The sequence below is a fragment of the Paenirhodobacter sp. CAU 1674 genome (assembly GCF_029222945.1).
Classification (GTDB): domain Bacteria; phylum Pseudomonadota; class Alphaproteobacteria; order Rhodobacterales; family Rhodobacteraceae; genus Rhodobacter.
In genome coordinates this window covers 273551-326438 of sequence record NZ_JARHUH010000003.1, presented here as the reverse complement: position 1 = coordinate 326438, position 52888 = coordinate 273551, and the positions used below count along the sequence as shown (strand labels likewise).

The 52888-nt window shown below is 66.4% G+C and carries 64 protein-coding genes (2 of these 64 cut by a window edge); 21 read left to right on the top strand and 43 right to left on the bottom strand.

The genetic code is table 11. The annotated features are described in order from the left end of the window. From P2G62_RS06145 to P2G62_RS06100, 10 genes are all read left to right on the top strand, one after another. Nucleotides 1-554, top strand: the 3' portion of a protein-coding gene (locus P2G62_RS06145) for an extracellular solute-binding protein (RefSeq protein ID WP_275734001.1). Its footprint begins 505 nt before the window's first position; only the last 554 of its 1059 coding nucleotides appear in the window; its start codon lies beyond the left edge, outside the window; the stop codon is at nt 552-554. 116 nt (nt 555-670) lie between these two features. Then, nucleotides 671-2104 (top strand): F0F1 ATP synthase subunit beta, encoded by a 1434-nt coding sequence (gene atpD, locus P2G62_RS06140; RefSeq protein ID WP_275734000.1) that lies wholly within the window; start codon nt 671-673, stop codon nt 2102-2104. Further along, a complete protein-coding gene (locus tag P2G62_RS06135) occupies nt 2101-2577 on the top strand; it encodes a F0F1 ATP synthase subunit epsilon (RefSeq protein ID WP_275733999.1) in 477 nt (158 codons plus the stop codon). The genes atpD and P2G62_RS06135 overlap by 4 nt, the downstream gene beginning before the upstream one ends. Further along, on the top strand, nt 2574-2858 hold the full coding sequence (locus tag P2G62_RS06130; protein ID WP_275733998.1) for an AtpZ/AtpI family protein: 285 nt from the start codon (nt 2574-2576) through the stop codon (nt 2856-2858). The genes P2G62_RS06135 and P2G62_RS06130 overlap by 4 nt, the downstream gene beginning before the upstream one ends. After that, entirely contained in the window at nt 2855-3148 is a 294-nt protein-coding gene (locus tag P2G62_RS06125; protein ID WP_275733997.1) for an ATP synthase subunit I, read from the top strand. Before P2G62_RS06130 ends, P2G62_RS06125 begins: the two co-directional genes overlap by 4 nt. Continuing rightward, entirely contained in the window at nt 3145-3855 is a 711-nt protein-coding gene (locus tag P2G62_RS06120) for a F0F1 ATP synthase subunit A (RefSeq protein WP_275733996.1), read from the top strand. Before P2G62_RS06125 ends, P2G62_RS06120 begins: the two co-directional genes overlap by 4 nt. Then, complete coding sequence (locus tag P2G62_RS06115; RefSeq protein ID WP_275733995.1) at nt 3839-4087, top strand: F0F1 ATP synthase subunit C; 249 nt, start codon at nt 3839-3841, stop codon at nt 4085-4087. The genes P2G62_RS06120 and P2G62_RS06115 overlap by 17 nt, the downstream gene beginning before the upstream one ends. Nucleotides 4088-4100: 13 nt before the next feature. After that, nucleotides 4101-4835: a F0F1 ATP synthase subunit delta gene (locus P2G62_RS06110; protein WP_275733994.1), complete on the top strand. Its 735-nt coding sequence runs from the start codon at nt 4101-4103 to the stop codon at nt 4833-4835. After that, nucleotides 4828-6381 (top strand): F0F1 ATP synthase subunit alpha, encoded by a 1554-nt coding sequence (locus tag P2G62_RS06105; RefSeq protein WP_275733993.1) that lies wholly within the window; start codon nt 4828-4830, stop codon nt 6379-6381. Before P2G62_RS06110 ends, P2G62_RS06105 begins: the two co-directional genes overlap by 8 nt. Continuing rightward, the gene (locus P2G62_RS06100) at nt 6378-7238 is read left to right on the top strand and encodes a FoF1 ATP synthase subunit gamma (protein WP_275733992.1); all 861 of its coding nucleotides are present in this window, start codon (nt 6378-6380) and stop codon (nt 7236-7238) included. Before P2G62_RS06105 ends, P2G62_RS06100 begins: the two co-directional genes overlap by 4 nt. On the opposite strand, the gene P2G62_RS06095 is transcribed toward P2G62_RS06100, so the two are convergent. Further along, nucleotides 7235-8161 (bottom strand): CehA/McbA family metallohydrolase, encoded by a 927-nt coding sequence (locus tag P2G62_RS06095; protein ID WP_275733991.1) that lies wholly within the window; start codon nt 8159-8161, stop codon nt 7235-7237. The two genes, P2G62_RS06100 and P2G62_RS06095, sit on opposite strands and share 4 nt — an antisense overlap. A gap of 96 nt (nt 8162-8257) precedes the next feature. Here P2G62_RS06095 and P2G62_RS06090 point away from each other — a divergent pair, with 96 nt between their 5' ends. Beyond that, nucleotides 8258-8812 carry a tetratricopeptide repeat protein gene (locus P2G62_RS06090; protein ID WP_275733990.1) on the top strand — a complete coding sequence of 185 codons (555 nt, stop codon included), beginning with the start codon at nt 8258-8260 and terminating at the stop codon, nt 8810-8812. Between the two features lie 3 nt (nt 8813-8815). Here the strand turns inward: P2G62_RS06090 and P2G62_RS06085 are convergent, their stop codons facing one another. The 6 genes from P2G62_RS06085 to P2G62_RS06060 form a co-directional block, all read right to left on the bottom strand. Then, nucleotides 8816-9514 carry a hypothetical protein gene (locus P2G62_RS06085; RefSeq protein WP_275733989.1) on the bottom strand — a complete coding sequence of 233 codons (699 nt, stop codon included), beginning with the start codon at nt 9512-9514 and terminating at the stop codon, nt 8816-8818. Continuing rightward, on the bottom strand, nt 9514-10350 hold the full coding sequence (locus tag P2G62_RS06080; RefSeq protein ID WP_275733988.1) for an ABC transporter permease: 837 nt from the start codon (nt 10348-10350) through the stop codon (nt 9514-9516). The genes P2G62_RS06085 and P2G62_RS06080 overlap by 1 nt, the downstream gene beginning before the upstream one ends. After that, nucleotides 10347-11729, bottom strand: coding sequence for an ABC transporter permease (locus P2G62_RS06075; RefSeq protein WP_275733987.1), 1383 nt, complete (start codon nt 11727-11729; stop codon nt 10347-10349). Before P2G62_RS06075 ends, P2G62_RS06080 begins: the two co-directional genes overlap by 4 nt. Further along, entirely contained in the window at nt 11726-12838 is a 1113-nt protein-coding gene (locus tag P2G62_RS06070; protein WP_275733986.1) for an ABC transporter ATP-binding protein, read from the bottom strand. The genes P2G62_RS06075 and P2G62_RS06070 overlap by 4 nt, the downstream gene beginning before the upstream one ends. A gap of 88 nt (nt 12839-12926) precedes the next feature. Beyond that, nucleotides 12927-14048 (bottom strand): extracellular solute-binding protein, encoded by a 1122-nt coding sequence (locus P2G62_RS06065; protein WP_275733985.1) that lies wholly within the window; start codon nt 14046-14048, stop codon nt 12927-12929. Between the two features lie 123 nt (nt 14049-14171). Then, entirely contained in the window at nt 14172-15314 is a 1143-nt protein-coding gene (locus tag P2G62_RS06060) for an alpha-D-ribose 1-methylphosphonate 5-triphosphate diphosphatase (protein WP_275733984.1), read from the bottom strand. A 95-nt stretch (nt 15315-15409) separates the two neighbouring features. Between P2G62_RS06060 and P2G62_RS06055 the strand changes: the two genes are divergently transcribed. Further along, nucleotides 15410-16090, top strand: coding sequence for a DUF1045 domain-containing protein (locus P2G62_RS06055; protein WP_275733983.1), 681 nt, complete (start codon nt 15410-15412; stop codon nt 16088-16090). Here the strand turns inward: P2G62_RS06055 and phnN are convergent. The 7 genes from phnN to phnG are packed head-to-tail and all read right to left on the bottom strand — an operon-like array spanning nt 16072 to nt 21104. Further along, nucleotides 16072-16614 carry a phosphonate metabolism protein/1,5-bisphosphokinase (PRPP-forming) PhnN gene (phnN, locus tag P2G62_RS06050; protein WP_275733982.1) on the bottom strand — a complete coding sequence of 181 codons (543 nt, stop codon included), beginning with the start codon at nt 16612-16614 and terminating at the stop codon, nt 16072-16074. The genes P2G62_RS06055 and phnN overlap by 19 nt on opposite strands. After that, nucleotides 16614-17297 carry a phosphonate C-P lyase system protein PhnL gene (gene phnL, locus P2G62_RS06045; protein WP_275733981.1) on the bottom strand — a complete coding sequence of 228 codons (684 nt, stop codon included), beginning with the start codon at nt 17295-17297 and terminating at the stop codon, nt 16614-16616. Before phnL ends, phnN begins: the two co-directional genes overlap by 1 nt. Before the next feature lie 4 nt (nt 17298-17301). Continuing rightward, the gene (phnK, locus tag P2G62_RS06040; protein WP_275733980.1) at nt 17302-18126 is read right to left on the bottom strand and encodes a phosphonate C-P lyase system protein PhnK; all 825 of its coding nucleotides are present in this window, start codon (nt 18124-18126) and stop codon (nt 17302-17304) included. Continuing rightward, nucleotides 18126-19007, bottom strand: a complete 882-nt coding sequence (locus P2G62_RS06035; protein WP_275733979.1) for an alpha-D-ribose 1-methylphosphonate 5-phosphate C-P-lyase PhnJ — start codon at nt 19005-19007, stop codon at nt 18126-18128. Before P2G62_RS06035 ends, phnK begins: the two co-directional genes overlap by 1 nt. Next, nucleotides 19004-20095: a carbon-phosphorus lyase complex subunit PhnI gene (locus tag P2G62_RS06030; RefSeq protein ID WP_275733978.1), complete on the bottom strand. Its 1092-nt coding sequence runs from the start codon at nt 20093-20095 to the stop codon at nt 19004-19006. The genes P2G62_RS06035 and P2G62_RS06030 overlap by 4 nt, the downstream gene beginning before the upstream one ends. After that, nucleotides 20095-20658: a phosphonate C-P lyase system protein PhnH gene (gene phnH / locus P2G62_RS06025; protein ID WP_275733977.1), complete on the bottom strand. Its 564-nt coding sequence runs from the start codon at nt 20656-20658 to the stop codon at nt 20095-20097. The genes P2G62_RS06030 and phnH overlap by 1 nt, the downstream gene beginning before the upstream one ends. After that, a complete protein-coding gene (phnG, locus tag P2G62_RS06020) occupies nt 20658-21104 on the bottom strand; it encodes a phosphonate C-P lyase system protein PhnG (RefSeq protein WP_275733976.1) in 447 nt (148 codons plus the stop codon). Before phnG ends, phnH begins: the two co-directional genes overlap by 1 nt. 78 nt (nt 21105-21182) lie before the next feature. Between phnG and phnF the strand changes: the two genes are divergently transcribed. Next, a complete protein-coding gene (gene phnF, locus P2G62_RS06015; RefSeq protein WP_275733975.1) occupies nt 21183-21890 on the top strand; it encodes a phosphonate metabolism transcriptional regulator PhnF in 708 nt (235 codons plus the stop codon). Here the strand turns inward: phnF and P2G62_RS06010 are convergent. The 5 genes from P2G62_RS06010 to phnC all read right to left on the bottom strand — a co-directional run bounded on the left by P2G62_RS06010 (nt 21887) and on the right by phnC (nt 26634). Then, the gene (locus P2G62_RS06010) at nt 21887-22504 is read right to left on the bottom strand and encodes a chloramphenicol acetyltransferase (protein ID WP_275733974.1); all 618 of its coding nucleotides are present in this window, start codon (nt 22502-22504) and stop codon (nt 21887-21889) included. The genes phnF and P2G62_RS06010 overlap by 4 nt on opposite strands. Before the next feature lie 119 nt (nt 22505-22623). Next, entirely contained in the window at nt 22624-23955 is a 1332-nt protein-coding gene (gene phnE, locus P2G62_RS06005; protein ID WP_275733973.1) for a phosphonate ABC transporter, permease protein PhnE, read from the bottom strand. Next, complete coding sequence (phnE, locus tag P2G62_RS06000) at nt 23952-24803, bottom strand: phosphonate ABC transporter, permease protein PhnE (RefSeq protein WP_275733972.1); 852 nt, start codon at nt 24801-24803, stop codon at nt 23952-23954. The genes phnE (P2G62_RS06005) and phnE (P2G62_RS06000) overlap by 4 nt, the downstream gene beginning before the upstream one ends. 62 nt (nt 24804-24865) lie before the next feature. Continuing rightward, nucleotides 24866-25762, bottom strand: a complete 897-nt coding sequence (gene phnD / locus P2G62_RS05995) for a phosphonate ABC transporter substrate-binding protein (protein ID WP_275733971.1) — start codon at nt 25760-25762, stop codon at nt 24866-24868. A 50-nt stretch (nt 25763-25812) separates the two neighbouring features. Next, nucleotides 25813-26634, bottom strand: coding sequence for a phosphonate ABC transporter ATP-binding protein (gene phnC / locus P2G62_RS05990; RefSeq protein WP_275733970.1), 822 nt, complete (start codon nt 26632-26634; stop codon nt 25813-25815). A gap of 216 nt (nt 26635-26850) precedes the next feature. On the opposite strand from phnC, the gene P2G62_RS05985 reads away from it, so the two are divergent. The 4 genes from P2G62_RS05985 to ugpC all read left to right on the top strand — a co-directional run bounded on the left by P2G62_RS05985 (nt 26851) and on the right by ugpC (nt 31088). Further along, on the top strand, nt 26851-28146 hold the full coding sequence (locus P2G62_RS05985; protein ID WP_275733969.1) for an extracellular solute-binding protein: 1296 nt from the start codon (nt 26851-26853) through the stop codon (nt 28144-28146). A 123-nt stretch (nt 28147-28269) separates the two neighbouring features. Next, complete coding sequence (locus P2G62_RS05980) at nt 28270-29166, top strand: ABC transporter permease subunit (protein WP_275734095.1); 897 nt, start codon at nt 28270-28272, stop codon at nt 29164-29166. Between the two features lie 3 nt (nt 29167-29169). After that, nucleotides 29170-30012 carry a sn-glycerol-3-phosphate ABC transporter permease UgpE gene (gene ugpE / locus P2G62_RS05975; protein ID WP_275733968.1) on the top strand — a complete coding sequence of 281 codons (843 nt, stop codon included), beginning with the start codon at nt 29170-29172 and terminating at the stop codon, nt 30010-30012. After that, nucleotides 30012-31088 (top strand): sn-glycerol-3-phosphate ABC transporter ATP-binding protein UgpC, encoded by a 1077-nt coding sequence (ugpC, locus tag P2G62_RS05970; RefSeq protein WP_275734094.1) that lies wholly within the window; start codon nt 30012-30014, stop codon nt 31086-31088. Before ugpE ends, ugpC begins: the two co-directional genes overlap by 1 nt. A 16-nt stretch (nt 31089-31104) precedes the next feature. Here the strand turns inward: ugpC and P2G62_RS05965 are convergent, their stop codons facing one another. Beyond that, on the bottom strand, nt 31105-32760 hold the full coding sequence (locus tag P2G62_RS05965; protein ID WP_275733967.1) for a hypothetical protein: 1656 nt from the start codon (nt 32758-32760) through the stop codon (nt 31105-31107). A gap of 71 nt (nt 32761-32831) precedes the next feature. After that, a complete protein-coding gene (locus P2G62_RS05960) occupies nt 32832-34625 on the bottom strand; it encodes an alkaline phosphatase PhoX (protein ID WP_275733966.1) in 1794 nt (597 codons plus the stop codon). A 178-nt stretch (nt 34626-34803) separates the two neighbouring features. On the opposite strand from P2G62_RS05960, the gene P2G62_RS05955 reads away from it, so the two are divergent. Then, nucleotides 34804-34965, top strand: coding sequence for a hypothetical protein (locus tag P2G62_RS05955; RefSeq protein WP_275733965.1), 162 nt, complete (start codon nt 34804-34806; stop codon nt 34963-34965). Nucleotides 34966-34974: 9 nt separating this feature from the next. Here P2G62_RS05955 and P2G62_RS05950 read toward each other — a convergent pair whose 3' ends face one another. From P2G62_RS05950 to P2G62_RS05870, 17 genes are all read right to left on the bottom strand, one after another. After that, nucleotides 34975-35784, bottom strand: coding sequence for a division plane positioning ATPase MipZ (locus tag P2G62_RS05950; RefSeq protein WP_275733964.1), 810 nt, complete (start codon nt 35782-35784; stop codon nt 34975-34977). A 186-nt stretch (nt 35785-35970) separates the two neighbouring features. Further along, nucleotides 35971-36192 (bottom strand): 50S ribosomal protein L31, encoded by a 222-nt coding sequence (rpmE, locus tag P2G62_RS05945; RefSeq protein ID WP_275733963.1) that lies wholly within the window; start codon nt 36190-36192, stop codon nt 35971-35973. An 11-nt stretch (nt 36193-36203) separates the two neighbouring features. Continuing rightward, a complete protein-coding gene (gene rplS, locus P2G62_RS05940; protein WP_275733962.1) occupies nt 36204-36581 on the bottom strand; it encodes a 50S ribosomal protein L19 in 378 nt (125 codons plus the stop codon). Nucleotides 36582-36630: 49 nt separating this feature from the next. Beyond that, entirely contained in the window at nt 36631-37479 is an 849-nt protein-coding gene (trmD, locus tag P2G62_RS05935; RefSeq protein WP_275733961.1) for a tRNA (guanosine(37)-N1)-methyltransferase TrmD, read from the bottom strand. After that, nucleotides 37476-38285 (bottom strand): hypothetical protein, encoded by an 810-nt coding sequence (locus P2G62_RS05930; protein ID WP_275733960.1) that lies wholly within the window; start codon nt 38283-38285, stop codon nt 37476-37478. Before P2G62_RS05930 ends, trmD begins: the two co-directional genes overlap by 4 nt. Continuing rightward, nucleotides 38282-38791, bottom strand: coding sequence for a ribosome maturation factor RimM (gene rimM, locus P2G62_RS05925; protein WP_275733959.1), 510 nt, complete (start codon nt 38789-38791; stop codon nt 38282-38284). The genes P2G62_RS05930 and rimM overlap by 4 nt, the downstream gene beginning before the upstream one ends. Beyond that, nucleotides 38791-39423: a 5,6-dimethylbenzimidazole synthase gene (gene bluB, locus P2G62_RS05920; protein WP_275733958.1), complete on the bottom strand. Its 633-nt coding sequence runs from the start codon at nt 39421-39423 to the stop codon at nt 38791-38793. The genes rimM and bluB overlap by 1 nt, the downstream gene beginning before the upstream one ends. Nucleotides 39424-39426: 3 nt before the next feature. Beyond that, nucleotides 39427-39780 carry a 30S ribosomal protein S16 gene (rpsP, locus tag P2G62_RS05915; protein WP_275733957.1) on the bottom strand — a complete coding sequence of 118 codons (354 nt, stop codon included), beginning with the start codon at nt 39778-39780 and terminating at the stop codon, nt 39427-39429. 42 nt (nt 39781-39822) lie between these two features. Then, the gene (locus P2G62_RS05910; protein ID WP_275733956.1) at nt 39823-40119 is read right to left on the bottom strand and encodes a chorismate mutase; all 297 of its coding nucleotides are present in this window, start codon (nt 40117-40119) and stop codon (nt 39823-39825) included. Beyond that, nucleotides 40116-40661: a GNAT family N-acetyltransferase gene (locus P2G62_RS05905; RefSeq protein ID WP_275733955.1), complete on the bottom strand. Its 546-nt coding sequence runs from the start codon at nt 40659-40661 to the stop codon at nt 40116-40118. Before P2G62_RS05905 ends, P2G62_RS05910 begins: the two co-directional genes overlap by 4 nt. Beyond that, complete coding sequence (locus P2G62_RS05900; RefSeq protein WP_275733954.1) at nt 40658-41197, bottom strand: GNAT family N-acetyltransferase; 540 nt, start codon at nt 41195-41197, stop codon at nt 40658-40660. Before P2G62_RS05900 ends, P2G62_RS05905 begins: the two co-directional genes overlap by 4 nt. Beyond that, entirely contained in the window at nt 41194-41703 is a 510-nt protein-coding gene (locus P2G62_RS05895; RefSeq protein WP_275733953.1) for a GNAT family N-acetyltransferase, read from the bottom strand. The genes P2G62_RS05900 and P2G62_RS05895 overlap by 4 nt, the downstream gene beginning before the upstream one ends. Nucleotides 41704-41705: 2 nt before the next feature. Further along, the gene (gene ffh / locus P2G62_RS05890; RefSeq protein WP_275733952.1) at nt 41706-43211 is read right to left on the bottom strand and encodes a signal recognition particle protein; all 1506 of its coding nucleotides are present in this window, start codon (nt 43209-43211) and stop codon (nt 41706-41708) included. A gap of 177 nt (nt 43212-43388) precedes the next feature. Then, a complete protein-coding gene (locus P2G62_RS05885) occupies nt 43389-43829 on the bottom strand; it encodes a DoxX family protein (RefSeq protein ID WP_275733951.1) in 441 nt (146 codons plus the stop codon). Continuing rightward, nucleotides 43826-44587, bottom strand: coding sequence for a DNA-binding domain-containing protein (locus tag P2G62_RS05880; RefSeq protein ID WP_275733950.1), 762 nt, complete (start codon nt 44585-44587; stop codon nt 43826-43828). Before P2G62_RS05880 ends, P2G62_RS05885 begins: the two co-directional genes overlap by 4 nt. Next, a complete protein-coding gene (locus tag P2G62_RS05875) occupies nt 44580-45425 on the bottom strand; it encodes a DUF692 domain-containing protein (protein WP_275733949.1) in 846 nt (281 codons plus the stop codon). Before P2G62_RS05875 ends, P2G62_RS05880 begins: the two co-directional genes overlap by 8 nt. A 55-nt stretch (nt 45426-45480) precedes the next feature. Further along, nucleotides 45481-45759 (bottom strand): DUF2282 domain-containing protein, encoded by a 279-nt coding sequence (locus tag P2G62_RS05870; RefSeq protein WP_275733948.1) that lies wholly within the window; start codon nt 45757-45759, stop codon nt 45481-45483. A 199-nt stretch (nt 45760-45958) separates the two neighbouring features. Between P2G62_RS05870 and P2G62_RS05865 the strand changes: the two genes are divergently transcribed. Together P2G62_RS05865 and P2G62_RS05860 are read left to right on the top strand one after the other, a co-directional pair. Further along, nucleotides 45959-46525, top strand: coding sequence for a sigma-70 family RNA polymerase sigma factor (locus tag P2G62_RS05865; protein ID WP_275733947.1), 567 nt, complete (start codon nt 45959-45961; stop codon nt 46523-46525). Further along, nucleotides 46512-47147: a DUF1109 domain-containing protein gene (locus tag P2G62_RS05860; RefSeq protein WP_275733946.1), complete on the top strand. Its 636-nt coding sequence runs from the start codon at nt 46512-46514 to the stop codon at nt 47145-47147. Before P2G62_RS05865 ends, P2G62_RS05860 begins: the two co-directional genes overlap by 14 nt. A 127-nt stretch (nt 47148-47274) precedes the next feature. On the opposite strand, the gene P2G62_RS05855 is transcribed toward P2G62_RS05860, so the two are convergent. Continuing rightward, complete coding sequence (locus P2G62_RS05855; RefSeq protein ID WP_275733945.1) at nt 47275-47847, bottom strand: NAD(P)H-dependent oxidoreductase; 573 nt, start codon at nt 47845-47847, stop codon at nt 47275-47277. A gap of 102 nt (nt 47848-47949) precedes the next feature. On the opposite strand from P2G62_RS05855, the gene P2G62_RS05850 reads away from it, so the two are divergent. Then, on the top strand, nt 47950-48834 hold the full coding sequence (locus P2G62_RS05850; RefSeq protein WP_275733944.1) for a LysR family transcriptional regulator: 885 nt from the start codon (nt 47950-47952) through the stop codon (nt 48832-48834). 3 nt (nt 48835-48837) lie between these two features. Here P2G62_RS05850 and P2G62_RS05845 read toward each other — a convergent pair whose 3' ends face one another. The 4 genes in view from P2G62_RS05845 to P2G62_RS05830 are tightly spaced (at most 4 nt apart) and all read right to left on the bottom strand, a layout consistent with a single transcriptional unit that may run on beyond the window. After that, entirely contained in the window at nt 48838-50064 is a 1227-nt protein-coding gene (locus P2G62_RS05845) for an OpgC domain-containing protein (protein WP_275733943.1), read from the bottom strand. Further along, a complete protein-coding gene (gene mdoH / locus P2G62_RS05840; protein ID WP_275733942.1) occupies nt 50057-51832 on the bottom strand; it encodes a glucans biosynthesis glucosyltransferase MdoH in 1776 nt (591 codons plus the stop codon). The genes P2G62_RS05845 and mdoH overlap by 8 nt, the downstream gene beginning before the upstream one ends. A gap of 4 nt (nt 51833-51836) precedes the next feature. After that, nucleotides 51837-52052: a hypothetical protein gene (locus P2G62_RS05835; protein ID WP_275733941.1), complete on the bottom strand. Its 216-nt coding sequence runs from the start codon at nt 52050-52052 to the stop codon at nt 51837-51839. Then, nucleotides 52049-52888, bottom strand: the 3' portion of a protein-coding gene (locus P2G62_RS05830) for a glucan biosynthesis protein G (RefSeq protein WP_275733940.1). The gene runs 804 nt beyond the window's last position; only the last 840 of its 1644 coding nucleotides appear in the window; its start codon lies beyond the right edge, outside the window — the gene reads right to left on this strand; the stop codon is at nt 52049-52051. Before P2G62_RS05830 ends, P2G62_RS05835 begins: the two co-directional genes overlap by 4 nt.

Here is a 52888-nt window from a genome sequence, read left to right as displayed (position 1 = left end):
GCGCCGATCAGCGCTATGCCGGGCGGGTCGCGACCTATGATGTCGAGGCGTCCGGGCTGGGCTACCTGTTCGCCTTCGTCGACAGTCTGGAGGCCACGACCTTCGGCGCGCTGCTGGAAGGTTTCGGGCGGTCGGGCGCGATTGCCACCTGTTGCTCGGCCGAGATCATTCAGGGCGTGTCGCAGGGCCGCTATCTGATCGCCTACAATGTGCTTGGGTCTTATGCGGACAGTGCGGCCGCGCCGGATGTGGCGCGGGTCTGGCCTGCGGATTACACGCTGGTTCTGTCGCGCGGCTACATGATCCCGCGCGCGGCGGCGCATCCGGTCGCGGCGGCGGCATTGCTGGATTTCCTGCTCTCCACGCAGGGGCAGGCAATCCTTGCGGCCTCGGGTCTGGTGGCCGAGGGCGGTGCCGCGCAGGCGGGGGCGCATGACACCAGCGCCCGGCCCATCCGTATCGCACCTGCGCTGCTGGTCGCGCGCGATCAGCAGAAACGTGCGCAATTCATCCGCCGCTGGCGCGAGACCTTCCCGAACGGGCAGGGCGGCTAACCCTGCGGTCGGGCAAGCGAATGTGACCTGCGCGCAGGCTGCAAAGCGTTTGACCCCGCCGCGCTGCGGGCGCACAGTCGGCCCGTCCCCTTCTGCGAACCGCGACGGAGCCAGAGATGACAGAACCACAGCCCGGGGCCGGAGCCGTTGTCGCCATTCGTGGTGCGGTGATCGACGTCAGCTTTGCGGCTGGCGATCTGCCCGCGATCAACGAGGCGCTGCAGATCACCGACCCCGACATGGCGCCCGTCACGGTCGAGGTGCAGGCGCATCTGGACCCGGTCACGGTGCGCACCATCGCGTTGCAGGCCACATCCGGGCTGAAACGCGGGCTGCCGGTGCGGCGCGCGGGCGGTCCGTTGCAGGTGCCGGTGGGCGATGCGGTGCTGGGGCGGTTGCTGAACGTGACGGGTGACATGGGCGACGGCAAGCCGGCGCTGGGCGCGGATGTGCCGCGCCGCTCGATCCATCGCGCGCCGCCGGAGTTTCGCGCGCAGGCCGGTGCCTCGACGATCTTTCAGACCGGGATCAAGGTCATCGACCTGCTGACCCCGCTGGCGCAGGGTGGCAAGGCCGCGATGTTCGGCGGCGCGGGCGTGGGCAAGACCGTGCTGGTGATGGAACTGATCAACGCGATGGTCGCGGGCTATCAGGGCATCTCCGTTTTCGCGGGGGTGGGCGAACGGTCGCGCGAAGGGCACGAGATGCTGCAGGACATGACCCATGCGGGCGTTCTGGACCGCACCGTTCTGGTCTATGGCCAGATGAACGAACCGCCCGGCGCACGCTGGCGGGTGCCGATGACCGCGCTGGCGATTTCTGAATATTTCCGGGACGAGCAGCACAAGAACGTGTTGCTGCTGATCGACAACGTGTTCCGCTTCGTGCAGGCGGGGGCCGAGGTGTCGGGCCTGCTGGGGCGGCTGCCTTCGCGCGTGGGCTATCAGCCGACGCTGGCCAGCGAGGTGGCCGCGCTACAGGAACGCATCGCCTCGGTGGGTGGGGCTGCCGTCACCGCGATCGAGGCGGTGTATGTGCCCGCCGACGATTTCACCGACCCCGCCGTGATGACCATCGCCGCCCATGTCGACAGCATGGTGGTGCTGTCGCGTGCGATGGCGGCCGATGGCATGTATCCGGCGATCGACCCGATCACCTCGTCCTCGATCCTGCTCGATCCGCTGGTGCTGGGCGCCGATCATGTGCAGGTGGCCAATGACGTGCGCCGCGCGATCGAGCGATACCGCGAAATGCAGGATGTGATCGCCCTGCTGGGGATGGAGGAGCTGGGCCGCGACGACCGCCAGATCGTCGAACGCGCGCGCCGGTTGCAGCGTTTCCTGACCCAACCCTTCACCGTGACCGAGGCCTTCACCGGCCTGCCCGGCCGCTCGGTCCCGGTGGCCGACACCATCGCGGGCTGCAAGGCGATCCTGGCGGGCGAGTGCGACGACTGGGATGAAAGCTCGCTCTACATGATCGGCAACCTTCAGGAAGGCCGCGACAAGGAACAGGCCGCCCGCGCATCGGCGCAGAAGGGGGCGGCATGAGTTCGGGCAGCCTGCATCTGACGATCACCACGCCCATGCGCCTGCTGGTCGACGCCCCCGATGTCACCGCCCTGCGCGCCGAGGACGAGACCGGCAGTTTCGGCATCCTGCCCGGGCATGACGATTTCCTGACCGTGCTGCCCGCGTCGGTCTTGCGCTGGCACGGGCGCGATGGTGCGCCGCAGTTCTGCGCGCTGCGCGGCGGGGTGCTGAGCGTGACGGGTGGCACCCGCGTTTCCGTCGCCTGCCGTCAGGCGACGCTGGGCACCGATCTGCCGAAGCTGGAGGCCGAGGTGGCCGCCCTGCGCGCCGAAGAGGCCGACGCTGACCGCCGCGCACGGGCCGAGCAGATGCGGCTGCACACCAACGCCGTGCGCCAGATGATGCGCTATCTGCGCCCCGGTGCGGTTTCGGCGCTGGACCACCCGGCCCCGGGGGACGCCGCCGCGATGCAGGTCGAGGAGGGCACATGACCCAGACCCCGCAAGACCCCGATCACCTGGCCGAAGCCGCCCGCCGCGCCGCCGAACGTGCCGCCCTTGGCCGGGCCGACCCGGAGCCGTCGCTGGGCGCGCGGCTGGGCCAGATCGGGATTCTGGGCTGGGCCATCGTGGTGCCGATCCTGCTGGGGCTGGTGCTGGGCCGCTGGCTGGATCATCGGTTCGGCACGGGCGTGTTCTTCTCAGCGCCGGGCATCGGCCTGGGCGCGGTGATCGGCTTTCACGCGGCGTGGAAATGGATGCACCGGACATGAGCGCGACCTTCGACACCCTGACCAATCTGCCCCTGCCCGCGTTGGCCGCAGTGGGCCTTGCCGCCGGGCTGGTGCTGGGCGCGGTGCATTTCCTCAGCCTGCATCGGGTGACGCGGATCTATACCGCGGGCGGGGCGGTGCTGGCCGCGCTGGCGCTGCAACTGGCGCGGTTTGGCCTGCTGGTCGCGGGGCTGGCGGCGTTGGCGCAACTGGGCGCCGTGCCCCTGCTGGCGGGCGCCTTGGGCATTCTGGCCGCCCGCGCCTGGGTGCTGCGGAGGGCGCGCGCATGAATTCGCCGCTGACCCTCGAAACCCTGTTCCACATCGGTCCGGTGCCGATCACCGCGCCGGTCGTCGTCACCTGGGGCATCATCGCCGCCACGACGCTGTTTTGCCTGCTCGTCACCCGCCGGCTGAGCGTGACGCCCGGCAAGCTGCAACTGGTGCTGGAACTTCTGGTCACCGGCATCGAGGGGCAGATCCGCGACACGATGCAACGCGACCCCGCCCCCTATCGCGCGCTGATCGGCACGATCTTCATCTTCGTGCTGCTGGCCAATTGGTCCTCGCTGATCCCCGGCATCGAGCCACCCACCGCCGCGCTTGAAACCGATGCGGCGCTGGCGCTGATCGTCTTTGTCGCGACGATCTGGTTCGGCATCCGCGCGCGCGGCCTGGCGGGCTATCTGCGCACCTTCGCCGAGCCAAGCTGGGTGATGATCCCGCTCAACCTGATCGAACAGATCACCCGCACCTTCTCGCTCGTGGTGCGGCTGTTCGGCAATGTGATGAGCGGCGTCTTCGTCGTCGGCATCATCCTGTCGCTGGCCGGTCTGCTGGTGCCGATCCCGCTGATGGCGCTGGATGTGCTGACCGGCGCCGTGCAGGCCTATATCTTCGCGGTGCTCAGCACCGTTTTCATCGGGGCCGCCGCGGGCGAAGCCCCCCTCCGCAAGTCGTCCGAACCGAAAGGGACCGCGCATGACCAATCTGATTGAAATCGTCTCCATCCTGGCCGCCGCGCTGGCCGTGTCCTTCGGCGCGATCGGCCCGGCCCTGGCCGAGGGCCGCGCCGTGGCCGCCGCAATGGATGCCATCGCCCGCCAGCCCGAGGCCGCGGGCACGCTGTCGCGCACCTTGTTCGTCGGTCTGGCGATGATCGAGACGATGGCGATCTACTGTCTGGTGATCGCGCTCTTGGTGCTGTTCGCCAATCCTTTCGTGCAGTAACCGGACCCGTACCATGCAGATAGACTGGTGGACGCTCGGGCTGCAGACGGTCAATGTTCTGGTGCTGATCTGGGTGCTGGGGCGGTTCCTGTTCCGCCCGGTGGCACGGATCATCGCCGAACGGCAGGCGCTGGCCGGGGCCGATCTGGCGAAGGCGAAGGCCGCGCTGGCCGAGGCCGAGGCCAGCCGCGATGCCGCCCGTGCCGCGGCGGCCGATCTGGCCGCGCAGCGCCAGCAGATGTTGGCGACAGCGCAGGCCGAGGCCGCCCATCAGAAGGAAACCCTGCTCGCCGCCGCGCAATCCGAGGCCGAAGCCGCGCGCCGCACGGCACTGGCCGATCTGGCGCAGGCCCGTGCCGATCAGGCCCGCGCGCTATCCGATCAGGCCGCACTTCTGGCGGGCGACATTGCCGCGCGGCTGCTGCAGCGGCTGCCCGAAGAGGCCCGGATCATGGGCTTCATCGACGGGCTGGCCGCGGCGGTCGCGGCCCTGCCCGAGGACACCCGTGCCAGCATCGGGGCCGAGGGACCGTTGCGTCTGCGCGCGGCCCGGGCGCTGAACGCACCCGAGTCTGACGCACTGAACGCCGCGCTGGCGCAGGTGCTGGGCCGCCCTGTCACGCTGGCCCCCGAGGTTGACCCTGCGCTGATCGCGGGGCTTGAACTCGAAACGCCGCATGCGGTGGTCCACAACAATTTCCGTGCCGATCTGGCGCGTATCACGCAGGAGCTGACCCGGCATGACTGAGGACAGATCCCCCGCGGCACCAACGCCCGACTGGCTGGACCACGGCCGTGATGTGCTGGCCCGCACCGCGCTGGCGCCGCAGGCCGAGGCCATCGGCCGCGTGCGGCAGACCGCCGACGGGATCGCCCATGTCACCGGCCTGCCCGATGTGCGGCTGAATGCGCTGCTGCGGTTCGAAGGTGGGCAATATGGGTTCGCGCAGGCGCTCGACCGGGACGAGATCGCCGCCGTTCTGCTAGATGACACCGCGGCGGTCACCGCCGGTCAGCGGGTCGTCGACACCGGCGAGGTGCTGCAGGTGCCGGTGGGCGAGGCGCTGTTGGGCCGGGTGGTCGACCCGCTGGGCCGGCCATTGGACGGCGGCCCCGCCCTGGGGCAGACCGAGACCTGGCCGATCGAACGCCCGGCGCCCGCGATCATCGAACGCGACCCGGTCTCGGACCCGGTGGAAACCGGGGTGCTGGTGGTGGACGCGCTGTTTGCCCTTGGCCGGGGTCAGCGCGAGCTGATCGTGGGTGACCGTGCCACCGGCAAGACCGCACTGGCCGTCGATGCGATCATCAACCAGAAGAACAGCGATGTGATCTGCGTCTATGTCGCCATCGGCCAGCGCGCGACCGCGGTCGAGCGGGTGATCGAGGCGGTGCGCAGCTATGGCGCGCCCGAACGCTGCATCTTCGTCGTGGGTGCTGCTTCTGCCGCCCCCGGTCTGCAATGGATCGCCCCCTTCGCGGGCATGAGCATGGCGGAATATTTCCGCGACCGGGGCCAGCATGCGCTGATCGTGATCGACGATCTGACGCATCACGCCGCCACCCACCGCGAACTGGCCCTGCTGACGCGCGAGCCACCCGGGCGCGAGGCCTATCCGGGCGATGTGTTCTATCTGCATGCGCGCCTGCTGGAGCGTGCCGCGAAGATGTCGGCGGAAAAGGGTGGCGGATCGCTGACCGCGCTGCCGATTGCCGAAACCGATGCGGGCAACCTGTCGGCCTATATCCCGACCAACCTGATTTCGATCACCGACGGGCAGATCGTGCTGTCGAGCCATCTGTTCGCTGCCAACCAGCGCCCGGCGGTCGATGTCGGCCTGAGCGTCAGCCGCGTGGGCGGCAAGGCGCAGAAGGCGGCGCTGCGCAGTGTTTCGGGGCGGGTGCGGCTCGATTACGCGCAGTTTCTGGAACTGGAGATGTTCACCCGCTTCGGCGGCATTTCCAACACCCGCGTCACGGCGCAGATCACCCGGGGCGAAAGGATCCGCGCGCTGCTGACCCAGCCGCGCTATGCCAATCTGCGGATGGTCGATCAGGTCGCGCTGCTGGCGGCGCTGGCCGAGGGCGTGTTCGACACGCTGCCGCCCGAGGCGCTGGCCGATCTGCGCGCGCAACTGCCCGGCTATCTGGATGCGCAGGGCGGCGATCTGCTGGCCGATCTGGCGCAAAGCGGCCAGTTGGACGCGCAGGGGCGCAAGGCGCTGGCGGAACTGGTGGCCGGTCTGGCGCGGCAGATGGGGCCGGGCACTCCGGCCCCCGGGCCTGCGCCATGACGGGGCGGCTGGTCGATGTCGAAAGCCGGATCGGCACGGTCCACAAGCTTTCGGCGGTGATTTCCGCGATGCGTGGAATCGCGGCGGCGCGGGTGCAGGAGGCGCAGCGCCATCTGGCCAGCATCCGCGCCTTTTCCGACACGATCGGCGGGGCGATCGGGCAGGCGCTGGCGCTGATGCCCGCCACCGACCGCGCGGCGCCGGGTCCGGCCGGGCCGGGCAGCCATGCCATCGTGGCCTTCTGCGCCGAGCAGGGCTTTGCCGGCGCGTTCAGCGAGCGGATTCTGACCGCGGCATCCGCATTGATGGCGCAAGATCCGGCGCGGCGGCACGATCTGCTGATCGTGGGCGACCGTGGCCTTCTGGCGGCCGAGGCGCAGGGGCAGGCGGTGGCCTGGTCGGCGCCGATGATCGCGCATCCCGATCAGGCGGCGGCGCTTGCCGACCGGATCACCGACGCGCTTTATCGCCGGATGACCGAAGAACAGCTGGTGAAGATCACCGTGATTTGCGCGCAGCCGGACGGGCCGGAAGAGGGAATGCCCCAGACCCGCCAGTTGCTGCCTTTCGATCTGAGCCGCTTTGTGCAGCCCGCGCAGACTGCGGCCCCGCGCATCGCGCTGCCCGCACCTGCGCTGCTGGCCCGCCTGATCGAGGAATATGTTTTCGCCGAACTGAGCGAGGCGGTGATGTTGTCCTTCGCCGCCGAGAACCGCGCCCGGATGCGGGCGATGATCGCCGCGCAAAGCAACGTCAATGACACGCTCGACGGGCTGATTACCCGCGGGCGCCAGCTGCGCCAGCAGGAAATCACCGATGAAATCGTCGAACTGGCGATGGGCAGCCTGACCGCCTAGGCGATCTCGCGCCAGATCGGGTTCGACCAGGCCCGCCGCCCCGCTGCGTCGATCAGCGTCACGCGAATCCAGGGCGAATGGGCAAAGCGCGTCAGGTCGATCGTGCTGCGGGTCAGCGAATGGCCGTGATGGGCCAGCGCGGCGCAGCCATGGCCCTGCACGATGACCGAGGCAACCGCGCTGCTTTCAACCGTGATCCGATCCGCGTTCCAGCTGACCTGCCGGAATTCGGGGCCTTGGGTCGAATAGTGCTCGCCCGCCTTCAGCGCGGCCAGCAGGGCCTCGGGGGTGTTTTCGGGCGCGTTCACCATGACCCAGCCGCCGAAATGATCGGGTTCGGAAAAATGCGCGTCATCGGTGGCGACGGCACTCAACCGGCGACCTTCGCTGAGCAGCAGGTCAAGCGTCAGGAACCCTTCGCCACGGTCGCAACCGGTGGCGCAGCCGTGGTTGTAAACCTCGACCGCATGCGCGGCTTCAAGGCTGCGGGCGTCGTCCTGCGTCAGGCCGGACCAATGCGGATGGGCGATGGCGACGAAGGCGCCCGCCTCGACCGCACGGCGGGCGATTTCGGGGCCGGTCTCCTGATCGTGCAGCGGAAAGAAATCGGGGCTGCGGGCGGGGGCGAAATCGGCGGGCAGGCCGACCGCCAGAATATGCCAGACCTCGCCGTTCTGCAGCGGGCCGGAATGCAGTTCGGCCCCCAGCAGGGTGGTGAAGCCTTCGGTGCGGAACGGCAGCGTGTCGGCGATCGGATAGCCGTAAAGCCCCACGAAATGATCGGTCAGCGCCATGAAATCATAGCCCTCGGCGCGGTAACGGCGGCAGACCTCGGCGGGTTCCAGCACGCCGTCGGACAGCGTCGAATGGGTATGCAGGTTGCCACGAAAGAACGGGCGGGTGGTGTCGAAAAGCTGGTGCATGAAGGTCCTCGTTGGTTGGTGCGGTCATCGCGCGGGATCGCGACAGCGGTGTGACAGTGTCGTGCCGGTGTCACGAAATTCTGCGATGTGGCGGGGATGATAGATCTGACACGCCTTCCGCAGATGATTGCCGCACAGGACTGGGCGGGCGCTGCACAGCTGTTGCGGCGTGCGGCGGCGCATCCAGCCGCCCCCGCGCAGGTGCATTACAACCTGGCCAAGGTGCTGGAGGCGCAGGGCCAGGCCGATCAGATGTTGCCCTGGCTGCGGCGTGCGGTGCTGCGCGATCCGAACTATGCGCGGGCCTGGTTTGAAATCGGCCGGGCCGAGGTTGCGACCGGCGACCTGCCCGCAGCACGGTTGGCGTTTCGGCAGGCCTGGGCGCTGGACCCGCGCGATGGGGATGCGGCGCGCAACCTGATGCGCGTGGCGCTGCGGTTGGGCGAATGGGCAGAGGCGGCGCAGGCCGCCGCCGCGCTGCCCGAAACCGATGCCGAGGCACTGGCCGCGCGCTATCGCTGTGCCTGCGAGTTGGGCGAACCGGCCGCGGACTTGCGCGCGCGTCTGCTGGCAGATCCGCAGATCCGGCCGGTGGCGCTCAAGGCGCTGACGCGGGTCGCGAAGGGGGCATTGCCGCTGCGGCTGGGCTGAGGTTCAGGCGCGGAAATTCTTGCGGTAGTGGCCGGGGGTGGCCTGCAGCGCCTCTTGAATGCTGCGGCTTTCGGCGATTTCGTCGGGGCTCATCGTGGCCAGTTCCAGCCCGGGCTGGCCGCGCGGCACCGCGATCACCTGCGCCACCGGCGTGCCCGCAGGCAGGGTGCCTTCGAAATCGGGCGCGGTCCAGAGCGCGGGAAAATGCACATAGCCCAGACCGAAGCGATCCGCGCTGACCAGCCCCGAAAGCGTGACGAAGGGCAGATCGGCGCGGTTGAGCGGATGGGTGAACAGCAAGTCCCACCCTTCCGGCGCCTGCAACGTCCAGAAATTGGTGAATTTCAGCACCAGCGCCCCGGGGGCCAGCGGCAAGGGCGCGGCCTGCGCCTGTTCGGGCACATGGGCGCCCAGCGGCGCGCGGGTGATCGGCGCATCGGTGATTATGGGCGGGTCCCAGTCCCAGCTGATCTGCCCGCCCGCGACATGCAGATCGGTCGCCAGCGGGATCATCAGCCCCAGCCCCATCGCATCCAGAAACGGCGGGCAATGTTTCAGCGTGCGGATCGGCGCGCCGCCCAGGCTGGGGGCCTCGACCTGCGCGGGCATTTCGCGCAGCCAGTCGGGCAGCATCCGCCCGGCGGGCTGCGGTTTGGGCAAGATCGGCTCTAGCGCGGGATGGCAGCGTGCGATGATCTGCATCAGACCCCCTTGGCGGCTTCGCGGCGTTTCAAGAGGGCATGCCCCAACGCGAAACTGACCGTCAACAGGATGATGACCGCGCCGACCGCGTTGATCACCGGCGGGTGGCCGTTGGGGTTGCGCGCCATCGCACCGATTTCGGTGGCAAAGGTGCAGGCGCCGCCCTTGGCAAACATCGTGGTGTTGTAGTTTTCGAGCGACGCCATGAACGAGATCACCCCCGCCGAAATCAGCGCCGGCGCCAGAAACGGCAGGGTGATGCGCAGAAAACTGCGCAGCGCAGAGGCGCCCAGATCGCGCGCGGCTTCCTCCAGCTCGACCGGCTGGCGTTGCAGCCGCGCCATCAGCACCAGCATCGGATAGCCCGCAATGAAGGTGGCCTGCGCCATGATGATGGTGAACAGCCCCGCGTTCACCCCCAGCCGCCCCCAGAACACCAGCGCCGACAGGCCCAGCACGATCCCCGGCGCCAGCATCGGCGACAGCAGCACCCACCACAACAACCCGTTGGCCCGCGACTGCCAGCGCGTCAGCATCACCGCGCCCGACAGCCCCATCACCAGGGCCAGCGGCACGACAATCGCCGCCACGCTTAGCGAATTGCCAAAACATCCGATGAAGCGGCCGCGGTCCAGCACCCGCAGAACCGGATCGGCGCGCAGCTCGGCCTCGGGCATCCAGAAGAAGCGATACCATTTCGTCGTGAACCCGTGCCATTCGGTGACCGACGGCGGCGAGATGTCGTTGAACGAACTCAGCACCATCAGCAAAAGCGGCGCGAACATGAAGGCCAGAAAGGCCCAGGTATAAGCGTTGAGCAGCCGGGTCGATGTCATTGCACCCTCGCGAAGTCGCGCAGCCGGGTGCGCATGGCCCACATGAACAGCGCCACCAGACCGAAACAGACCACCGTATAGGCCAGCGAATAGGCGGCGCCGACGTTGGAATTCTCGCTCTCGAAGAACTTGTTATAGATCGTCTGGCTGAACCATTCCGCCTGCAACCCGCGCGAGATGATCCGCGGCACCGAAAACGCCCCCGCCGCCAGCATGAAGGTGGAAATGCAGCCCACCGCGATGCCCGGCTTGGCATGCGGGATCACCACGCGCCAATGCATCCGCCAGCTTGACGCGCCCAGATCGCGGGCGGCTTCCAACTGGTTGCGGTCCAGCGTGCTCATCACGTTCAGCATCGGGAACACCATGAACAGCACATAGGTGTAGGCGATGACCACAAAGACGGTGCCGGGCATGCGGGTGAACTGCACGGGTTCGGCCACCAGCCCGGCCCACAGTAGAACGGCATTAATCAGACCCTGATTGTCGATGATCGTGGTCCAGGCGTAGATCCGCATCAACTCGACAATCGCATAGGGAATGATCAGCCCCAGCATCAGCCAGATCTGCCGGTCGGCGGGCGTGGCCAGCGCGGCCTTGAACGCGATCGGATAGCAGATCAGCAGGGCAAGCCCGGTGACCATCACCGCAAAGAACAAAGTGCGCGTCAGGTTGGTCAGGCCAAGCCGTTCATAGGTCTGGCCGTCAACCTCAAACCGCATCCCCAGCAGGCCGTAAAGGCGGTTCGACAAGGCGGCATCCTCGGCCGCTTTCATCTCGGCCGACAGCGGAATGCGGGTGGCCGAAACCAGCACCCGGAAGTTGTTCAGCGACAGGTTCGATCGCTGTGCCTCTTCTTGCTGCAACCGGGTGGCCAGCGCCCCGGCCAGATCGCGGATCTCGCTGGCCTGGTCGATCTGCCGTGCGATCGGGTCGGTGTCGACAACCCGCAGCGGCGGCAGATCGTAGGCTTTGTCCAGCCAGGCCTCGTCCGCGTCACGGCTCAGCCGTTGATGGGTGTTGGCACGGTCGCATTGCAGGATATAGGGACGTGTCGCGCTGGCCGAGGCGCCAAAGGACGGCACCGCCATCGTCGGCACCTTCGGCGCGCTGTTCATCGAGGGGATCGCAAGCCCGCCGTTCTGCGCGGCCGTGGTCGTGTCGCTGTCCAGATAGGTGCCCAGCACCGACAGGCAGGTGACCGCGTCGCCGCGCAGCGTTGCCGCGACCGAACTGTCAAGCTGCCGTTTGGGCAGGGTCAGCGCGCGTTCCAGAATCGTGCCCTGCGGCAGAACGATCAGCAGCAGCGCCCAGAACCCCACCGCCAGCACGAAGATTGCGGTCAGCACCCGGCCGTAACTGTCGATCAGATGTTTCATTGCGCGGCCATATCTTCGGTGCCGGTCTGCGCCAGTGCGCCTTCGGGCAGGGCGATGGCCGATTGCGGGGCAAAGCCCAGTTCGACCAGCGCGCCGGGTGCGACAGGCGTGCCGATATTGGCCATCTGCGCGGCCAGTGCCACGCCCGCGGGTTCGGCGCGCAGGTGCAGGGTAATGAAGGGGCCTTCCAGATCGCGCCGCTCGACCCGCGCGCTGATCCGGTTGTCACCGGACACCGGCGCAAGGCTCAGCGCTTCGGGGCGGACGAAGACGGAAGCGGGCGCCCCCTCGGGCAGGGCCTTGGGGTTCACGGCGGTGATCGGCCCCAAGGCGGTGTCGATCACCGCCAGCCCGTCGGCGTTGCGGGTGATCGTGCCGGGCAGGCGGTTCACCTCGCCCACGAAGGACGCCACGAAGGCGGTATCGGGGCGCGAATACACCTCGTCGCAGGGGCCGACCTGTTCGATCCGCCCCGCGTTCATCACCGCGATCCGGTCCGACATCGCCAGCGCCTCGCCCTGATCGTGGGTGATGTAGATGAAGGTCACGCCGGTCTTGCGCTGGATCGCGCGCAATTCGGCGCGCATGTGCTGGCGCAGTTTCAGGTCCAGCGCCGACAGCGGTTCATCCAGCAGCAGCACGGCAGGCTCCACCGCGAGCGCCCGCGCGATGGCCACGCGCTGACGTTGCCCGCCCGACAGTTCTGTCGGCTTCTTGCCCGCCTGATCGGCCAGCGCGACCAGCGCCAGCAATTCCTCGGCCCGGGCGTGGCGCTGCGCTTTGGGCACGCCGCGCGCCTCCAGCCCGAAGGCCACATTGTCGCGCACGCTCATCAGCGGAAACAGCGCAAGGTTCTGAAAGATCAGCGCGGTCGGCCGCTGGTCGGGCGTCTTGCCGGCCATATCGGCGCCACCGATCAGCACACGCCCGCGGCTGGGCTGCACAAACCCCGAGACCGCCCGCAACAGCGTGGTCTTGCCACAGCCCGAGGGACCCAAGATCGAAAAGAACTCGCCCGCCTCGATGGTCAGGTCGGTGGGCTGCACCGCGCGAAACCCGTTGGGATAGGTGATCTCGACCGTTTCGAGCCGAACGTCCTGGCCATGCATCGTTGTGATCCGTTTCAAGAAATGGGCGCGCGACCGGGGCCGCGCGCCGGATTTTGGGGGGCGCGATGCGCCGCGCCCCGGCCTGACATCAGGCGTTGGTGATGATCTCGACCATCTCGTTGCGGATCGGCGCGAAGAACGGGGTGTCGGCCTGCCACCACCACATGTTCGACAGCACCGCCTCGGTGTAGACTTCGTTGAACTGCCGCTTGAAGTCTTCGGAGGCGAACTCTGCCGCGCCCGCCACGGCCGAGTTGTAGCCGGTGTTGTTGGCGAACATGCCGCCCACTTCGGGCTGCAGCATGAAGTTCATGAAGGCCACCGCCTGCTGCGGGTTTTCCGCCTGCTTCAGCATGCCGAAGCTGTCCAGCCAGGTGATGATGCCCTCTTTCGGGGCGCGATAGACGAAATCGGCGTTTTCGCGGTTCAGCAGCAGGCCGGTGGTGTCCCAGGTCTGGCCGATGATGCAGCCGGCATCCTTGAAGGCGGCGGTCGCCTCGGTCGCGTTGTTCCAGAAGGCGCCGAAGTTTTCCTTATGCGCCACCATCCATTCCGCAACCTTGCCCCACACGCGGCGGGCGTCGTCTTCGGATTTGTAGACATCGAGCATCCGGTTCGAGGGCACTTCGCCGGTCGCATCCAGATAGAGGCCGACACCCATGATCGCCGATTTCTGGCGGAAGGCGGCCTTGCCCTTGGCCTCGGGGCGGAACATGTCGCCATAGGACAGATCGGCGTCGGCGATATCCAGTTCCTTGCGGTTCAGCGTGATGCCTTCGGTGCCCCAGTCGAAGGGCAGCAGGATCTGTTCGCCGTTGTGCTGGCCACCCAGCGTGGCGCTGTCACGCAGGAAGGACGGGATCACCGCACCCACGTTCACATCGGCGGGCACGGCGGCGAAATAGCTGTCGCCATTGCCGTCGACATAGCTGGCCGAGTTGGTGATCGACGGGAACACGATGTCAAAGCCCTTGCCGCCATTCGCGCGGATCGTCGATTCCGCCTCGTCGTTCGAGCCGAAGGTCGTCAGGTCCAGTTTGATGCCGGTGTCGGCTTCGAATTTCTCGGCGATATTGGGCTGGATGTAGTCCTGCCAGGCCAGAACCTTGACGCTGCCCGACGAGGCCAGCGCGTCGGTGGCGCGCAGGATCATCGGCGCGGCCAGCGCGGTAGAGGTCAGTTTCAGTGCAGTACGACGCGTGATGGACATGGTGTTCCCTTTGGAAAATGCGCCCCTTCGCGGCGCGATGCCCGAGCCCATAGCAGCCGTGCCTGACGGTTTTTTGACCGGTTGGTTACGATTGTGTAACGCCGTGCCCCTGCCGCCGGGCGCTCAGCCGACGCGCGCGCCCTGCACCCAGACGCCGCGAATTGCCCCCGCGCCATTGATCCGCCGCACCCGGATCACATCGGCCCGCGCGCCGATTTCCAGCGCGCCGCGGTCGGTCAGGCCCACGGCCCGGGCGGGGGCGCGGGTGACGGTGGCGATGCCCCGCGGCAGGTCCGCCCACAGATCGCCCAGCATCAGTGCCGCCGACAACAGCGCCGAGGGCACATAATCCGACGAGATGATGTCAAGGTATCCCGCCCGCGCCAGATCATGCGCCGCGACATTGCCCGAATGCGACCCGCCCCGGATCAGGTTCGGCGCACCCATCATCACCGCGATATGATGCGCGTGGCAGGCCTGCGCGGCCTCGAGTGTGGTCGGGAATTCGGCGAAATGCACGCCATGCGCGGCTGAACGCGCGACCTGTTCGGCGGTGGTGTCGTCATGGCTGGCCAGCACCGCGCCAAAGCGTCCGGCGGCGGCGACAGTGGCGGCCTCGTGCGCGGCGCCCAGCCGGTTTTTCAGCGCAACCTGCTGCGCGACATGGTTTTCGAACTCGTCATGGCTCAGCCCGTGCTTGCCGCAGACATAATCGCGCAGCTTGGTCACGTCGCGGAACTGCCGCTCGCCCGGGGTGTGATCCATCAGACTGACGATGCCGACGCGATCCTCGGGGCCGAATTTCGCCAGCTCCTCGATCAGCGTTTCCGAGCAGGTCTCGGCGCGCAGATGCAGATAATGGCTGATCCGCAACGCCCCTTCGGCCCGCAGGCCCAGGATCTCATCGGCCAGCGCGCGGGCATATTCGCTGTAATTCGCACGACCGTTCGACACGACCGACCCCACCCGCAGCGCGTCGAACACCGTGGTGATCCCGACCGAGCACAGTTCCGCATCATGCGCGATGATCGCCGCGGCATGGGGCCAGTCGACCTTGGGGCGCGGCTCGATATGACGTTCCAGGTTGTCGGTGTGCAGTTCGATCAGGCCGGGCATCACCATATCGCCGCCGCAGTCGATGGCCCCGGCAGGCACCGCATCGCCCGGCTCGATCGCGGTGATCCGCCCGTCGGCCAGATGCAGCGATCCGGTGAAGCACTGTTCGGGCAGAACGAGCATGGCATTGGCGAGGATGGTTTCGGTCATGGGATCAGGCCTTGGATTGACGAAAGGAGCGACAGGGGCGCTTATGGCGCGGGATGTGTCACACTCAGGTGACAATAGGGCGCGATAGCGAGCGCATGGAACAGATGAAACGATACGCGATTTACTTTGCCCCGCCCGCAGGCCCGCTGATGCAGGCCGCGGCGGACTGGTTGGGGTGGGATGTCGAAGGCGGCCGCACCGTGCCGCAGCCGCCGATTGCCGGGCTGGCCGAAGCCACCGCCGCGCCGCGCAAATACGGGTTTCACGCGACGCTGAAGGCCCCGTTCCGGCTGGCCGAGGGGGTGCAGCCCGACGATCTGGCCGAGGCGATGGCCGCCCAGGCCGCGCATCTTGCGCCGGTCACGCTGGACGGGTTGCGGATCGACGTGCTGGCCGGGCGGTTCCTGGCCCTGCGCCCCGAGGGGGACGAGACCGCCCTGCGCGACCTTTGCGCCGAGGTGGTGACCCGGTTCGAGCCGTTCCGTGCGCCGCTGACGACCGAGGAAATCGCGCGGCGCAACCTGTCCGCGCTCAGCCCGCGCCAGCAGGAGCTGACCGCGCGCTTCGGCTATCCCTATGTGCTGGAAGAATTCCGCTTTCACATGACGCTGACGGGCGATCTGCCCGCACCGGACCTTGCGCGTTTCGCGGCCGAGGCCGAGGTGTGGTTCGGCCCGCATCTGACCCGGCCGTTTCCGATCGGGCAGATCTGCCTCTATGGCGAGGATCAGGCCGGGCGTTTCCATCTGCTGTCCCGTCACACGCTTTCGGGCTGAAGCAGCCGTGCAAGGCGGCGCGCGCCGTCCTCGGGGGTGGTGTCGTTCATCACCCACTGTGCAACCACGCCCTTGGGCAGTTTGAAATCAGCCCGGTCCAGCCGGGCGCGGATGTCCTCGGCTGTTTCGCGGCCTCGGGCGATCAGCCGGTCGGCCAGCACCGCTGGCGGGGCCGTGACGACGATCACCGCCATTTGCGGGAAGGCCGCAAGGCATTGCGGCAAGGCCCGGCGCGATCCGTTGAAGATCACCGTCTGACCGGCATCGGTGCGTGCGATTTCACTGTGCGCGATGCCGTAGCGCAGACCATGCGCCGCCCAGTGCAGCGCAAATTCCCCCGCCGCCTGACGGCGCAGGAAGTCATCCTCGCTCACGCTTTCGAACGGTTCCGAACTGGCCGGGGGGCGGGTGATCGTGCGGCGCGCCCAATGCAGGCGCGGGTCGGCGGCCAATGCAAGCCGCAGCAGCGTGTCCTTGCCGGCCCCCGAGGGGCCGACGATGGCGATCAGACGTCCCTTGGTCATCAGGCGGCCCTTTGCGGTGTGAAATGCGTCACGTCGATCTCGCGTTCGCACAGCCGGGCGCGGGCGGCCTCGTCATGGAAGATGCCGATGATCGCCGCGCCGCGCGCCTTGGCGGCCTCGATCAGGCCCAGCACCACCTCGCGGTTGGCGCCATCCAGCGAGGCGGTCGGTTCATCCAGCAACAGCGCCGGATAGTCATGCGCGAAACCGCGCGCGATGTTCACCCGCTGCTGCTCGCCGCCCGAAAAGGTGGTGGGCGACAGATCCCACAGCCGCGCCGGGATGTTCAGCTGGCGCAGCAGATCCTCGGCGCGGGCCAGCGCGGCCTCGGGCGCCACGCCCAGCGCCAGCAACGGCTCGGCCACCACGACGCGGGTCGGCACCCGAGGCACCACGCGCAGGAACTGGCTGACATAGCCCAGCGTCTCGCGGCGCAGTGCGATGATGTCGCGCGGGGTGGCGCGGGTCACATCCACCCCGCCCACCCGGATCATGCCCGAGGCCGCCAGGTAATTGCCCCAGATCATCCGCATCAAAGTGGATTTGCCCGCCCCCGACTGCCCGGTCAGCGCCACGCATTCGCCGCGCGCCACGCGCAGATGCGCCCCCGCCATCACCGGAATGACAGCGCTGCCCTGGTTGTGCAGGGTGAAGCTTTTGCAAAGGTTTTCGATCTCGATCATCGGGTCAGACCTGCAGCACGGAAGAAACAAGAAGCTGGGTATAGGCGGCTTGCGGATCGTCCAGAACCTGATCGGTCAGGCCCTGTTCGATCACGCGCCCATCTTTCATCACCATCAGCCGATGCGCCAGCAGCCGCGCCACCGCCAGATCGTGGGTGACGATGATCACCGCCAGCCCCATGTCGCGCACCAGCCCGCGCAGCAGATCCAAAAGCCGCGCCTGCACGCTGACATCCAGCCCCCCCGTCGGTTCATCCATGAACACCAGCCGCGGCCCGGTCACCAGGTTGCGCGCGATCTGCAGGCGCTGCTGCATGCCGCCGGAAAACTGCCGCGGGCGGTCGTCGATGCGCGCGGCATCAATCTCGACCCGGCCCAGCCAGTCGGCGGCACTTTCACGGATCGCACCATAGTTGCGCGCGCCCACCGCCATCAGCCGCTCGCCCACATTGCCGCCCGCCGAGACCCCCATGCGCAGCCCGTCGCGCGGGTTCTGGTGCACAAAGGCCCAATCGGTGCGGCCCAGAAGGCGGCGTTCGGGTTCGGCCATGGCGACGGTATCGCGCGGCCCCTCGCGGGTTTCGAAAATCACCTGCCCCCGATCCGGGGTCAGATGCCCGGCCAGGCACGACAGCAGCGTGGACTTGCCCGATCCGCTTTCACCGACGATGCCCAGCACCTCACCCGGCCACAGATCGAAGCTGACATCGGCACAGCCGGTCCGCGCGCCGTAGAACTTGCTCAGCCCCGCGACCCGCAACAGCGGCCCGTCGCCGGGGGCGCGGAACTGCCGGTTCTCCTTGGATGAAATACTCAAAGCTCCCTCCATCACCGGACCTCCCCGGGCGAGAGGCGCCCGCGATGACCCGCATTCCGGCGCGTTTCGCAATAATCGGTGTCGGAACAGACAAACATCCGGCTGCCCTGATCGTCGGTAATCACCTCGTCCAGATAACTGCCCGAGGCGCCGCACAGATCGCAATCGTGGTTGGCCTTGCTGGGTTCGAACGGGTAGTCCTCGAAATCCAGGCTGCGCACGGCAGTATAGGGCGGCAGCGCATAGATCCGCTGCTCGCGCCCAGCGCCGAACAGCTGGATCGCAGGGTTGCCGCCCAGCTTGGGGTTGTCGAATTTCGGAATGGGCGAAGGGTCCATGACATAGCGGCCCTCGACCTCGACCGGATAGGCATAGGCGGTGGCAATCGCCCCGTGCCGCGCGATGTCTTCATACAGCTTCACATGCATCAGCCCGTAATCGGCCAGCGCATGCATCCGCCGGGTTTCGGATTCACGCGGTTCCAGAAAACGCAGGGGCTCGGGGATCGGCACCTGATAGACAAGGATCTGCCCCTCGGCCAGCGGCGTTTCCGGGATCCGGTGGCGGGTCTGGATGACGCTGGCCTCGGTGGTCTTTTCGGTCGCCTCCACCCCTGCGGTGCGCTGGAAAAATCGCCGGATCGACACCGCGTTGGTCGTGTCGTCGGCGCCCTGGTCGATCACCTTCAGCCGGTCTTCGGGCACCAGACAGGCCGCCGTTACCTGCACCCCGCCAGTGCCCCAGCCATAGGGCATCGGCATCTCGCGGCTGGCAAAGGGCACCTGATAGCCGGGCACGGCAATGCCCTTCAGGATCGCACGGCGGATCATCCGTTTGGTCTGCTCGTCCAGATAGGCGAAGTTGTAATCGGGGTCGTGATGAGGGGCGTTCATTCGGCGGCCTCCTGATGTGCGGCGGCGGCCTGCGCCTCGGCCCGCAGGCGGCGGATCAGTTCCAGTTCGGACTGGAAGTCGACGTAATGCGGCAGCTTGATATGTTCCAAAAACCCCGTCGCCTGAATGTTGTCGCAGTGATACAGCACGAATTCCTCATCCTGCGCGGGGGCGCCGGTGTCTTCCTCGCCCAGTTCTTTCCAGCGCAGCGCGCGGTCTACCAGACTCATCGAAATCGCCTTGCGCTCGGATTGGCCAAAGACCAGCCCGTAGCCGCGGGTGAATTGCGGGGGTTCGGTTTTCGATCCGGTGAACTGGTTCACGGTCTCGCATTCGGTCAGCTCGACCTCGCCGATTTCAACGGCAAAGCCCAGCTCGGGGATCTCCATTTCCACCGCCACGGTGCCGATCCGCAATTCGCCGACGAAGGCATGGGTCCGGCCATAGCCGCGCTGCGTGGAATAGGCCATCGACAGCACGAACCCCTCGTCGCCCCGGGTCAGCGCCTGCAGCCGCAGCGGTCGGGTCGCGGGCAGTTCCAGCGGCGCGCGGGTCAGATCGGGGGGCGTGGTGTCTTGGCGCGGCTGCGGTTCCATCAGCCCGTCGCGGTCCAGCAGTTGCAGGATGTGCGGCGCGGGTTCGGGCGCTGCGTCACGGGTCTGGGCCTGCGGCGCCGCGCCCTCGGCCATCAGTTTGAAATCCAGTAGACGGTGCGTGTAATCGAAGGTCGGACCCAGAACCTGCCCGCCCGGCGCATCCTTGAAGGTCGCACTGATCCGCCGGATCAGCGCCATCTTGTCGGTCTCGACCGGGACCGAGCCACCGAAACGCGGCAGCGTGGTGCGATAGGCGCGGATCAGGAACACCGCCTCGATCAGATCGCCGCGCGCCTGCTTGATCGCCAGCGCCGCCAGATCGGGATCGTAGAGCGAGCCCTCGGCCATCACCCGGTTCACCGCCAGCGCCATCTGCGCGCGGATTTGCGCAATGCTCAGTTCCGGCACCTCGAGGTTGCCGCGGCGTTCCTCGGCCAGCCAGTCATGCGCGGCTTCAATCGCGCGTTCGCCACCTTTCACGGCCACATACATCAGAGCGCCTCCACTCGGGTGCTGCGGGGCAGGCCCAGAACCTGATCGCCGCAGGTGAAATAGAAATCCAGACCCAGCGGGAACAGGCTGCGGTTGGATTGAAAGAACGCGGTTTCGGGCAGGCGCGCGGGGGTCCGGGTCGCGATGCCGGGGCCGGTCAGGCAGGCATTGGCCGGGGCCAGCGCGTCGGTTTCCACGATCACGCTGGCGGCGCGGTCGGGATATTCGGCCGTGCCGGGGGACAGGCGTGAAAGCGGCAGCTCAGCCCAGTGCCCCAGTGCGAACACCGCCTCTTCGGGCGTGACAAACGGCGCACCAGTGTGAAACGTGATCCAGCCGCGGATTTCGGCAGTGTCATGCAGGGGCGCCAGGTAAACCGGCGTCGTCTGATCGGCCAGCGTCAGCAGCAATGCACCCGCCGCGGGCGACAGCGGCGCGGGGGGCGTGGCGCCCGTCAGCGTGCCGATCTGGCCGGGCCGGGCCAATGCCTCCAGCACGGTGCGAAAGGCGCGGGCGGATTGGGTCGGCGCGTCGGTAAAGCCGCCGGTCAGATGCGTGCTCATCAATCCTCTCCCCGGACCATCGTGAAGAACTCGACCTTGGTTGCCGCGGCGCGGGCAGCGCGCGCCGTGCGGCGCGCCGCTTCCTCGGCAGCCAGTGGCGCCAGAACGGCGGCGTCGATCTGCGCCGCCTCGGCCCCCTGCATCAGCGCGTCAACCAGGGCTGCGCGTGTCGCGTGGTCCTTGTCGCGGCCCTGCACATAGGCATGGCCCACGCGGCCATCCGCCAGCTGCAGCGAACAGCGCGTCACGCTCATCTCGCCCAGGTTGAAGGGGGCGCCCACGGCACCTGTGCGGCCGCGCACCATGACCGAGCCGACCTCGGGTTTGCGCAGCCACTCAGATGCGGGTGGATCGGGCAGCAGCGCGGCCAGTCGGGCCGGGCAGGCCCGCGCCAGCAGCCCCATCCGGGCCTGCCGCGCGATCTGGTCTTGGGTCAATCTGGACATCTTGCCAACTTGTCTAGGTATCTATACAACTAGACAAATCATAATCAGTTGCCCCAGCCGCAAACAAGTGAAACTTCCATGACACGCACCCCGATCTGGCAAACCATCGCCGCCACGCTGCGCAGTGAAATCGCGCAGGGCCTTTACCCCGAAGGCGCGAAACTGCCGACCGAGGCGGATCTGGCCGCGCGCTTTGGCGTCAACCGCCATACTGTGCGTCAGGCGATTGCCGCGCTCGGGGCCGAGGGGCTGACGGTGTCGCGCCGGGGGGCGGGGGTGTTCGTCGCGGGGCGCCCGCCCGCGGATTACCCGCTGGGGCGGCGTGTGCGGTTTCATCAGAATATCGCCGCCTCGGGGCGCAGCCCCTCGCGCGAGGTGACCCGGATCGAAACCCGCCCCGCCAGCCCGGACGAGGCCGCGGCACTGGGCTGCGATCATGTGCATGTGTTCGAGGGGATTTCCAAGGGCGACGGCCTGCCTCTGGCCGTGTTCCGCTCGGTCTTTCCGGCTGCGCGCTTCCCCGATCTGCCGCAGGCGCTGGCGCGGCTCGGCGCGGTCACCGCGGCGCTGGCCGAACAGGGGCTGGCCGATTACACCCGCGCCTCGACCCGGGTCACGGCAAAGCTTGCGCGCGGGCCGCGGGCGCTGTTGCTGGGGGTGGCCGAGGGCGCGCCGATCCTGCGCACCGAGGCGCTGAACATCGACGCGGCCGGTCAGCCGGTGGAATATGGCGTGACCTGGTTCGCGGGCGACCGCGTGGCGCTGAGCATCACCCCCGAGGATTAACCTTCGTATTTCTCAAGGAACGCCTCGGCGGGCAATGCGCGAAAATCCGGCAAGGCCGCGCGCAGCCGCTCATGGCTCCAGTCCCACCAGGCCAGGGCCTGCATCCGCTCGGCCACCCGGGCCGGGAAGCGTTCGCGCAGCGGCACGGCGGGCACACCCGCGACGATCATGTAGGGCGCCACATCGCGGGTCACCACCGCACCCGAGGCGACGATAGCGCCCGCGCCTACGGTAACGTCAGGCTTGATGATGGCACCGTGCCCGATCCAGGTGTCGGGGCCCAGATGCGTGCGCCGCGCGACCCGGCGTTCAAAGAACGCGGCATCCGGTTCGGCATCTGCCCAGTAATACTCCGAGCGATACAGGAAATGGTGCAGCGAGGCGTTCTGCCACGGATGATCGGTCGGCCCGATCCGGGTCATCGCCGCGATATTGGCGAATTTGCCGACCGTGGTATTGGCAATGTCCGACAGCCGGTCGCAATAGGCGTAATCGTCGAAATGCGAGTGCAGCACGCGCGATCCGCGCCCCACCTCGGTATAGGCGCCGAAGGTGGACTGCGCGATTTCACAGTCGGGATGGATCAGCGGGTCGGTCGGGGACAGTTTCGGCATGGCGTGCCTCTGGTTGGGGTGTTGCCTCTGGGGGGAGTATTTGGGCCAAGAAGAAGCACGCGATTTCTTCTTGGCCCAAATACTCCCCCGCCGGAGGCGTCAGGGGGTGAAACGGGCGCTCAGCCCTTGATGAAGCGGCGGCGGATCCAACCCGACAGGCTGTCCATCGCCATCACCATCAGCACGATCAGGATCATGTAATAGCAGACCTCTTCCCAGTCCTTCTGGGTGATGATCGCCTGGGTCAGCAGCAGACCGATGCCGCCGCCCACCAACGCGCCGATCACGGTGGCCGAACGGGTGTTGGATTCGAGGTAATACAGCAACTGGCTGAGAACGACCGGCGTGATCTGCGGGATCACCCCGAAGCGCGCGCGTTGCAGCGTGCCTGCGCCTGTCGAGGTGATGCCCTCGACCTGTTTGCCGTCGATATTTTCCAGCGCCTCGGAAAAGGTTTTCCCGAAAGTGCCGGTGTCGGTCATCAGGATCGCCAGCGACCCGGTCAGCGGGCCGGGGCCGAAGGCGCGGCTGAGGATGACGGTCCAGATTAGGCCGTCCACGCCGCGCAGGAAGTCGAAAAGTCGGCGCAGCACCAGCCGGACAGGACGCGCCGGCGCGAAATTCGACGCGGCCAAGAAGGCCAGTGGAAACGCGATCAGCCCGGCGCCCATCGTGCCTAGAAAGGCCATCAGCACGGTTTCGCCCAGGGCGCCGAAGACCTGATGGTGATGCCACATCCGGTTGGTCCAGAAATCACTGGCCATCGCGGCGATATTGGGGCGCGTGGCGTCCAGTCGCGGTTCCCACAGGGCCAGGGCGATGATTTCGGGCAGGGATTTGCCGTGAAACGGGCTGTCGAGGGTGAAGAAGAACAGCTCCCACCCGGGTTGATAGCGGAACACCTCGGTCCGGCTGCGGGTCATCGAAAAGCGCCACTTGCCGCGATTGATGTCGACACGGTTCGGCGCGGCCGAGATCCAGTCGGGCAGCGCCGCGCCTGCGGGCAGGGTCAGTGCGATCTTGCGGCCTTCGGGGGCGACCGTGATCTGCCCGAAGTCGGGAATGTCGATCCGGGCGGAAGGGCCGTTATACAGGACCTGCGCGCCGCCGGGCAGGGCGATTTCGGTGATTTCACCCAGGCGCACCCAGTCGGGCGCCTGACCGGCGGGATAGGTGCCCTTGCGCTCGCCCTCGACGGCGACGGAGACTTCGCCCGAGCGGTTGTCGCGGGTGACATGGGTCTTGTAGGACCAGAAATCGCGCAGCAGGATCGCGCCGTTATCCAGCCGTGCCCGCCCGGCAAGCCCGGCCAGATCGAATGCGAAGAACACATAGACCAGATAGGCGGCGATCAGCAGCGGCACGGCCAGCGCGCGGCGTTTGCGCGCCGTGAAGCGGCGGGTGATCGTGTTGTGCAGCGTGGGCTGCGGTGCGGTTGCGGCCATGCTCATACCCGGCCCCCTTTCACAAGGCGCGCGCGGGCGCGGTCCGAGAAGTGATCGACGATCATGATCGTCACGAACAGCAGCAGGAAGATCGCCACCACCTCGTCATATTTGCCGATGCCCCATTGCAGCGAGGTCTTGAGATCGTATCCGATCCCGCCCGATCCCACGAAGCCCAGAATCGCCGAGGCACGGATGTTGATCTCGAACCGCAGCAGCGCGTAGGAGGACCAGTTCGGCGCGACCTGCGGGATGACCCCGAACCAGACCCGTTGCAGCCAGTTGGCACCGACGGATTCCAGGCCCTCGACAGGCTTCAGGTCGCAATTTTCGGAAACTTCGGAAAACAGCTTGCCAAGCGCTCCGGTGGTATGCAGCGCGATTGCGATCATCGCCGGAACCGGACCGCCGCCCAGAATGAAGATCAGCACCAGTGCGATGACGATCTCGGGCACCGCACGCAGAATATCCATCATCCGGCGAAACACCGGGATCATCCGGGGCCACAGGGCCAGCCCCCGCGTCGACAGCATCGCCAGTATCACCGCCAGACCGGCGCCGAACAGGGTGGACACCGCCGCGATGTTCAACGTCTCGATCAGCGAGGGCAGGTAGTGCACGAACAGGCCCGGCAGGTTGCGCCAGTTCTGCGCGGCTTCGCTCAGGATCTCGGTCGGGAAGTCGAGGATACGGTGCAGGCCGTTCCAGAATCCGCCCGCGTTGCGCCCGTCGGCGACCATCCAGCCCGAGGTCATCAGCGCCGCGAACAGGATCAGGATGATGCCGCCATAGAGGCGCTTGCGTTTCACCTGCGCCAGGTAATTCGCTGTCAGTGAAGCACTTGCATCCGCCATCGGACACCTTTCATGAAAAGGCGAGGGCGACGGGGCGCCCTCGCTTCGGGTTTGCGGTCAGATCAGTTCGACTGCTGACGGCGCACTTCGATGATCGACTCGTAGTAGTCATGGGTGATCGGAACGAAGCCCGAGGTGTCGCCCGCCGCCACGCCATAGGCGCAATCGGCATCGGCGGCGTGCAGCCCTTCGACCAGTGCGGTCATCTTGGTCTTCACATCATCGGGCAGCGCGTTGCGCAGCACGACCGGGCCTTCCGGGATCGGTTTCGATTTCCAGATTTCGACCATGTCGTTCATGTTGACCAGACCGGCATCGACCGCTTTGCGCAGCGCGCCCGAGTTGTAGCCGTCTTCCCAGTTGCCCTGGCCATCGGCCCAGGTCACGCCCGCGTCGATGTCGCCGTTGTTGACCGCGACGATGGTCTGTTCGTGGCCGCCGGTGAATTTCACCTCGCCGAAGAAATCTTCCATCTTGGCGCCGATCACGGCGGGGATTTCCACCGAGGGGATCAGATAGCCCGAGGTCGAGTTCGGATCGCCGAAGCCGAAGACCTTGCCCTTGGCATCGCTCAGCGAGGTAATGCCGCTGTCTTTGCGCGCAAACCCGATCGAGTGATAGGTGAACGAACCATCGAGGTTGGCCTTGACCAGAACCGGGGTCACCGCGGTCGGGTCGGTCAGATACACCTTGGCGTAGCCCGAAGCGCCCAGCCAGGCCATGTCGATGGTGCCACCCAGCAGGCCCTGGATCACGCCGTCATAATCGGCGGGGGCGAACAGTTTCACCGGCACGCCGAGGGTGTCTTCGGCATATTTGCGCAGGCATTCGTTGGAGTTCAGGCGGTCCTGGGCGTTTTCGCCGCCCAGCAGGCCGATGTTGAAGGCTTTGATGTCTTCCGCGCCGGCGGCACCGGCAAGTGCGGTCGTGGCGGCCAGAATGGCGAGCAGGTTCTTCATGGTCGTCTCCGGTTGGTTGACCCCGGCCACCCCGGCCGGGGGGTGGGAACTCAGTCGTTCAGCATCGCCGCGGCATAGCGGGTGTCGGGCTCCAGCGCCTCGATTGCGGTCGAGGTGGCGCTTTCGCTGAAACTGGCATCGGCGCCGTAGATGTCGCGCGCGGCGCCGGTGGTCAGTTGCTCGGGCGTGCCGTCGAACACGATGCGCCCGTCGCGCATGCCGATCACCCGGTCGCAATAGCGCCGCGCGGTGTCCAGCGTGTGCAGGTTGGCAATCACCATCTGCCCGTCTTCGGTGTGAATGCGGTGCAGCGTGTCCATCACGATCTGCGCATTCATCGGGTCGAGCGAGGCGATGGGTTCATCGGCCAGGATGATACGGGGGTCTTGCATCAGGGCGCGGGCAATCGCCACGCGCTGCTGTTGTCCGCCCGACAGGGCCTCGGCGCGTTTGGGCGCCTGTTCGGCAATGCCCAGACGATCCAGGATTTCCAGCGCGCGGGTGATATCGGACTCCGGCCACAGATTGAACAATGTGGTCAGCGTGCCGCGCCGGTTCAGCAACCCGTGCAGCACGTTCGAGGCCACATCCATTCGCGGCACCAGGTTGAACTGTTGAAACACCATCGCGCACTGGCTTTGCCAGGCGCGTTTTTCGGCACCTTTCAGCGCCAGAATATCGGTGCCGTCCACCAGAATGCGGCCGGCGCTGGCATCGCTCAGCCGGTTCAGCATGCGCAGGAAGGTGGACTTGCCCGCGCCGGACCGGCCGATGATGCCGATGAAGCCGGGGCGATCCAGCGTGAAAGAGATGTTGTCGACCGCGGCCTTGCTGCCGAAGATCTTGCTGACGTTTTCGACTTGCAGCTGCATGGGGGCCCTCCGTTGACCGGGACGGGCTACCGCAGCTCTGTGACGGGTTCTCAAAAGTCGCGCGACGTTTTTGTAACTCGCGCCGCCTTGCCCCGACGTTAGCGGGGCTATGGGAAACAAGTCCAAGAATTTTACCAAACCGACAAATTCACGTCGGAAAACTGTCATGGCGCATCGTCAGGGTGACGCGACCGAAAACCCCAGCGGAGTTTCCCCATGCTGAAAACGGCTTCTTTCGCCGCGCTCGCCCTGTCGATGAGCGCCCTGTCCGCCTTTGCCCAGACCGAAATCACTTGGTGGCACGGGATGGGCGGCCGCAATGGCGAGGTGATCAACGAGATCTCGCAGAAATTCAACGAGGCGCAGGGCGAATGCCATCTGACGCCGCTGTCGAAGGGCACCTATGAAGAGGCGCTGGCCTCGGGGATTGCTGCCTTCCGTTCGGGCGAGCAGCCCAACATCCTGCAGGTGTTCGATGCGGGTGCCGCGACGATCATCAACGCCAAGGGAGCCACCGTCGCCGCCGAAGATCTGATCACCGGCGCGGGCAAGCCCTTCAGCCGCGACGATTTCATCCCCGGGGTGCGCAACTTCTATGCCGATGCGACGGGCAAGTTCATCGGCATGCCGTTCAACTCCTCGGCGCCTATCCTGTATTTCAACACCGACGCGCTGGCGAAAGCCGGGGTCGAGGCGCCGAAAACCTGGGAAGAGTTCGAGCAGGTCGCGCCCAAGCTGAAGGACGCGGGCTATATCCCGCTGGCGGCCTCGCAGCTGACCTGGATGATGGTGGAAAACTTCAAATCGCGGAACAACCAGCAATTCGCCACCAACAACAACGGCTACGATGCGGTCGAAGGCACCAAGCTGATCGTCAATGACGATGCGCAGGTGATGATGTTCGACAAGCTGAAGGAATGGGCCGACGAAGGTTATTACGGTTTCTACGGCGCGGGCTGGTCGGACAACCAGAAGCCCTTCGAAGAAGGCAAGGTCGCGATGTGGATCGGGTCCTCGGGCAGCTTCGGCGGCCTGCAGAAGACCGCCGTCATGCCGTTCTCGGCGACCTACATGCCCTATTGGGCGGCTTTGGGCGAGGGCACGCAATCCTTCATCGGGGGCGCCGCGCTGTTCGCGATGGCGGGCAAGCCGGCCGAGCAGAACAATTGCACCGCCGCTTTCTTCAGCTTCCTGACCTCGCCCGAAGTGCAGGTCTACTGGCATGAAAACACGGGCTATGTGCCGGTGACTACGGCGGCCTATGAGCTGGCCAAGAAACAAGGCTGGTATGATCAGAAGCCGGTGGCCGAAGTCGGCATCCAGCAGTTGATGCTGCCGGGCGGCGACTGGTCGAAAGGCTATCGTCTGGGGTTCTATCCGCAGATCCGCAGCGTGATGGAACGTGAATTCAACCGGATCTTCTCGGGCGAGGTCACCCCGCGTCAGGCCTTTGACACGATCCAGTCGGAAGGCGACGCCCTGCTGGCGCGCTTCGCCAAGACCGCGAACTGATCTGTCATCCATCGGGTCGGGCCTCGGGGGAACCCCGGGGCCCGGCGCACTTGAAGGAACCCGCCCGTGACCGACACGCCCCTGCCCGACACCCCCACACGTCTGCGCCGCTGGCTTGACAGCCTGCGTTCCGCCCCCGCCAAGCGGGTGCAATTCGACCGCCCGCTGACGCCCTGGGCCTTCGTGTTGCCGCAGCTTCTGGTCGTGGGGGTGTTTTTCTATTGGCCCTCGGTGCAGGCGGTGACGTCATCGTTCTATATCGAAGATCCGTTCGGCTTTGGCGCGACCTTCGTCGGGCTGGAGAATTACCAGACCGTTCTGGCCTCGGGCGAATACCGCTCGATCGCGGGGTTCACGCTGTTCTTTGCAGGGCTGGTGACGGCGCTTGCCCTTGGGGCCGGGCTGCTGCTGGCGGTCAAGGCCGATGCGGTGATCCGCGGTTCGGCGCATTACAAGACCGCGCTGATCTCGGTCTATGCCATCGCACCGCCGGTGGCCGGGCTGATCGGGATGATGTTCTTCGACATGCATATCGGCCCCTTCGTCACCGTCGCCAGTTGGTTCGGTTGGCAGATGCAGGTGGGCATCGACTATTGGGATACGGTGCTGGCGCTGGTGCTGGTCTCGGTCTGGAAACAGATCCCCTACAACTTCATCTTCTTCCTGTCGGGGCTGCAATCGGTGCCGGTCTCGGTGCGCGAGGCGGCGGCGATCGACTGCCGGTCAGGCTGGCGCCGGTTTCACACCGTCACCCTGCCGCTGCTGGCGCCGACTGCCTTCTTTCTGCTGATCATCAATGTGACCTATGCGCTGTTCGACACCTTCGGGATCATCGACGTGATGGTGAAGGACAAGCCCGCGAACAACCCGATCACGCTGGTCTACAAGGTCTATCTGGACGGGTTCAAAGGCAATGACATCGGCGGATCGGCGGCGCAGTCGGTCATTTTGATGGGCGTCGTTTTCGCGCTGACGATTCTGCAGTTCCGCTTCCTTGAAAAACGCATCCATTACGGTTGAGCCATGCATCGCACCCGCTTTTTCGATCACCTGATCCTGTTGCTGGGCGCGGCCTTTCTGGTCACGCCGGTGCTGGTGGCCTTCATGGCCTCGACCCACACCGCCGCCGACATCCATATGAACGGGCCGTCGCTGATGCCCGGCGGGCATGGGGTGGAGACCTATCACAAGGTGCTGACCCAACGCGGCGGTTTCACCGGCGAGGTGACCGGCGCGCGCATGCTGATGAACTCGACCATCCTTGGGCTTGGCTTCGCGGTGGGCAAGATCGTGCTGTCGATGATGGCGGCCTATGCGCTGGTCTATTTCCGCTTCCGGTTCGCCACCGCGATCTTCTGGATAATCTTCACCACGCTTCTGCTGCCGCTCGAAGTGCGGATCATGCCGTCCTATCAGGTGATGAGCGATCTGCATCTGCTCAACACCTATACCGGGCTGATCGTGCCACTGCTGGCTTCGGCCACCGGCACGTTTTACTTCCGCCAGTTCTTCAAATCCGTGCCCGACGAATTGCTCGAGGCCGCGCGGATCGACGGCGCGGGGCCGGTGCGGTTTTTCATCGACATTCTGGTGCCCCTGTCGCGCACGATGATGGCGGCGATCTTCATCATCATGTTCGTCTATGGCTGGAACCAATACCTGTGGCCGATGCTGATGACGACCGAGGAGCGGTTCTTCACCCTGATGCGCGGCATCAAGTCGATCCTGCAAGTCTGGATCGGCAGCCAGATCCCCGATTACAATGAAGCCTTCGCCCTTGCGGTGCTGGCGATGCTGCCGCCGGTTGCGGTGGTCGTCGTGTTTCAGCGCATGTTCATCAAGGGCCTGACCGAAAGCGATAAATGATGGCCGAACTCTCGATCTCGCAAGTTTCGAAACTTTATGCCGGGGGCGTGCGGGCGGTGTCGGATGTGACGCTGCATGTGGGCGATGGTGAATTCATCGTGCTGGTCGGGCCGTCGGGCTGCGGCAAGTCCACGCTGCTGCGGATGGTGGCGGGGCTGGAGGATATATCGGCGGGCGAAATCGCCATTGGCGGGCGCGTGGTGAACCGGCTTGACCCGGCCGAGCGCGACATCGCGATGGTGTTCCAGAATTACGCGCTTTACCCGCATATGAGCGTGCGCGAGAACATGGCCTATGGGCTGAAAAACCGGCGGATGCCGCGCGACGAAATCGCAGCCCGGGTGGCCGAGGCGGCGCAGATGCTGGAGCTTGGGCCCTATCTGGATCGCAAGCCGCGCGCCTTGTCAGGCGGGCAGCGCCAGCGCGTCGCGATGGGGCGTGCCGTGGTGCGCCAGCCGGCGGCCTTCCTGTTCGACGAACCGCTGTCGAACCTTGACGCCAAGCTGCGCGTCAGCATGCGCGGCGAGATCCGAAAATTGCAAAAACGGCTGGGCACCACCGCGCTTTACGTCACCCATGACCAGTTGGAGGCGATGACTCTAGCCGACCGTCTGGTGGTGCTGAACGGTGGGCAGGTCGAACAGGTTGGCAGTCCGCTGGAGGTGTATCACCGTCCCGCCTCGACCTTCGTTGCGTCCTTTATCGGCGCGCCTGCGATGAGCTTGCTGGATGCCCATGTCGAGGCCGGGCAGGTGATGCTGGCGGGGCAGGCGCTGGCGCGGGTGGCGCGGCCCGATGGCGCGGTGACGCTGGGCCTGCGTGCGGAGGATTTGCGCATGGTGGCGCCGGGGCAGGGCGTGGCCCTGCAGGTCGATTACATCGAGGAGCTGGGCGCGCAGCGGCTGGTGCATGGTCTGGTCGAGGGGCAGGCGCTGTGCATCGCGCTGCCCCCCGGTGTGGCGCTGCCGCCGGTTTTGCATGTCGGTGCCGCACCCGAACGTCTGCACCTGTTCGATGCGATCACAGGGCGGCGGTTCACCGCCCGCACCAGCGCGCAGTCCGGGGCCCTGGTCTAGGCCTCGGCGCGCATGCTCAGCGTTGATACCAGGGTGCCTGCACTTCGGTGATGCCGGTCGGTTGATCCTGCTCGACTTCGCGCCAGACGTTTTCCTGCGGAGTCACGGTGGCATCGCGGCCCTTGGTGAAGCTTTGTTCACGCACGATCATCCGATAGGCCGCGTTCAGATCCAGCGCGCGTTCGGGTGACGGATACAGCAGCGCGCTGACATCGTGGCGGAACCCTTCGGCGGCCTCGGGCGTCAATGCGCCGTCTTCATCCAGCCAGCGGGAAATCAGCTCTGCATTGCCGCGGAACTCGTCGCCCGCGCCATTGGTGCGCAGGTAATGGGCGTATTCCGGCAAGCCGTCGGCGCGCATCCGGTCGGGCACGCCATAAAGCCCGTGCTGGGTCCAGTGATACCAGCCGCCCTGCACCGCATCGGCATCGAGCTTGCGCGGGAAGGCCAGCACATCGTCGTCATTCACGCCGATTCCGCCATGGCAGCCCATGCAGAACACGGTTTCCTCGAAACTCTGCGGGCGCAGATCGCCCCGGGCGTCCTCGATGAAGCCCTGCAGCCGCCAGCCGGTGCCATTGCTGATCCCGGTCTCCGCGTCGCCAAAGAACATCGCGATCCGGTCGGGGAAGCTGTTGCGCTCCTTGGCCTCGGCCAGCGCGCCTTCCTGCCGGTCGAAATAGGTCAGCCAGCGCGTCTTGCGCATATAGCGCAGCTCTTTCAGGCGCGGGGCGATCGCAATGCGGTCGCCGTCAAAGTCGATATAGCGCACGCTGTGCAGAAACTCGGTGCCCAGCGGGAACAGCCCGGCGGCCAAGGGGGCCTCGCCCGCATCCTGCAACGCGCCGGCCCGGCCAAGGTAATGCATCACCTCGCCCGCCTTCGGATCGAAGACAAAGGTGATCTGCGTGGCGGTGCCCAGCATTCCGTCGCGGTCCAGATCGGTGCCAAGCGCCACCTCGTCGGTGCGCGGGATCGCCACATCGGCGCGTTTGATCAGCGCTTCAACCGTGGCCAGATTGAGCGCATAGATCGCCCGGTCGGGCGTGCCGTCGGCGGTCTGGCGATAGGCTTCGGGCAGGCGGATCATCACATCGTCGGTCGATCCGTTGGTCGGCCAGAACGTGCCGGGCAGCGGCTGATAGGCAAAGGCGCGCCAGCCGGTCATCTGCCCGTCCGGGCCGATGTCGAATCCCTGATCGTCGAAGTCAAACGCCACGTCGGGGATATAACCGCCCCAGGCGCCATCGCCGTTCACATCCCATTCGGCGGGCGGCGGCTGCAACCGCGCGGCCAGAATGTTCTGCCCGTCGGTGTCGCGGTAATTGTCCTGCCGGACATAGGCCAGGATCTCTTCGCGCGCGGTCGCGGCAACTTCGGCGCTGCGGTCGACGAACAGGTTGGTCCAGGGGTTTTTCAGCGCGAGTTCGGGGAAGGCATAGCTCAGCTGCAGGTCCTGATCGTTGATGTAATGCGGGGCCCGCGAACGCACATGGCAGGTCTGGCACGGGTTATGCGCGGTGCCTGCGGCGTCGATCGTCTTGGTATAGCACTGCGGCGGAATATAGGCGGTGCGATTGCCCAGCACCGTATCGGACAGATCCAGCGCGGCAAGCGGGCTGGCCACGATCAACAGGGCGGTGCTGAGGGCAAGAAGGGCGTGGGTGCGCATGGAAACCTCCGCGGGAAAGCAAACGGGGCCCGGCGAACCGGGCCCCTGGTGCGCTGCAAATGCAGTGCGGATCAGTGGCCCAGGGCCGGGAACGGACCGACATAGCCGACATAGGCGCGGCTGTCGGCGGCGTCGGACAGCTTGTCTTCGTCCGATTCACCATAGGGGTGCTGCACGACCGCCATCAGATAGCCGTGGCCGTTCACATCCGAATACCAGTAGGGCGAGGTGGTTTCCGACCCGTAGGGCGTCGAGAAGATCCGGGTCAGCTCGCCCGAAGTCAGGTTCATCGACCAGATCACGTCGTTCTGGTGGCCTTCGCCGGTGTCTTCGCCGATGATCAGCGTGTTGTAGCCGGGGATGTAGGTGACGTTGTCGGGGTTCGCGATCCCGTTGATGTCACAGGTGTTCGCCTCGGCGGCCGAACCGCACATGCTGTGCGCCGGGTCGCAGTTCGGGTCGGCAGCGGCGGCCTTCTCGGCGTCGCCCACCGGCTTGCCCGCAACCAGCGCCTTCATCGCGGTCGCCTTGAAGTCCTCGGCCAGGCTCAGTTCGTAGACCGCGCCGCAGGCGTTCTTGGCCAGGCGGATGTCGTTGCGGCCGCCCTTGTCCTGCTTGCTGCCGTCTTCCATGCCCTTGGCCACTTCCGACATCGCCAGATAGACGCTGTTGCTGTCGGGGTTGTAGGCGATGCCTTCCATCTTGCGGAACTCGGTCGTGGCCCCCAGCATCGAGGCATAACGACGGGTTTCCAGACGCGAGGCCAACATCTCCATGCCCGGCTTCACTTTCAGGCATTCGGCGCGGCCTTCGGCGTTCGACGAGGCGAAGCCTTCGGGGCAGCTGCCGTCTTCGGCCAGATCGGCGGCCTCGAACAGATCCGAGAATTTCACGCCGTCTTCGACAGCCTTGGTCACGCTGGCGTCGTCGGCATGGCCCAGATCGACCCATTCCAGATCGGCCGCACCCGCGCCTTCATCCGAGGTCTGCACCCATTTCGCGGCATAAAGCGTGCCGGCCGACAGATCGCCCGCGGTATCGGCGACGAACATAAACAGGCCGACGTTGGTGCCGTCATCCGAGATGTAGGCGGTTTTCTGGTCGGGCATCATCTTCGCCAGCTCGACCGCGACGCGGCCCATCGCCAGGTGGCGCACCGGGGTCGCATTGCCGTCCTCGGTCACGGTCACTTCGACCGGGGCGCCATAGCGATAGGGTTTGTAGGCGGCGCGGAACTCGTCCAGCGTCATCTTGGCCGGATCGACGCCTTCGAAACGCACCATCGGGAAATCGTAATCGTCGATCTGGTCCAGCGCGGTCGCTTCTTCGATCGCACGCGCATCGGCGGGGTATTCTTCAGACCCCAGATGGGTGTTCCACGGCGTCACCGAACCGGCGCAGGGCACCCACAGCCCGTTCAGACCCGAGAAATCGACCGGCTTGGTCGAGACGACGCTCAGCTTGCCGTCGGCATCCTGCGTCAGCTCGCTCAGATACATCGCACCGGGGCGCGATTCGAAATGGGTGATCGAGAACAGCTTGTCGCCGACCGGCAGCAGCGAGGTGAAGTCGGCATCGACCGACAGATGTTCGGAGCCATCCTCGGATTTCACGATCTGACCGTTGCGGTCCACGAGGGCGCCGAAGGTGCCGTCGCCGAACTTGTCGCCGGTGCGGGCAAAGGCAGTGTAGCCGATTTTATAGTCTTTGCCGTCGATGGTGACCATTTCCGACGCGAGCACGGCGCGCTTGGCGGCGTCATCGGCGGCGAAGGGAACCGGGGCGAAGGCGAGATCGCCGGCATGGGCCGCCAGCGGGGCGGCGAGAAGCGCGGTGGCGCACAGCAGGTTGGCGCGAAGGGACATGACATCCTCCTCTGGCTAAGGGAAACATTGCGCGTCTCATAGCCCCGGGCCTGCATCAGTTTTGTGACAGCGCGGCATTTTTTCCGGCACTGCCCACAGCTCACCCCACGCGGGTCATGCTTCGGCCCCATTTGCCGCGCAAGGATCAGGCAAACACCGCCATCCGCAGGAGAACCATATGGTGCGTGCGTTCAACCTGATCTTTCGGCTGAGGCTGTTTGGCGGTGCGCCCGATGCCGTGCTGGAAGCGCGCTATACAGCGCTGCGCGAACGCCAGGGCCATCGCCCCGGGCGCCGCTATGTGTCGCCTTTCCGTGCGTCGCAGGGACGCACGGCCTGAGGCGCAGGATCAGAAGTTGAGCTCGACCCCGGGCAGGCGCAGCTCTTTCATCAAGTCGCGCAATTCCTGCCGTGCCGCCAGGTTCGACATGTTCAGGTTTTCGACCCCCAGATCGCGCAGATCCAGCAGCGTCAGCCCGCGGGGGAACAGTTCGCGGAAGATCACGCGTTCCGAAAAGCCCGGCGCCACGCGGAAACCGATGCGTTTCGACAGTTGCTCCAGCGCGGCGCCCACCTTCTTCTTGTTGTGCATCTGCTGGGCGCCCAGACGGTTGCGCAGCACGATCCAGTCGATCGGCTTCAGCCCCGCCCGCGCGCGCAACTGCCGCGCCGACCAGACCATTTCCGAATAGATCGACGGGCCCGTGACCTTCGATGTCTCCGGGTCGATCCGCGCCAGCAGGTCGAAATCGATGAAGCTGTCGTTGAGCGGCGTGATCAGCGTATCGGCCAGCGAATGCGCCACCTGGCTCAGCCGGGTATGGCTGCCGGGGCAGTCGATGATGATGAAGTCGCTTTCGGTTTCCAGCTGCGCCACTGCGGTGGACAGCCGGTTGTCGAGCGGGTTTTCCCCCGGCGCCAGCGTGGCGGCATCCGCCTCGGGCAGTTCGCGGTAATCCGGGGTCGGCAGATCAAGCCCTTCGCGTGCCATGAAGGCCAGTCGGTTCTCGACATAGCGGCCAAAGCTGCGCTGGCGCAGGTCCAGATCCAGCGCGCCGACCTTCTTGCCCATCCGGGCCAGCGCGGTGGCGACATGCATGCAGGTGGTCGATTTTCCCGAACCGCCCTTTTCATTGCCCACAACGATGATATGCGCCACGTCTTCTTCCCCGATTTGCGGCCCTCTCGCGGGGCCTGCACGACTATAGGACGCCCGGGCTACCGAAGGAAGCGCGCCGCTGCAAGAGGCGCGGGGCCACGAAACAAAGTGTTTTGCATGCAACCCCGGGGGCAAAGCAAAAGGCCCGTGCGATGCACGGGCCTTTCGAAACGCAACGGGTCGGGATCAGAAGCCCAGACCGGCGTATTTGTTCTTGAACTTCGACACACGGCCGCCGGTGTCCATCAGCTTGGCGTTGCCGCCCGTCCAGGCGGGGTGCGCCAGCGGGTCGATGTCCAGCGCCATCTGGTCGCCTTCCTTGCCCCAGGTCGAACGGACCTGATAGGTCGTGCCGTCGGTCATCTTGACGGTGATGAAGTGGTAGTCGGGGTGAATATCCGCACGCATAATACCGCTCCTTACGCTTCGGCTTTGGGTTTGTAGTTGGCGACTTCGGCGATACGGGCCGATTTACCGCGACGATCACGCAGGTAATACAGTTTCGCGCGGCGCACACGGCCACGACGCACGACCTCGATCGAGTCGATGTTGGTCGAATACAGCGGGAACACACGTTCCACGCCTTCACCGAACGAGATCTTGCGCACGGTGAACGAGGCCGAAACCGTCGCGCCGCCCTTGCGGCCGATGCAGACGCCTTCATACATCTGCACGCGGGTGCGGGTGCCTTCGGTCACTTTGTAACCGACGCGAACGGTGTCACCGGCCTTGAAATCCGGGATGGTCTTGCCGAGGGCGGCGATCTGTTCCGCCTCGAGTTGTGCGATCAGGTTCATCGCATGTCCTTTCTGTGCTTGCGGTTATTCCGCAAAGGTGTGCGCGTCCTCAGAGCTCTCGGTCTTCATCCGGGTCCCTGTTGTGCGCCGCACACCAAGCCCGCCAGAGGTCAGGTCGTCGTTCTTTCGTCAGCCTTTCGGCCATTGCCCGCTTCCACGCCTCTATCTTCGCATGATGCCCGGATTGAAGAACTTCCGGTATCGCACGACCTTCCCAAAGCGTGGGGCGGGTGTATTGCGGGTGTTCAAGCAATCCGTCCGAGAAAGATTCCTCCTCGGTGGACGCCTGATTCCCAAGCACGCGGGGTATAAGGCGAACCGTTGCGTCAATCAAGACCTGAGCGGCAATCTCGCCGCCGGTCAGGACGAAATCGCCAATGCTGACCTCTTCTACCCCGAAATGTTCCAGAACGCGCTCGTCGACGCCCTCGAAACGGCCGCACAGCACGGTCATCCCCTCGGCCTGGGCGAAGCGGCGGGCCATGTCCTGCGTGAAGGGTTTGCCGCGCGGCGACATGTAGATCACCGGCCAGCGCGCGCGATCCATCGGCGTGCCGACCGAGGCCTCGGCCAGGGCCGGGCCTACCACATCGGCGCGCAACACCATCCCCGCGCCGCCGCCCGCAGGCGGTTCGTCGACGTTGCGGTGCTTGCCGATACCGAAGGGGCGCAGGTCGATCGTCTGCAACGCCCACAACCCCATGTCCAACGCCTTGCCGGTCAGGCTCAGCCCCAGCACACCGGGGAAGGCCTCGGGGAACAGGGTCACGATCTTGGCGGTCCAGGCCCCTTTCAGCCGCAGCCCCTCGCCCATCAGTTCGCGCGGCTTCAGCGTGGCCGAGATCGACAGCCGGCCATGCGATTTCGACGGCGCGGTCGGTTCGGAAGGGTCGCTCATCTCTGTCTCCGTTCGAATTCGGCTTTCAGCAGCGCTTTCTCGCGTTTCAGCGCGGTCTTGTCACGCAGCGTCCGGTTCAGCTGCAGATAGGCCGCGCTCAGCTCGGGCGGGTCGGCCAGGTTGCGCGCGGGGGCGGGGGGCAGGCCTGCCAATACCGCCTCTGGCACGTCCAGCAGCCGCAATGCCGCGCCCGCAGGCCCTAGCGGATCGGGGCCGCTGTCCTCCAGCCAGCTGGTATGCACCGGCACCGGCGCCAGGGCGTGGGCGATGCGCGCCGCCTCGTCGTCCAGCGGCGGCAGGTCGCGCAGGCTTTGGCGAAACGTGTCGAAATCCTGGGTCAGCCGGATCGAGCGCACCAGATGCCCCCAGACCGAGCGGACCCAGCTTTCGCGATCCCGCAGGGTATAAAGGAATTCGATCCGGCAGGCCGGGCCGAACCGGCGGCGCAACTCGGCCACGATGGTGCGGGCCAGCGGGATTGCCGCGCGCGTGAAATCCCGCACCTGGCCGCTCAGCAGCCGCTGATGGCCGGGCATCACGCCCGAAAACCCCTCCCACGACAGGAAGATCTGCGGTGCCGGGTCGATCCCGGCCAGAAACCTGCGCAGGGCCCGGCGAAACCGCCACAGCCGCCAGGGGTGGGGCCGCATGCCAAAGTGACGCGTGGTATTGGCCGCATCGCGCAGATCCTCTTTCAGATAGATCGCCGCATGTTCGGTCAGTTGAGCCCGGTTGTGACGCAGATAGTCCTGCAGGCTGGTGGTGCCCGTCTTGTGAAACCCCGCATGCACGACGATGCGTGTCATTCCAGGTCCTCGGGCGGGTCCGCCACGATGCGCCCCGCCGCCAGATCCACGGTCGGCACCACGGCCTTGGTGAAGGGCAGCAGCAGCGGCCCCTTGCGTCCGGGACCCAGGATTTCCAGAATGTCGCCCGCGCCGTGGTTATGCACCGCGCGCACCCGGCCCAGAACGACACCGCCGGTATCCACGACCTCCAGCCCGATCAGATCGGCGTGATAGAATTCGTCATCGGGCAGCGAGGGCAGCTTTTCCCGATCGGCCCAAAGCGTCACGCCTTTCAGCGCGTCGGCCTGTTCCTTGGTGGCCACGCCCGACAGGCGCGCGCCAAGCCCCCCGGTGACCGGGCGGGTCAGTTTCAACGTGAAGCTGCGGCTGCCGTCCTCGGTCCACAGCGGCGCATAGCCTGCGATATCTTCGGGTTCGGTGCAGAAGCTTTTCAGCCGCACCTCGCCCTTGACGCCGAAGGCTCCGGCGATGGCGCCCACACAAACGCGGTCAGGATGGGTCATCAGCGTGTCTCCAGTTCAGGCCGCCCGCGGCGGGTTTCCCAGCCCAGACGCTCCAGTTCGGGGGTCGGGGTGTCTTCGGCGGGCCAGCCGATGCACAGATAGCCCACGAGCCGCCAGCTGTCAGGCACTTTCAGATCGCTGCAAAGCCGCGCGGGATCAAGGATCGACACCCAGCCCAGCCCGATCCCGTCGGCCCGCAGCGCCAGCCACAGTGCAGTGATCGCGCTGACGACAGAATAGGCGCGCATCTCGGGCATGGTGCCGGCGCCCAGCCCCGCGCCCTGCGCGGTGCCATCGTCGCAGAACACCGCCCATTGCACTGGCGCGTCGCGCATTCCCGACAGTTTCAGCGTCGCGTAAAGCTGCGCGCGCTCGCCGTTGTATCCGGTCAGCGCCTGTGCATTGGCGGCCTCGAAATTGCAAAGCGCCGCAGCACGGGCTGCGGCGCTTTCGACCTGCACCAGACGCCAGGGTTCGGACAGGCCGACCGAGGGCGCCATGGCGAAGGCCTCCAGACCCCGCGCCAGCGCGGCCTCCGGCACCGGATCGGTGCGGAAGCGGCGCACATCGCGTCGCCACCGCATGAGCCGTGCCAGATCCGCGCGGAACGCCGGGCTGAAGGCCTCGGGCAAGGATTACTCCTCGGCCGGAGCGGCGGCCTTGGCGGCTTTCTCGGCGGCGCGTTTCTTCGCCTTGTCGCCCGGCTCGGCTTTCTTCATGTTCTTGCGCTCGGTCTTGGCCAGAACGCCCGCGGCTTCCAGGAAGCGCGCGATACGGTCGGTCGGCTGCGCGCCCTGGGCGAGCCAGTACTGCACGCGCTCGACGTTCATTTTCACGCGGTCTTCGCTGTCTTTGGCCAGCAGCGGGTTGTAAGTGCCCAGCTTCTCGAGGAAGCGGCCATCGCGCGGCATGCGCGAGTCGGTCGCAACGATCGCGTAGTGCGGGCGCTTTTTCGAGCCGCCACGGGCGAGACGGATTTTCATAGCCATGGTGTTTCTCCTTTGGATGGCTGTTTGCGGGCTAGATGCCCGTCATTTCTGAAATTTCTCGTGATGCCGGATCACTTCCGAAATCACGAAGTTGAGGAATTTGCGGGCGAATTCGGGGTCGAGGTCGGCCTCGGTCGCCAGCCGTTCAAGCCGTTCGATCTGTTGCGCTTCGCGCGAGGGATCGGACGGCGGAAGATCGTGTTCGGCCTTCAGCCGACCCACGGACTGGGTGTGCTTGAACCGCTCGGCCAAAGTATAGACCAGGATCGCATCGAGCCGGTCGATCGAGGCGCGATGTTCCTTCAGCAGGGCTGCGGCGCGGGTCACGGGATCGGTCATGCAGACACCTCCGGGGTCGGGTGGCGGTAGACAAGCGCCTCGGCCTCGCCCGGGAAGCGCGGGGCCTGCGGGTCGCACACGGCGCCCAGCCGTTCGGCCAGACGGATCGAGCGGGTGTTTGCGGGCGCGATATAGCTGACGGCGGTTTTCCAGCCGAGCACGCCGAAGGCATGGTCGCGTGCGCAGGCGGCAGCCTCGGCCATCAGGCCGGTGCCTTCCAGCGCGGGGTCCCAGCACGACCAGCCGAGTTCGTATTCGGGCCAGTTGACCGGCGCCCAGGGGCCGGTCATGCCCAGCCCGCGGTCGCTGTCTTGCGTGGTGATGACGAAGGTGCCCCAGCCGCGCATGACCCAATGGCCGATCACCCCCGCCCAGGCGCGCCAGGCGGTCGGCTCGTCCACTGTCGGGGCGCTGCCGCGAATCCACTGGCTGCGCCCCGACAGGAAGAAATCGCGCCAGCCGTCGAAATCGCGCGCGGCGGGGGCGCGCAGCACCAGACGCTCGGTTTCCAGAACGGGGGTAGGGCACAGCACGACGGTCATGCGGCCCCCTTGCGCAAATCGGCCGCAGCGGGATGGCGCCACAGGTTCATCGGCCCGTGGCGTTCGTGGATGAACTGGCCTTCAAGGCGTGCGCCCAGCCGTTCGGCCACCCGGGCCGAGGCGGTGTTGGCGGGTTTCACCAGGCTCATCACGGCGGGCAGGCCCAGCACGTCATAGGCATGGCTGCGCGCGGCGCGGGCCGCTTCGGTGGCATAGCCCTTGCCCTCGAACCCGTTGAACAGATCCCAGCCGATCTCGATTTCGGGCCAGCCTTCGGGGTTGAACAGACCGATCATGCCCACCGGCGCACCGCTGGTCTTTTCTTCGGCAATCCAGCGGCCGTAGCCGCGCAGCGCCCAATGGCCGGTTTCCATCGCCAGCATTCGCCACGCCAGTTCCGGCGTGATCGGGCCACCGACGAAGCGCGCCCGTTCAGAGCCGTAGAAAGCGGCGAAGGCGGGGAAGTCCGTCTCGGCGGGGGCGCGCAGGATCAGCCGCTCGGTCTCGATCCGCGGAATATCGAAGGTGAAGCTCATGCCGCGCCCCCCATCGGGTGGCGATAGACCAGATCGGTGGGCTCCAGCCGCGGGGCGGCGTCGTCGCGCCGCGCGCCCAGCCGTTCGGCCAGCGCGACCGAGCGTGCATTGCCCGCCGAGATATAGCTGACCAGCGTCTCCCAGCCGAGCACGCGCGCCGCATGGTCGCGCAGCGCCAGCGCCGCCTCGGTCAGATAGCCGCGCCCCTCATGCCCTTCCAGTGCCATCCAGCCCAGTTCGCGTTCGGGGAAATGCGGAATGTCGTTGAGCGCGACCTGACCGACCAGTTCACCGCTGTCGCGCAGGGTGACCGCCAGCGCGCCGCACCCCTTGAGCGGCCATTGCGCCACGTCGGAGGCAAAGCAGAACCACGCCTGTTTCAGGCTCATCGGCCCGCCCATGAACCGCGCACGCGCCGACTGCATCACCGCCAGATAGGCCGAAAAATCCGACCAGTCATGCGGGCGCAGCACGAGGCGCGCGGTCTGCAGGGTGGGCGCGTTCATCGTCATTTCTTCTTGCCGAAGCCCCCGAGGCCGGACAGCCCGCCAAGACCGCCCATGCCGCCAAGGCCGGGCAGGCCGCCGCCCATCTTGCCGCCAAGCGCCTTGGCCGCCTCTTCCATCTGTGCGGGGTCCATATTGGCCATGTCGGGCATGCCGCCCTTGCCACCCATCATCTTCATCGCCTGCTTGAGCATGCCGCCTTTGCCCATCTTGCCGATCTTTTTCATCGTATCGGCCATCTGGCGGTGCATTTTCAGCAGCCGGTTCAGTTCGGCCACGTCCAGCCCGGCGCCCGCGGCGATCCGTTTCTTGCGGCTGGCCTGCAGCATGTCGGGGTTGGCGCGTTCGCGCTTGGTCATCGAGTTGATCAGCGCGATCTGACGGCGGATCGAACGGTCGTCAAAGCCTGCGGCCTCGGCGGCCTTGGCCATTTTGCCCATGCCCGGCATCATGCCCATCACGCCCTGCATGCCGCCCATCTTGAGCATCTGCTCCAGCTGGCCCTTCATGTCGTTCATGTTGAACAGGCCCTTGGCGAAACGCTTGGCCATCCGCTCGGCCTGTTCGGCCTCCAGCGTTTCCTGCGCCTTTTCGACCAGGGCCACGATGTCGCCCATGCCCAGGATGCGGCCCGCAACGCGGCTCGCCTCGAAGGTTTCGAGCGCGTCCATCTTCTCGCCCATGCCGACGAAGCGAATGGGCTTGCCGGTCACCGCGCGCATCGACAGCGCCGCACCGCCGCGCCCGTCGCCATCCATCCGGGTCAGCACGACGCCCGAAATGCCGACCTTGCCGTCGAATTCCTGCGCAACCTCGACCGCGACCTGACCGGTCAGACCGTCGACGACCAGCAGCGTTTCGCGCGGGGCGGCCACGTCGCGGACCTGCTGCACCTCGTTCATCAGGGTTTCGTCGATGTGCAGACGCCCGGCGGTGTCGAGCATATAGACATCATAACCGCCCAGCGTGGCCTGCTGTTTGGCGCGCTTGGCGATCTGCACGGCGGTTTCGCCCGGCACGATCGGCAGGGTGTCGACGCCGATCTGGGTGCCCAGGATCGCCAGCTGTTCCATCGCCGCCGGGCGATAGATGTCGAGCGAGGCCATCAGCACGCGCTTCTTCTCGCGTTCTTTCAGGCGGCGGGCCAGTTTCGCCGTGGTCGTGGTTTTCCCCGAGCCTTGCAGACCGACCATCAGGATCGCCGCGGGCGGGTTGTCGATTTTCAGCGCGCCGGCTTCGTCGTCGCCCGCCAGCATCGCAACCAGTTCGTCATGGACGATCTTGACGACCTGCTGGCCGGGGGTGATCGACTTGGTCACCGCGGCGCCGGTGGCCTTGGCCTCGACCGCCTTGATGAAGTCACGCGCCACGGGCAGTGAAACGTCTGCCTCCAGCAGGGCGACGCGGACTTCGCGCAGCGCGGTGCGGACATCATCGGCGGACAGGGCACCTTGTTTCGTCAGGCGCTCGAACACGCCGCCAAGGCGCTCGGAAAGACTTTCGAACATGGGCCACCCTCCTTGATTGGGGCCGGACAAACGACAAGCGCACCAGTGGGCGCAACGCGCTGACTGGTGGCGATCCCCGCGTCATGCGGGGACCGGAGGACACTGACCTCCGGGGAATCTGGTGTGCTTTACGGAAAAACCGGGGCCGAGTCAACTCGGGCCCGGGTTTATCGGGGCTCAGGCGCCGCGATCCAGCCCCAGCCGGTGGTCAAGCGACAAAGGCCCCGGCCCGCGCGCGATCAGCGCCAGAAAACACGCCGCCCAGAGGCCGTGGGTCTGCCATGCCCCGGGGTAGACGAAAATCTGGATCACCGCGGTCATCCCCAGCAGCGCCAGCGCCGCAACCCGCGTGCCCAGCCCCAGAACCAGAGCCAGCGGAAACAGATGTTCGGCCACAGTGGCGGCGATGGCTGCCCAGTCGGACGGGATCAGCGGCAGGGTATATTCGTGCCTGAACAGGTAATAGGTCGACGGCGCGATCCGCCAGCCTTCGAGTTTGGTCTGCCCCGAGGCGAAGAATACCATCGCCGGAAACAGCCGCAGTGCCAGCGCAGGCAGGGCCCAGCCAAGGCGGCCAAGCAGCCGGTTGATCGGACGCAGGGGGGCAAACAGGGTCATGGCATCTCCTCTGGCTCGGCAATGAACGCGCCCGCCTGCATCAATCGCCCGATCAGCGGGGCCGGGTCAAAGCGCGGGTCGTGACGGGTAGCGGCTTGTGCGGCGGTCAGCAAGGGCAGGGCATCGCGCAGGGCGGCGACAAAGGCGGTTTCGGGCGGTGTCAGTGGCCAGACCTGCACGTTCAGTGCCCGGTCACGCAACACGGCCACCGTCTCGGGGCGGTCGGTGATGTCGTGGGGTGCGGCGCCGGGCTGGTTCATGGCCCAGATCGTGCCCACCGCATGATCCGAGGCGATGATCTGCACCGACGGGTGCAGGACCAGCCGCGCGGTGTCGGGGGTACTGGCCAGCGCGGCCAGGGCCGCAGGGGACAACGGGGGCAGATCGGCGGCGTGATAGGCCACGCCCCGTGCCATTTCGAGCCGCGCGACATCGGCCAGATAGGGCAGCCCGGCCAGCGGTGGAAAGGCGCGCAGGAAATCGGGAAACGCCGCGCCCCATTCGAACAGCCGTGGCGATGCGGGCGGATGCGCGGCGATGAACAGCGGCGCCAGCGCGGTAAAGAACGCGGGACCGAGCAGCCGCTCGATCACAGGGAACCGGCTGGCCAGCGCCCGTGTCAGACCATGCGCCACATTGTTGCGATAGACGGCAAAGCGGCGTTCGGCCTCGGCCGGGTCGCGGGCGGTGACCCCGGGCGGCACCGCGCCGCCCAGAAGCCCGGCCGCAAAGGCGGTGCTGAAGGGTGCCTCAGGCATCGGCCAGGGCCCCGGTTCGCGTCAGAATGTCACCTGCCCGCGCGGCTTCGGCCAGCAGCACGGGCAGCGCAGGCACATCGTTATCCCATTCGATCAGGCTCGGGCGCGGTCCGGTGCGGGCGATCACCTCGGCATAAAGCGTCCAGACCGGCTCGGCCACCGGGCAGCCATGCGCATCAATCAGCAAGGGCCCCGAGGGCAGGTCTTCGGTGGCATGGCCGGCCAGATGGATTTCGCCCACCGCCTGCATCGGGAAAGCCTCCAGGTAGGCGCGCGGGTCAAACCGGTGATTGCTGGCCGAGACGAAGACATTGTTCACATCCAGCAACAACCCGCAGCCTGTGCGCTTGACCACCTCGGCCAGAAAATCGGTCTCGGGCAGGGTGGATTGCTCGAACAGGACATAGGTTGCGGGATTTTCCAGCAACATGGTGCAGCCCAGACGTTCCTGCACCTCGTCGATGTGATCGCAGACGATGCGCAGCGTCTGCGGCGTGTAGGGCAGCGGCAGCAGATCGTTCAGATAGGCCTCGCCATGGCTGGCCCAGGCAAGGTGTTCGGAAAAACTTTCGGGGTGGTAGCGGTCGATCAGCGCCCGCAGCCGGGTCAGGTGGTCGGAATCCAGACGGCCGGGGCCGCCGATCGACAGGCCGACACCATGCAGTGACAGGGCATAATCGGCGCGCAGGGCGGTCAGTTGCGCATGCGGCACGCCGCCCGCGCCCATGTAATTCTCGGCGTGGATCTCGAAGAAGCCCAGATCGGGCCGGGTGGCGCGGATGGCCTCGAAATGCTCGGGCTTGAAGCCGATGCCGGGGGCGTCGGGAAGGCGGGTCATGGCGATCTCCTCTGACAAGGGGAAGGGCGCGGCCGAAGCCGCGCGCCTTGGGGCATTACATGTCCTTGATCGGCTCAAGCGAGCCCATGCCATGCGGCGTGGTGATCGTGGTGCAGGTGCCGGCGGGCACCAGTTTCCAGGCGTTGCCCTGATAATCCATCGTCGCCGTGCCAGCGCAGGTGGTGCCGGGGCCTGCCGCGCAATCGTTCTGGCCGGCCATCGCGACGCCATAGCATTTTTCCATCGCGCCTTCGGCATGGGCCTGGGCGGCGGCCAGCGTCATCGCGGTGGCAAGGCTTGCGGTCAGCGTCAGGGTGCGGGTCATCATCGTCATGTGTGTCTCCTGTCTGTTGGTGTGATGAGCGACCTGTGTCGGTCCTCGGATGTCCGTTCGTGTGGGGGCGGCACGGCGTTACGCCGCTCACGCTTTGGTGTTCGAAATCCGGGGCGCCGTGATCGGGCGGCAGATTTTTCATGGAATTTTCGCCGCGCGCTGTAACATTGGCCGTGGCGCGCACGAAGTGCAGGGGACAATGACGAACGCATCGGATGACTGGGCGGGGCTGTTGCGGGCCGCGAATGCCGGGGACGGGCAGGCCTATGCCCGCTTCCTGCATGCCGTCACGCCGGTCGTGCGCGGCATCGTCCGGGCGCGGGGACGCGGCTTCGGCCCCGATCAGCACGAGGATATCGTGCAGGAGGTTCTGCTGGCCCTGCACCGAAAGCGCCATACCTGGCGCGAGGATCACCCGCTGCGTCCGTGGCTTTATGCGATCGTGCGCCACAAGGTGGTTGATGCGTTTCGTGCGCGCGGCTCTGCGGCGCATCTGCCGATCGAGGATTTTTCCGAAATCCTGGCGGCGGACCCCGGGGCCGATCCATTTGCGGCCCGCGATGCGGCGCGGCAGACCGAGGCCCTTCTGGGTCAGCTCGATCCGCGTTCGGCCGAGATCGTGCGCGCGCTCAGCCTGCGCGAAGAGGCGCCCGCCGAGGTCGGCGCGCGGCTGAACATGACCGAGGGCGCGCTGCGGGTCGGCCTGCATCGCGCGATGAAGAAACTGGCGGCGCTGGCGAAAGGAGGCACCGATGAACACCGATGATCTGATCGCGGATCTGGCGGCCGAGCCGCCGCCACCGCGCTTTCGTCCGGCGGTTCTGGCCGGACGGATCGTGGCGGCGGTCCTGTTGCCGGTGGCGCTGTTTCTGGCGGCGTTGGGCATGCGGGCCGATCTGGCGCAGGCCTGGGCCAACCCGGTGGTGCCGTTGAAGACGGCTTTGCCGCTGATGCTGTGCGTGCTTGCACTGGGCGCCTTGCTGCGACTGGCGCGGCCCGAGGCGCAGGCGCGTGCGCTGCTGCGCGGATTGGCCTTGCCGCTTCTGGTTGCGGGGGGGCTCTGGATCTGGGCCTTCGCCACACTCCCGCCCGCTGCACGGTTCGCCGAACTCGGGCTGTTTTCACTGTCGGAATGCCTCGGCCTGATCGTGTTGCTGGCGGTGGTGCCTGCGGCGGTGGCGTTGCGGGTGATGCGGCGCGGTGCCCCGCAGCGGCCCATGCTGTCGGGGGCGCTGGCGGGATTGGCGGCCGGTGCGGGGGCGGCGACCGGCTATTCGCTGTTCTGCACGCAGGACAATCCGCTGTTTTTCGTCACCTGGTATGGCGTGGCGATTGCCGTCGTGACGATTGCGGCGGCGCTGGTGGGGCGGCGCCTGCTGCGCTGGTAATGAAAACGGCGGCCGCTGAGGGTTCAGCGACCGCCGTTCAACCGGCCTGCGAGGTGGAGGGCCCCGCCTTCCCCCCGGTTGCAGAGCACGAGGCGCCGGGGGAAAGGGCCGAAAATCGGTCCGCCGGTCAGGCGGCCAGTTTGCCGATCTCTTCTTCGGCACGGGCGATGGCGGCGGCTTCGTCCACGGCCACGCCTTCGGCTGCGACAAAGGTCACGTCGGTGATGCCGATGAAGGCCAGCACCTGCTTGATATAGGCCGAAGCCAGATCATAGGCCGACCCCTGCGGCACGCCGCCCGAGGCATAGGCCACGATCACGCGCTTGGCGCCTGCCAGGCCGACCGGCCCGGTTTCGGTGTATTTGAAGGTTTCGCCCACGCGGCAGATCTGGTCGATCCAGGCCTTGAGCGGGCCGGTGACGCCGAAGTTGTAGATCGGCGCACCGATCACGATCACATCGGCGGCCTTGATTTCGGCGATCAGCGCATCCGACAGCGCCAGCGTTTCCTTCTGCGCGTCGGTGCGGGCATCGGCCGGGGTGTAGGCGGCGCCGATCCAGGTGCCGTCGATCAGCGGGATCGAGGTGGTGTCACGCTCGGTCAGATCGCCGCCGAGGCGCGCGACGATCTTGTCGGTCAGCTTGCGGGTCACCGAGGCGGGGCCTTTGATCGAACTGTCGATCCGAAGAACTTTGGTCATGTCAGTCTCCTGGGGAGGTGTTTGCAGTTGCAGCAAAGATTGCCCTTTGCGAGTGTGAACGCAACTGGCATGATCGCACGGCAAATGTTCGCGGGTGCACACATGAATTTTGAGAATTGGGACGAGATCCGCACCGCCTATCAGGTGGCGCGTGTAGGCACGGTATCGGGCGCGGCCGAGGTGCTGGGGGTGCACCACGCCACCGTGATCCGCCATGTCGATGCGCTGGAAGCGCGGCTGGGCGCAAAGCTGTTTCAGCGCCACCCCCGCGGCTACACCCCGACCGAGGCCGGGCAGCAGTTGCTGGCGGTGGGGCAGGCGACCGAAGACCAGTTCGCGCAGCTGGCCGCGCGGATCGCGGGCGCGGGCGAGGAGGTGTCGGGCGAGCTGATCATCACCTCGCTGCCGACGCTTTCGGCGCTGGTCCTGCCCGCGCTGGCGCAGCTGATGGCCGATCATCCGGGGCTGAAGCTGCGCTATTTGACCGATCAGCGGGTGTTCCGGCTGGAATATGGCGAGGCCCATGTGGCGATCCGCGCAGGCTCGCGCCCGACCGAGCCCGACAACGTGGTGCAGGCCCTGGGCGCGCATCACGTCGCGCTTTATGCCAGCGCGTCCTATATCGCGCGCCACGGCCTGCCGACCGAGGAAACCCTGGCCGAGCATCGCTTCATCGGTCCCGAACAGCGCGACAGCCGCGCGCCCTTCTATCGCTGGCTGAATGACACGATCCCCGCCGCGCAGGTGGTGTTTCGGGGAAATGACCCCGAGGGGCTGGCGGCGGCGGTGCGCGAGGGGCTGGGACTGGGTTTCCTGCCCGCGCTCGACGGGCGCGCCAATCCCAACCTGACCGAGGTCATGGGCCCCCGCCCGGAATGGCAATCGCCGCTGTGGCTGGTCAGCCACGTCGACCTGCACCGCACGCCCAAGGTGCAGGCCGCGCTGGCCGCGTTCAAGGCGATGTCGCAGCACTGCGAGGTGATGTAACCCTTAGCGGGCGGGATTGGCCTGAAACTGGCTTGGCGCGCCGCGATGTTCGGGGGCGGACTTTGCGGGGGTGGGCGGATGCTTCGCTGCGGCCTTGTTGCCGCCGCCCTTGCCCGAGAGTTTTTCGCGGGCGAAGGCCAGCGCATATTGCACCCCAAGCCCGCCGAGGATCAGCACGCTGTCCTGCGCAAACCCGCCGGGATGCACCTCTTTCACCGCTTGGGAAAAGATCGCCAGCACCGTGCCTGCGGCAAACACCGGCAGGCCGTGCCGCCCCAGCAGGCGCACCGGCGCCATCGCCCGGCTGGCCGCCACCGCCGGCACCAGACCGGGCAGAGACAGGATATAGGCCAGCGCCATGATATGCGTCAGCCGCGGCCCCGACACGAAGGTCTTGTCGAAATCGACCAGAAAGAACGGCACGCCCCATTGCCGCAACTGCCACACCACATGGCCAAGCGTGCCCATCAGATACTCGGATTTGACCCAGATCGCGCAAATCACCAGCCAGATCGCCGCAGGCCAGATCAGCCAGGATTTCACCGGCACGAACCGCTCGCCCCGGCGCAGCGCCAGTCCGGTCAGCAGGCCCAGACTGAACAGCAATTGCCAGGCCAGAGGGTTGAAGAACCAGCCGCCTTCGAACGGGTAGTTGGGCAGGTTCAGCCGGAACATGCCGGTCAGCACCCAAAGCCCGACGCTGAACGCCAGAAGCCCCATCGGCGCGCGTTGTCCCAGCCGGATCAGGAAGGGTGTGGCCAGCAACATCGCCGCATACATCGGCAGGATATTCACATAGCCCAACTGATGGCCGAGCGTGGCGATGCCCACCAGAAAGGCCAGCGGCTCTTGCGTCAGGGGTTTGAAGGCGTTGCGCGTCAGCAGGGCCTCGCCGCCGAACCACAGCGCCGCGCCCGAGACAATGGCAATCGCCCAGACCGCCGTGAACAGATGCACCAGATACAGCTGCCAGGCGCGGCCCCAGATCTTGCGCATGCCTTCCCAGTTCAGCCCGTGCAGCAGTTTCGGACCATAGGCCATGGCCGCCGCGGTCCCCGACATGAAGACGAAGCCTTCGGCCGCATCCGAATGGCCGAAGTTGCGCGAGGTGAACATCTCGTAAATCGTGCCCGGAACGTGATTGAGGTAGATCATCACCAGGCTCAGCCCACGGAAGAAATCGAGCCGCGGGTCGCGGCTCGTGGGCAGCTTGGGCAGAGTGTCAGGCATGGGTCGTCTCCGGGGCCGGTTCGGCATCGAGTGCCGCGGTCCAGCGCGCAAAAATCTGATCATGCAGAACCATGATCGGCGGGGGTGCATATTCGGTGGGCACCCCCATCAGACGTCCGGTCGAGGGGTGCGAGGACCACCACAGCAAGACCGGCGCAAAAATCATCGGAACGCCGACGGGCAGCAGCCACAGGAACAGGCCGGGTGCAAACAGCCAGGTCGCCGCCAGCCCGATCAGGCCGATGCTGACGATCCAGTGCGCGGCCAGAAAGCTTTCGCGCAGGCTCAGCGAGCCGTCGCCGCGGTTGTTGGTGGGCCAGCCGCCATCGCGGCCCAGCAACACCTGAAACACCGAGCGCGTGGCATACATCAGCAACACCGGCGCGGTGAGCGAGGAGAACGCCAGCTCGCCGATCGTCGAGGCGAAGGCCAGTGCCGGGCCGCCAAATCCGCGGGCCCGTCCGCTCAGCGCGGCACGGGTTGCGATCAGGATCTTGGGCAGCAGCAGCAGGCCGAAAATGCCGATCGCCAGACCGATCGCCTTGGAGGCCTCGGACGGCGGGAAATAGGGGAAGGGCCAGTAGGGTTCCGGGAAGTAATCCGGCGGCGGGGCCATCAGCGGCGCGGCGATCGAGGCGAGGATGAAGCCCAGCCAGAACAGCGGTGCGATATAGGCCATGATGCCCTGCGCAAAGACAAAGCGCGACCAGGCGCGCAGCCCGGGCGCGCCGATGATGCGCGAATGTTGCAGGTTGCCCTGGCACCAGCGCCGGTCGCGTTTCGCGTGATCGACGATGTTTTCGGGGCCTTCCTCGAAACTGCCGTCAAGGTCGTCGTCCAGCCGCACGATCCAGCCGGCGCGCGCCAGCAGCGCGGCTTCGACATAGTCGTGGCTCATCACATGGCCGCCAAACGGCGGCTTGCCACGCAGCGCGGGCAGGCCGCAGCTTTCGGCGAAAGCGCGCACCCGGACCAGCGCGTTATGGCCCCAGAACGGCCCGGTCTCGCCCTGCATCATCGCCAGACCGCGCGCGAAGACGGGCGAAAAGAAGCTGGCGGAAAACTGCATCGCCCGGCCAAAACGCGACCGCGCCCGGATCACCTTGGGCAGCGTCTGCAACAGGCCCAGCCGGGGTTCGGCCTCCATCCGGCGGATCATCTGCAGGATCGTCGCGCCGTCCATCAGGCTGTCGGCATCCAGGATCAGCGCATAATCATAGGCCGCGCCGGACCGGGTGATGAAATCCTCGATGTTCCCGGCCTTCTTGCCGGTGTTCATCTCGCGCCGCCGATAGAAGAACCGCCCCATCCCGTGCCGGTCCGCGACAAGATGCGCAAAAAGCTGCACTTCGCGCCGGGCGATGGTTTCGTTGCGGGTGTCCGACAGGATCGCGAAATGGATCTGCGCCGGATCGCCCACCGCGGCCAGCGAGGCATCCATCGCCGCCACCCGCGAAAACGTGGCCAGCGGGTCTTCGTTATAGACCGGCATCAGGATCGCGGTGCGCCCGCGGATCGGGGCGGCGGGGTCATAGGCCGGGGGACGCGCGAAACTGGTCAGCCCGATCAGCGCCTGAACCGCCCCCCAGGCCAGCCAGAGGGTCGAGATCAGGATCAGCAGCGCGCGCAGGATATCCAGCGCATCAAGCCCGTCGGCATCGCCGAACTGCAAGAACAGCACAAAGGCGCCCAGGCCCGCCAACAGGCTGAGCGCGAGCGCGAGCCCGCGCAGGGCATAAAGCCCGACACGCGACTGGCGATGTGTCATGAGATCAGACGCCAGCGCCTGTCGACGGCGCGGTCGGGTGGTGCGGGATCAGGCCGGAAATCAGCCGGCGCAGCAGGCCGGTGGGGGCCTCGATCACCTGTGCGGGCATCGCCAGCGGTGCCTGCGGCAGCGCGCAGGGCCCCGCGATCAGTGCGCCGGGGGTATAAGCGGCCACGGAGTCGATCGGGTGTGCCGCCGAAGGGAGAAGATGTGCGGTCATGCCTTGATCCATTGATAAAGCCAGGTTTCGGTAAGCTTGCGGTCGTAACCCGCAATATGGGCACTCAGTTCCACGGTTGCACCCCGCGGCGCTGCGACATCAAGTACCAGACGCCAGATGTCGGTGCCCCACAGATGCGAAAGCGTCTGGGTCTTGATCTCGCCATTGACCGCAGTGCCCACGACTTTCAGATCCTCCTGACGGTCGCCCGGCATGTTGCCCAGCAGTCCGCCCTTGAAGTCGATCACGAATTTCCGTGTGCCATCGGCATTCTCGACGCCCGACACACCGCCCACGCCTGCGCGGGTTTCCAGAACATAGGCGCGTTCGTCGCGGGTGTCGAAGGGCAGATCTCCCCAGCGCAGCCGATAGGCGAATTCACGCGTGTCGCCGGCCTTTGCCGGGGCCTCGGGCACCCAGAAGGCGACGATGTTGTCGTTGACCTCCAGATCCGACGGGATCTCGACCAGACGGATCGCGCCCTTGCCCCAGTCGCCCATCGGCTCCACCACGCAGGACGGGCGGCGTTCGTAGAACGCGGCGGCATCCTGATAGTGGTCGAACTCGCGATCGCGCTGATATAGACCGAAGCTTTTCGGCGCGGTTTCGACGAAATAGCTCGATGCCAGCCGGGGCGGGTTCGACAGGGGGCGCCACAGCAGATCGCCATCGGCGCGGGTAATGCCCAGACCGTCGCTGTCATGCACATTCGGGCGGAAATCGTCGAAGGCGTGGCGGTTGCGTTCCGCGAACAGGAACATCGAGGTCAGCGGCGCGATGCCCAGCTGTTCGACATCGGCGCGGAAGTAAAGCCGCGCAGTCACGTCCATCAGCGT

Bases quoted from the DNA above. Each gene is read 5' to 3' on its own strand.
- P2G62_RS05930 (WP_275733960.1), bottom strand. From the start codon at position 38,285: ATGACACGCATCGTCGTGCATGCGGGGTTTCACAAGACGGGCACCACC.
- P2G62_RS06035 (WP_275733979.1), bottom strand. From the start codon at position 19,007: ATGAACGCCCCTCATCACGACCCCGATTACAACTTCGCCTATCTGGAC.
- P2G62_RS06090 (WP_275733990.1), top strand. From the start codon at position 8,258: ATGATAGATCTGACACGCCTTCCGCAGATGATTGCCGCACAGGACTGG.
- phnF (WP_275733975.1), top strand. From the start codon at position 21,183: ATGACACGCACCCCGATCTGGCAAACCATCGCCGCCACGCTGCGCAGT.
- phnL (WP_275733981.1), bottom strand. From the start codon at position 17,297: ATGATCGAGATCGAAAACCTTTGCAAAAGCTTCACCCTGCACAACCAG.
- P2G62_RS05885 (WP_275733951.1), bottom strand. From the start codon at position 43,829: ATGACCCTGTTTGCCCCCCTGCGTCCGATCAACCGGCTGCTTGGCCGC.
- P2G62_RS05860 (WP_275733946.1), top strand. From the start codon at position 46,512: ATGAACACCGATGATCTGATCGCGGATCTGGCGGCCGAGCCGCCGCCA.
- P2G62_RS06030 (WP_275733978.1), bottom strand. From the start codon at position 20,095: ATGTATGTGGCCGTGAAAGGTGGCGAACGCGCGATTGAAGCCGCGCAT.
- P2G62_RS06125 (WP_275733997.1), top strand. From the start codon at position 2,855: ATGAGCGCGACCTTCGACACCCTGACCAATCTGCCCCTGCCCGCGTTG.
- phnG (WP_275733976.1), bottom strand. From the start codon at position 21,104: ATGTCCAGATTGACCCAAGACCAGATCGCGCGGCAGGCCCGGATGGGG.
- P2G62_RS06080 (WP_275733988.1), bottom strand. From the start codon at position 10,350: ATGACATCGACCCGGCTGCTCAACGCTTATACCTGGGCCTTTCTGGCC.
- P2G62_RS05880 (WP_275733950.1), bottom strand. From the start codon at position 44,587: ATGCCTGAGGCACCCTTCAGCACCGCCTTTGCGGCCGGGCTTCTGGGC.
- P2G62_RS06060 (WP_275733984.1), bottom strand. From the start codon at position 15,314: ATGACCGAAACCATCCTCGCCAATGCCATGCTCGTTCTGCCCGAACAG.
- phnH (WP_275733977.1), bottom strand. From the start codon at position 20,658: ATGAGCACGCATCTGACCGGCGGCTTTACCGACGCGCCGACCCAATCC.
- atpD (WP_275734000.1), top strand. From the start codon at position 671: ATGACAGAACCACAGCCCGGGGCCGGAGCCGTTGTCGCCATTCGTGGT.
- P2G62_RS05845 (WP_275733943.1), bottom strand. From the start codon at position 50,064: ATGCCTGACACTCTGCCCAAGCTGCCCACGAGCCGCGACCCGCGGCTC.
- P2G62_RS06120 (WP_275733996.1), top strand. From the start codon at position 3,145: ATGAATTCGCCGCTGACCCTCGAAACCCTGTTCCACATCGGTCCGGTG.
- P2G62_RS06070 (WP_275733986.1), bottom strand. From the start codon at position 12,838: ATGCATGGCCAGGACGTTCGGCTCGAAACGGTCGAGATCACCTATCCC.
- mdoH (WP_275733942.1), bottom strand. From the start codon at position 51,832: ATGACACATCGCCAGTCGCGTGTCGGGCTTTATGCCCTGCGCGGGCTC.
- ugpC (WP_275734094.1), top strand. From the start codon at position 30,012: ATGGCCGAACTCTCGATCTCGCAAGTTTCGAAACTTTATGCCGGGGGC.
- P2G62_RS06130 (WP_275733998.1), top strand. From the start codon at position 2,574: ATGACCCAGACCCCGCAAGACCCCGATCACCTGGCCGAAGCCGCCCGC.
- P2G62_RS05870 (WP_275733948.1), bottom strand. From the start codon at position 45,759: ATGACGATGATGACCCGCACCCTGACGCTGACCGCAAGCCTTGCCACC.
- rimM (WP_275733959.1), bottom strand. From the start codon at position 38,791: ATGACCCATCCTGACCGCGTTTGTGTGGGCGCCATCGCCGGAGCCTTC.
- phnD (WP_275733971.1), bottom strand. From the start codon at position 25,762: ATGAAGAACCTGCTCGCCATTCTGGCCGCCACGACCGCACTTGCCGGT.
- P2G62_RS05905 (WP_275733955.1), bottom strand. From the start codon at position 40,661: ATGACCGTCGTGCTGTGCCCTACCCCCGTTCTGGAAACCGAGCGTCTG.
- trmD (WP_275733961.1), bottom strand. From the start codon at position 37,479: ATGAGCGACCCTTCCGAACCGACCGCGCCGTCGAAATCGCATGGCCGG.
- P2G62_RS05955 (WP_275733965.1), top strand. From the start codon at position 34,804: ATGGTGCGTGCGTTCAACCTGATCTTTCGGCTGAGGCTGTTTGGCGGT.
- P2G62_RS06115 (WP_275733995.1), top strand. From the start codon at position 3,839: ATGACCAATCTGATTGAAATCGTCTCCATCCTGGCCGCCGCGCTGGCC.
- phnE (WP_275733972.1), bottom strand. From the start codon at position 24,803: ATGGCGGATGCAAGTGCTTCACTGACAGCGAATTACCTGGCGCAGGTG.
- P2G62_RS05850 (WP_275733944.1), top strand. From the start codon at position 47,950: ATGAATTTTGAGAATTGGGACGAGATCCGCACCGCCTATCAGGTGGCG.
- rpmE (WP_275733963.1), bottom strand. From the start codon at position 36,192: ATGCGTGCGGATATTCACCCCGACTACCACTTCATCACCGTCAAGATG.
- P2G62_RS06055 (WP_275733983.1), top strand. From the start codon at position 15,410: ATGGAACAGATGAAACGATACGCGATTTACTTTGCCCCGCCCGCAGGC.
- phnN (WP_275733982.1), bottom strand. From the start codon at position 16,614: ATGACCAAGGGACGTCTGATCGCCATCGTCGGCCCCTCGGGGGCCGGC.
- P2G62_RS06095 (WP_275733991.1), bottom strand. From the start codon at position 8,161: ATGCACCAGCTTTTCGACACCACCCGCCCGTTCTTTCGTGGCAACCTG.
- P2G62_RS05965 (WP_275733967.1), bottom strand. From the start codon at position 32,760: ATGCGCACCCACGCCCTTCTTGCCCTCAGCACCGCCCTGTTGATCGTG.
- ffh (WP_275733952.1), bottom strand. From the start codon at position 43,211: ATGTTCGAAAGTCTTTCCGAGCGCCTTGGCGGCGTGTTCGAGCGCCTG.
- rpsP (WP_275733957.1), bottom strand. From the start codon at position 39,780: ATGGCTATGAAAATCCGTCTCGCCCGTGGCGGCTCGAAAAAGCGCCCG.
- P2G62_RS05895 (WP_275733953.1), bottom strand. From the start codon at position 41,703: ATGAACGCGCCCACCCTGCAGACCGCGCGCCTCGTGCTGCGCCCGCAT.
- P2G62_RS05835 (WP_275733941.1), bottom strand. From the start codon at position 52,052: ATGACCGCACATCTTCTCCCTTCGGCGGCACACCCGATCGACTCCGTG.
- P2G62_RS06065 (WP_275733985.1), bottom strand. From the start codon at position 14,048: ATGTCCATCACGCGTCGTACTGCACTGAAACTGACCTCTACCGCGCTG.
- P2G62_RS06110 (WP_275733994.1), top strand. From the start codon at position 4,101: ATGCAGATAGACTGGTGGACGCTCGGGCTGCAGACGGTCAATGTTCTG.
- P2G62_RS06135 (WP_275733999.1), top strand. From the start codon at position 2,101: ATGAGTTCGGGCAGCCTGCATCTGACGATCACCACGCCCATGCGCCTG.
- phnC (WP_275733970.1), bottom strand. From the start codon at position 26,634: ATGCAGCTGCAAGTCGAAAACGTCAGCAAGATCTTCGGCAGCAAGGCC.
- P2G62_RS06075 (WP_275733987.1), bottom strand. From the start codon at position 11,729: ATGAAACATCTGATCGACAGTTACGGCCGGGTGCTGACCGCAATCTTC.
- P2G62_RS06100 (WP_275733992.1), top strand. From the start codon at position 6,378: ATGACGGGGCGGCTGGTCGATGTCGAAAGCCGGATCGGCACGGTCCAC.
- rplS (WP_275733962.1), bottom strand. From the start codon at position 36,581: ATGAACCTGATCGCACAACTCGAGGCGGAACAGATCGCCGCCCTCGGC.
- P2G62_RS05855 (WP_275733945.1), bottom strand. From the start codon at position 47,847: ATGACCAAAGTTCTTCGGATCGACAGTTCGATCAAAGGCCCCGCCTCG.
- phnE (WP_275733973.1), bottom strand. From the start codon at position 23,955: ATGAGCATGGCCGCAACCGCACCGCAGCCCACGCTGCACAACACGATC.
- P2G62_RS06085 (WP_275733989.1), bottom strand. From the start codon at position 9,514: ATGCAGATCATCGCACGCTGCCATCCCGCGCTAGAGCCGATCTTGCCC.
- phnK (WP_275733980.1), bottom strand. From the start codon at position 18,126: ATGGAGGGAGCTTTGAGTATTTCATCCAAGGAGAACCGGCAGTTCCGC.
- P2G62_RS05875 (WP_275733949.1), bottom strand. From the start codon at position 45,425: ATGACCCGCCTTCCCGACGCCCCCGGCATCGGCTTCAAGCCCGAGCAT.
- P2G62_RS05910 (WP_275733956.1), bottom strand. From the start codon at position 40,119: ATGACCGATCCCGTGACCCGCGCCGCAGCCCTGCTGAAGGAACATCGC.
- ugpE (WP_275733968.1), top strand. From the start codon at position 29,170: ATGCATCGCACCCGCTTTTTCGATCACCTGATCCTGTTGCTGGGCGCG.
- P2G62_RS06105 (WP_275733993.1), top strand. From the start codon at position 4,828: ATGACTGAGGACAGATCCCCCGCGGCACCAACGCCCGACTGGCTGGAC.
- P2G62_RS05985 (WP_275733969.1), top strand. From the start codon at position 26,851: ATGCTGAAAACGGCTTCTTTCGCCGCGCTCGCCCTGTCGATGAGCGCC.
- P2G62_RS06010 (WP_275733974.1), bottom strand. From the start codon at position 22,504: ATGCCGAAACTGTCCCCGACCGACCCGCTGATCCATCCCGACTGTGAA.
- P2G62_RS05865 (WP_275733947.1), top strand. From the start codon at position 45,959: ATGACGAACGCATCGGATGACTGGGCGGGGCTGTTGCGGGCCGCGAAT.
- P2G62_RS05960 (WP_275733966.1), bottom strand. From the start codon at position 34,625: ATGTCCCTTCGCGCCAACCTGCTGTGCGCCACCGCGCTTCTCGCCGCC.
- P2G62_RS05900 (WP_275733954.1), bottom strand. From the start codon at position 41,197: ATGAGCTTCACCTTCGATATTCCGCGGATCGAGACCGAGCGGCTGATC.